Here is a 46,271-nt window from a genome sequence, read left to right on the forward strand (position 1 = left end):
TACTATGATGTGGCTACCAATGTGGGCTGATTGATATATGTACTACAAAGATCAACAGCCCCTAATATCACCACAATCGTTACTGGCTATTTGTCATTACTGATTGTTATGACCATTTTTATACTCTCAGCCGTGCAAGCTAAACAAGGCATTAACGAAGCCAGCTTGGTATTTATTGCCTTAAGCTGCGTATTTATCAGCATGATATTTAGAGTGTTACTAACCGAATACAGTCCTTTTATGCAGCGTTATGGGTTTGTGATTGCTTTTACGATTGAATCTCTACTTCTTGCTATTGCAGTTGGTAGGCGAATTCAACGACTCAGTTATGCTAAAAAACAGGCTGAACGGCACGCTAATTACGATCATCTTTGTCATATTTGTAACCGCCGAGGCTGGAGTTTAAAAGCCAATGAGTTATTAAAAAAACACGCTCAACGTGGTGGCGTGTTGTGTTTTTTATATATCGATTTAGACCGATTTAAAGCAATAAATGATACCTACGGCCATGATGTTGGCGATAAAGTACTCTGCATAGTGGCTGAGTCAATTAGTCAGCATATGCGCAGTGAAGACGCAGTTGGCCGCTTAGGCGGAGATGAGTTTGTGGCTATGGCATTATTTACCAGCAAAGATAAAATTAACCGGCGAGTTGCGACCCTTGAACAAAAATTAAATGCGCTTAGCTTAGAGCACCAAGGTAACACCATCGCTATTTACGCAAGCGTAGGGCAAATAAACTATAGCGAAGCGCCTAAAAATTTAGATGAGGTTTTAAAAGCCGGTGATAAAGCAATGTATCAAAAAAAGTCATTACGAAAGCGCAGGCTAAGCAAACCTTCACAAGAGAAAACGCCTAAAGTCATCGTTTAGGCGCATAATCATTACTCGTCTTTTTTGAATAAGACTTCTGGGTTTACCATAGTTTTCATTTCTAAAACGTTACCATTTGGATCTTCAATAAAAAACGTTTCTTGCTCAAATTCATCACCTACAAAACGGCGGTAAGGCTTATCTAAATATTCAAGGCCCGCGTGTGCAATACGTTTTTTTAATGCCTGAAATTCATCTTCAGATAAGTGAATACCAAAATGCGGTACAGCTACTGCGCCCATATCAACATCATGACGCACTGTTGGTAAGCGCTCTGTGCTTTGATGAAGCGTTAACTCGTTACCCCAAAAATCAATGTCTACCCATCGCCCAGCTTCACTATTACCCGTTTTACAACCAAGCACGTCACAATAAAACGCTTTCGCTTTTTCAAGATCACCAGCTGGAATAGCCAAATGCAAACAGTTAGACATAAATTACCTTAGGTTATAACTTTTAATATATGAAATATGCTGCATTATACATAATTTGTAATTTATAGAACATTAACGGCATTATTTTTAGTCATTCATTGCGTACATTTAATTTAAAGCCACGGTTATTTGCTCTTTTGGGAGCCATATATCGCTTTTAGTCTTAAATTGTCGATTTTAACTATTAAAGCTAAAACTGAACCTTTATGATGTGCGCCTTATGACTAAATTCATACTTTTAAAATTCATCACCTTTTTTATCGGCTGCTTGTCGTGCTTTATATTGCATACCACATTGGCATTACCTATTGTTGTGTCTGCTGCTTTAACAGGCCTCATCGGCTCATTTATTCCGTTTCCTGCACGTTATCAAAACCACCCTTATGCCTCCATTTATGCAGGTAGTTTTGCCGGTATGTGTTCCACCAACTTAATTAGCAACTATTGGGAAATCGCTATTATTTCTGCCATTGGCGCTGTTTTATATACACTAACACTTAATGTATTTGCAGGATTTGGCGGACGATTAGGCAGTATTGCATTTGCCAGTGTAGCCCTGTTTGTTTTAGCTAAAGGATTGCTGATATGACTATTACATACCCAGTATTAGCCTTGGCTGGTGCTTTTTTTACCTTTTATTTAGCAAAGCATAACCGCTTTGATGCTATAAGAGCCTCAGCTGCACTTTCAATTATTGCCTATTTGATTTTTGCACAGCTGAGCCTCAACGCAGAACTCTATAGTATCGTTTTTTTTGGCGGCACCTTTATTGGCATGAGCGCCCCTCACCGCTTTGGTGTTTATACGCTTGCCAGTTCAGCAATTATATTTTCATTGTTTTTTGCCTATTTGGTTCCCATTCTTGATGGCTTTGGTGGCGCTTTGGGAATTAGTGCATTTTTATCAGTGTGTATTTGCCACCTTTTTATTTTACTGGGTGCGCCAAGAAGTAAAAAGCAAAGTTCTTAAAGCTAGCTAAAACCAGTAAGTAACGTGTTTATTTTATTAATTAAAGTAAGCGCAACATGAAAAAATTCATAGCTTGTTATGTTCCTTTTTTCTACAACTCTGTTAAAATCCTCCGCGCTCTTTGTTTACCCTAAATAAAGACTAATCAAATATGGATTTATGGATATGAAAAAAATAATCGCTGTAGCAGCACTTTCTTTACTTCCTTTCTCTAATGCTATGGCTGACCAAGATATTGGTTGTGGCCTAGGCTCTATGTTATTTGCTGGTCAGCAAGGTAAAGGCGTTAAAATTTTAGGCGCTACAACTAATGGTACTTCTGGTAACCAAACTTTCGGTATTACTTTTGGTACTTTAGGTTGTGACGGTACTGGTACTGTTACTTCTTCTGAAAAAATCGCATTATTCATCGATGGCAACATGGAGCAACTTGCTCGTGATATGTCTCAAGGTGAAGGCGAAACTTTAGCAACACTTGCTGAGGTTTGGGGCGTTGCAGACCAAGATAAAGCAGCATTCAACAAACTTGCTCAAGCACAACTTTCTTCAGTATTTACTTCTGAGAACGTAACTTCACAAACAGTGTTAGAAAACCTAAACGCTGTTGTAGCAAGCGACGCACAACTAGCTTCTTATACGCTGTCTTAATCAGCTAAATTAGCCGGTTTTATATGTATAAATAAAGCCGCTAGAGTATCCTCTAGCGGCTTTTTTATGATTTAGCGATTATGAAAAAAATATTATTTACCTTGCTAGCCATACTTTTTAGTATGCAATCAAATGCTAAAAGTATTGAAAAAAGTACCTTAGCCACACACCCTTATTGGCTTAAACTGGGCCACTACCGCAATACAACCTTCAGAAGCTGGAAAAGCGAGGTGGATAGCGCCGAGTTTTTTTTATCCCCTACAGGTAAAACCAGCCCAGTAGATGAGTTAAATGCCACCATTAGAGCATTTAATGCCAGTAAAAGCAGTCAACAAAAATACAGCTGTCAATTTCCAGCTCGCTACACATGGCTAAAATCAAAAATTAAAAACAATTGGCCTGCTCTTGATTGCGCTGAGCTTAAAACCTGGCAACAAGTCATTAATCCTAAAGGGGTTACGCTTGTATTCCCTACCGCATTTATGAACAGCCCTTCATCAATGTTTGGGCACACTTTACTGCGCATCGACGCTAAAGATCAAACCCGTAGTAAAGAACTGATTGCCTTTGCTGTAAACTTTGCGGCAGAACCTGATGACTCAGATAACGCTGCCATGTATGCACTGAAAGGCCTTGTTGGTAGCTATCCGGGTAAGTTTTCACTTATGCCGTATTATAAAAAAGTACGCGAATATAATGATTTAGAATCACGCGATATTTGGGAATACAAACTCAATTTAACTGAGCAACAAGTTGAGCGGGTATTACTGCATTTATGGGAGTTACAACACGCCACTTTTGATTACTTTTTTATCGACGAAAATTGCTCCTATCAGTTACTCGCGTTACTGCAATTATCAAATGAGGAGCTTAACTTAACCTCACAATTTAATATGCAGGCTATTCCTTCAGACACAGTTGCCGCACTTAGAGACAACAATTTACTGCAAGCTCCTAATTACCGCCCTGCTTTTGGCACTAAGCTTTATCACTATTCAACACAGTTAAGTGATCAACAACTTAGTGATGCGAGGGAGCTTATGCAAGGCAAGCCATTAAATACCCGTAATTACTCACAAAAAGAGCTAGTAGCTATACTAGAAATGGCGTACGAATGGCTAAACTTTGAATTTTACGATAAAGCCCTAAACCGTGAAAAAATAGCCCCAAGGCTTACTAAGTTATTATTAATGCGCAGTAAGTATGCTGTTCCTTCTCCTTTATCAAAGCCCAACAAACCTAAAGCCTCGCCAGAGCAAGGCCACGGTTCTTCTAGGCTAACAGTAAAAAGAGTGCAAAATAATAACCAGCAAAACACCACCAATTTAGCTTATCGCCTTGCTTATCATGATTTACTAGACAGACCTGCAGGCTTTATACCCGGTGCTCAAATTAGCTTTTTTGACTTAGCAGCTAACCTATCAGATAGCGGTAATAGCCAGATTGAGCATTTTTACTTACTCGATGCAATGTCGCTTGCCCCCGATAATCGTGTATTTGATAGCTGGTCGTGGAATATAAAAATGGGCTTTGATAGGCAACCAAGCCCAAACAAACGCTCTGGCCGATTTTTTACTAAAGGTGGATATGGTAAGTCTTATGGCAACCCGAACCGTGTGCATGGCTATATTTTGGGACAGTTTGAGCTAAATACTGGTGATACTTCTAACCAGCTAAGTATAGGGCTAGGTAGTGAGGCTGGCGTTATTTGGCAAGTAAATAACAATCACAAACTTGCGCTAAAGGGTAATATGTTTTGGCTAAACGATAATACCGCTAATAACCACAGTGAAGCTGCGCTAACCTGGAGCTATGCGCTGTCACGTAACATAGCGCTTCGCAGCCAAATAAAGCACGAAACATGGCACAACCATAATAATGCGGCTAGTTTTGCGGTGCAGTTTTACTTTTAAGTCTATTATTTAATTTTAATGCTACTGGTTGGGTAGCCAAATAGCACTTCGCATTTCGCTTTTAAACCTTTTGCCTTATAAGCACTTTTAAATAAATGAGCCCACTGATGAAACGTTATCAGCAGTGGGTTATTACTATTTAGCTGGCCTACGATGCCGTATTTGCATGGCTGATTTTTGTCTTCCTCTACAAAGGTACCAAACAGCTTATCCCAAATAATAAGGACGCCGGCAAAGTTTTTATCGAGGTAGCTTTTATTAATTGCATGATGCACCCTGTGGTGCGATGGCGTATTAAATACCCTTTCCAACCAGCCTAACTTGCCTACGATTTGCGTATGCACAAAAAATTGGTACGCTAAATTAAGTGCCACCACACTAAATACTGTAAGCGGGTCAAAACCTATGAGAATCATGGGCAGCCAAAATACCCACATGCCGGCTACTGGGTACATTATGCTTTGCCTAAACGCAGTGGTAAAATTCATTTTAGTAGAACTATGATGCACTACATGAGCGGCCCATAACCAATGAATATGGTGTGATGCACGATGAAACCAATAGTATAAAAAGTCTTGCAGTAAAAAAGCGCCTAAAACAGTAAATACTGTCAATTCAATATCAAATAGTCGAAACTGATACAACCAATAAAAAAACGGCATTAATAATAATAACGCAATGGCATCAGCGCCTTGATGTAATAAAGCAAGTAACGCGTTGGCTAAGCTGTCTTTTATATCGTAGTAACGTCTAAATTTTATAAACTCAACCCCTACAAACAGCAAAAAAATAGGGCTCAGTGCTAATAAAATAATTTCAATGCTCATGACGTTTCTCCTGAAAATAGCTGGCTATTTTTTTAAGTGCTTGGCTAACATCTTTTTTTATAAAAAAAGCCAGTATAAAGTCGGGTAACCACAAAGGCGCAATACAACGAATATGGTAGCTGATCTCGGTGAGTGATGGCTGAGTATTATTGGCTTTTAAGTAAATATCACCACGGTGCTGTGCAACGGGTTTATCCCCTAAAATGCGGTAACAAATGTGGCTATTATCGGCCGTTATTATTTGCTCTTTAAATGTTGTACCTTGCATTTTTATTTGTCTAATGGTGCCTTTTCCACCACTTATTTCACCCGAGTCTTGCGGTGTTAACACTTCAAACTGCGCATTAAAAAAGCGCCCCAAATCAGCATGCGCTAATAATAAGGTGCATAATTGTTCAGGCGTTGCTGCCACACTATGTTTAACGTTTATCTCAATCATTGTGTGCCCCATATTATTTTTATAGAGCTCTAGCATATAAAAATATTGCATGGCAAACTTGCGATTAGATGACTATTTTTTAGCTTTAGGCGACAAATGAAAACCTTAGCCGATCATTACTTTTCTAGCTGTTTGGATTATCTTCAAAGCACAGGATTAGATAGCCAAGAGATACTAACTGCCATTGAATTTGATGAATATGCAAATAAGCAAACACAACAATTAGCGCCTCGTATTAGCTTAAAAAGCTATAATGCGCTGCTTAGTTATGCACAGCAAACGCTAAATGACTCCTTATTCGGGTTTGAGTTAGGAAAACAAATACGCACCGCTGATTTTGGTGTACTTGGGTATTTAATTGAATCAAGTACTAATCTAGCCAGTGCCATTACTGCATTACTGAGCTACGACAGTTTAGTGGCTAACATAGGGCGTGCTGAGTTTGAACAGCAACAAACACTTTGCAAGGTAACCTGGTTAGCAGACCCACAGTGCAGTCCACAGGCCGTATTACGAAATATGACCGCGTGGGTAAGTGTTATACGCCAACTGCTTAATCCTCAGCTTTCGCCTAGTTGCGTTTATTTTACAGCACATTTTTCAGACAGTGAGTTACAACAATTAGCGCAATGGTTTAATTGCCCAGTAAAAGCTGGCGCTAACTTTAATCAAGTAAAGTTTCCAAGTAGTTACTTAACCCTTCCTTTTAAAACCGATAACTCCCAGATTAACGCTGTGCTAAAGCAAATGTCAGAGCAACAGCTATCTCAGTTTAAAAGTCAGCAATTATTAACAGAAAAAATTAATCATATTTTAATGGCTAAATACGATTTGCAGGACTGTTCACTGATCAGAACGGCTAGTGCTTTAAATATGACCCCGCGCACAGTGCAACGTCATCTAAAGCAAGAAAACACCAATTTTGCTGCTCTTCTTGAGCAAGAGCAAAAACGCCGTTTGTTAACTTATATTCCTCATTATCCGCTAAGCAGTATTGCAACTATGTTGGGGTTTAATGATCAAAGCTCTTTTAATCGCGCCTTTAAGCGCTGGTATCAATGCTCACCTCGTCAATTTATAAAAAACAATAATTAAACAATTTGATTACCTAAAACACACATTACCGTGTACCTTTTTATTAATTTTATTTACACTAGCCTCATGTATTGCTTTAAAGACAAACATTTATGCGTTTGCGTATGATGTTAACTGTTTTTGTAGTGGTTTTTTATAGTGCGGTCTGTCACGCAAACCCAGTCACCTTCATCGCTGAAGATTTGCCCCCTTATCATTTTAAAAACCCTCAAGGTGAAGCGCAGGGTGCCTTAGTTGATATCGCTAAAGCAGTATTAAAAGGCACGGCTTTAACAGCAACGTTTGAAATAATGCCGATGGCGCGTATGTTTCAACAACAACAAGCCAATCCTAATGCCATCATGCTGTCACTGTTAAAAACACCAAACAGAAACAGCCAGTTTAAGTGGCTGGGAAAAGTGTATTTTGCAGATGCATACCTAGTAAGTTTACGCAGTCATAACGATGAAGTGATTCACTTAAACTTTGCCAAAGAATACAAAGTAGCCACTATTCGCGGTTATTCTGCACAAGCTTATTTAGAAGCTCAAGGCTTTACTGAAAGTGAGAATCTAGTCTTAGTGAGTTACTACCAGCAGCTATGGAGAATGCTGTATAAAAATCGTATCGATTTTGTGGTAACTAACACCCTCACACTTGAAAACGAGCTAAAGCGTACAGGGCTCGACCCAAGCTTAATTACTAAGCGTATACATTTAGATGAGCTACCTTCCTCTCTTCACTTTGCAGCAAGTAAGCAGCTTAACCCGCAAACAGCGAAAATTATTACTGATAGATTAAACGCGATAAAAGAAAGCGGTGAATACCAACAAATTTTAAATAAATGGCAACTCCCTATTCCAACGCGCCTTTAGTCTTGAGTGGGTAAAACGCCTTGTGTTAAGTAATTTTTTAATGAAGTAAATAAAGGTGAAGGTAAGTTATTAATATCGCACCAACGCCACTGTAAACATTTGTTAGGCTCTTTATTTACAGGCTCGCCACCTTCATACTTTGCCTGCACATATAAAGTAATATAATGCTTGTTCTCGGCGCTAAAAATATCGTTGGTAAAATCGAGTTTACGAATATTAGTAACAGTAAGCCCTGTCTCTTCTGCTACTTCGCGCACTGCACATTGCTCAACCGTTTCACCAAATTCTAAATGCCCCCCAGGGGTTGCCCAGGTATTTGCACCATGTGCGCCTATTCGATCACCGAGTAAAATTTTATTATCATGCATTACTATCACTGCAACGCCTACTCTGACAACTTGACTCATTATTACCACATTAAATAGTTCATCATTTTTATATGTTACCTAATTTAAATCATCAAACTAGTTGTTAGTTCGTTATAAACCATAGCGTTAGCTAAAAACCACACAACCCGTTCATTATTCAACCGACCATAGTCGAATATCACTCCTGATAAAAAGCGCTTAGTTTTAAATAAAGTTATATTAAATTTTGCTCAGGAGCCTTTATGTCAGGTGAATACAAACAACATTACAACGAGTTTAAACAAAACCCGGCAGCGTTTTGGTTATCGCAAAGTAAACGCCTCCCTTGGTACCAGGCTCCCGAAACAGCTTACACACAAGATGAAAACGGTTTATATCACTGGTATGCCGATGGCCAACTTAATAGCTGCTTTTTAGCAGTAGATCAGCATGTTATTGCCGGCCATGGTGATGAAACAGCGTTAATTTATGACTCACCCGTAACCAATACCGCGCGCAGCTACAGTTACTTTGAACTACAACAAGAAGTCGCTAAATTCGCAGGAGTAATGCAGTCTTTAGGCGTAACAAAAGGCGACCGCGTGGTTATTTATATGCCCATGATCCCCGAGGCTGTAATTGGCATGTTAGCCTGCGCCCGCATCGGCGCTATTCATTCGGTCGTTTTTGGCGGGTTTGCAGCACATGAGCTTGCCGTAAGAATTGATGACGCCAAGCCTAAGTTAGTACTCAGTGCTTCTTGCGGTGTAGAAGTGAATACCGTAATTGAATACAAAGAGTTACTTGATAACGCCCTCGAATCAGCCTCGTATAAAGTAGAACATTGTATTATTTATCAGCGTGAGCAAGTAACTGCACCACTTATGCCTGAGCGTGATATTGACTGGGCTGTTGCAATGCAAACAGCTACTGGCGTTGATCCTGTTCCGGTAAGTGGCGATCACCCGCTTTATATTTTATACACGTCAGGCACAACGGGTACTCCCAAGGGGGTTGTTCGTGAAAATGGCGGCCATGCCGTGGCCATGCATTACAGCATGGAAACCGTATACGGAATGAAACCTGGTGACGTGTTTTGGGCCGCTTCAGATATTGGTTGGGTTGTAGGCCATTCGTACATAGTGTATGCCCCACTTATGTACCGCTGCGCCACTATTTTATTTGAAGGTAAACCGGTTAGAACCCCAGATGCCAGTGCATTTTGGCGAGTGGTTGAACAGTATAAAGTAACGGCTTTATTTAGCGCACCGACAGCCTTTAGAGCGATAAAAAAAGAAGATCCCAATGCCGATGGGTTTAAACAATACGATACTTCAAGTCTGAAACGCTTGTTTTTAGCAGGCGAGCGCTTAGATCCTCCCACCTACGATTGGCTCAAAGAAAAAACAGGCCTACCTGTGCTTGATCATTGGTGGCAAACAGAAACTGGTTGGGCGATAGCCTGTAATCCTGTCGGCATTGAGCACCTACCTACAAAAGCAGGCAGTTCAACGGTTGCGACTCCTGGGTTTGACGTACGTATTTTAGATATGAATGGTGACGAATGCGCCCCCAATGAACAAGGTGCAGTCGTTATTAAACTGCCTTTACCGCCAGGATGTTTACCCACTATTTGGCAAAATACCGAACGCTTTAAAGCCGGTTATTTAAGTGAATATGAAGGCTATTATCTCTCTGGCGACGGCGGATATATTGATGATGATGGCTACCTATTTATTATGGGCCGCATCGATGATGTGATTAATGTTGCGGGGCATCGTTTATCAACCGGTGAAATGGAAGAAATTGTAGCCGCTCATCCCGCGGTTGCTGAATGTGCCGTATTTGGTGTTAATGATGCGCTCAAGGGTCAAAACCCCATGGCCATGGTGGTATTAAAAAATGATTTTCATGGATCGCATAAAGAAGTAGAGCAGCAATTGGTGCAAACCGTGCGTAATCAAATCGGCGCTATTGCGTGTCTTAAAAATATTATGTGTGTAGAGCGCTTACCAAAAACACGCTCAGGTAAAATTTTACGCAAAAACTTACGTCAACTTATTGATGGTGAAGAACTGCAAATTCCATCAACCATTGACGATCCGAGTATTTTTGAGGAGTTAACTCTGCAACTTGCTGAAAATAAAATATAAATATTATTTTTAAAACGTCTATTTAAGCGCGGCTTAAATAGACTTTTCTCGCCCCATCTGCTTAACTAGATCTCATTAAATAGATGAAACTCACGCAAATAAATCTCTTGGGAATATAAATGACTGAAATACGATCGCAGCTGCGAGAATTTTTACTGCAATGGTTTAGTCTTTATTTTCCTGGGAGTGCGCATTTATGGTACAACATATTAGTACTGTGCTGGGTTGGCTTATTTGCGCTCATATTGCACCTCATCTTAAGGTCAGTTTCAAAACGACTACTTAAAGGCCGCTTTAGTGATAAAGTTGTTCAAACCGATACCCACACGCCTGCCGACTTAGCGCTTAAATTAACACGTAATATTTCCTTTGTTTTACAAGGTGCTGTGGTTGTTATACAAGCTAGGCTCTGGGTTCCAGAAGGAACGGCTTTTTTACATATCATTGAGATGTTTACTGATCAGTGGATCATTTTATTTGCACTGCTCTCGCTGTTCTCTTTGCTCAATATTTTTCAAGCAATATCTGACAGGCAACCCATTGCAGCTCACTTTCCATTACGTGGTTTTTTACAAACAATTAAACTGATCGCCAGCGTATTAGCCGGTATTTTAGCGATTTCATTATTAATGAATAAATCCCCGTTAATATTACTCAGTGGTTTAGGTGCGCTATCGGCTGTACTGCTACTGGTGTTTAAAGACGCTATTTTAGGGCTGGTGGCCGGTATTCAGCTTTCAGCAAACAATATGCTTGCGGTTGGTGATTGGTTAGAAATGCCCAAATACGGCGCAGATGGCGATGTGATTGATATAGCCTTGACCACAGTTAAAGTAAGAAATTGGGATAAAACCATTACCACTATCCCAACCTATGCGCTAATTTCTGACTCATTTAAAAACTGGCGCGGTATGTCAGAATCCGGTGGACGGCGCATAAAACGGAGTATCCATATAGAAATGAGCAGTGTGCGCTTTTTAGATGAGCAAGAGATCACCGCGCTGAAAAAAGCAGATTTATTAAGTCACTACCTCGAAATTACCCTACCGGCTATTAACGAGCAAAATACCACGAAAAAAATAGATATGAGCTGTACGTTAAATGGTCGTCGGCTCACTAATGTTGGCACATTTCGTCATTATTTAGTCGCGTTATTAAAACATCACCCACATATTCATCAGGGAATGACACTGATGGTAAGGCAGCTAGAGCCAACTAAAAATGGCTTACCCATTGAAATTTATGCATTTACCAATACAACTAATTGGGGTGAGTATGAAAATATTCAGTCAGATATATTTGACCATATATTAGCGATATTACCCGCCTTTTCGTTGCGTGCCCATGAGGCACCAACAGGGAATGATATTCGTCAATTAATTAAATAGTCACTAAATCCGTTTTAATTGCGCTATTAACCACTGGTGAATATCGCTGTTATTTGAACGTGGATGCCACGCTGCAATCACCTTAAATGGCGGTGGTAATAATTCAACTTCAAGCTGTTTCACTTTGGCGTTTGGCAGTAAACGCGATGGGTAAAAAGCAATTAAGTCAGTACTGCAAAGCAAATCGGGGACAAATGAAAAGCCAGGCACTGACATAACTATATTGCGCGCATAGCCCTTATCAGCAAACCACTGGTCGTGAGAGCCTCTTAAGTTAGCACGTGACGCTGAAACCACTAATTGAGGGTGTGCCGCCACTTCAGCAAGGCTCAACGTCGACGAAGAAAACACCGTGTCTTTGCCCGCAATACAAATATGTTGTTCTTCAAATAATGTGTCATAGATTAAGTTTGTTGGGATAAATTCAGGAAAACTAATTAATAAATCCAGCTCTCCTGCACTTATTAATTGATTAACATTATCAGAGGCAAAGTCACGAATAATCAGCTTTAATCCTGGCGCTTCGCGTCTTGTTATTTCTAATAATTGTGGCAAAAGAGCTGCTATAGCGTAATCAGTCGCACTTATTGTAAATACGCCCTTGTAACTACTTGGGGTAAATTGTTTAGGTATTAATAACGCTTCTACCTGAGTTAATATTTGATTAATGGGCTTCTCTAGTGCGATAGCCTTAGGTGTTGCAACCATTGTATTGCCTTGGCGAATAAAAAGCCGATCGTCAAATAAGTCACGCAATTTTCGCAGCTGCTCGCTAATAGCCTGCTGGGTTAAGCCCATTTTTCGCGCCACATCCGACACATTTTTTAGTTTAAGTAATGCACTCAATATTCGTAATTGTTTTATATCAAGCCGAGATATACCATTCATAATTGTATCTTAAACAAAAAAGCATTGTTTCAAATTGTACCTTTTAATCCCTATGATCACCAGCATTGTAATTGGCGCTAAACAGCATTATTAATTTAAAAGGTATTAAAATGAGTCAACCAAGTAAAAATATCGACAGTCTATTTTCATCAATCAATTTAGGCCCACACACGCTTAAAAACCGTATTGTAATGCCGCCACTTACACGCTCACGCAGCACGGTTCCTGGCAATATCCCCAACGAGGTGATGGCCACATATTATGCACAGCGTGCTAGTGCTGGTTTTATGGTTACCGAAGGCACTCAAATTGAACCAAGAGGACAAGGGTATGCCTGGACACCGGGCATTCATTCTAATCAACAAATAGCTGGTTGGAAAAAAGTAACTGATGCAGTACATGCAGAAGGTGGAATTATTTTTGCCCAGCTTTGGCACGTTGGCCGCGTTTCACATACTAGCTTACAGCCTAATGAAGCCAAACCTATTGCCCCCTCAGCTCTAACAGCTGATAGCGTTAAAGTCTTTATTGAAACAGGACCGGCTCAAGGCGCTTTAGCCAACCCAAGTGAACCACAAGCTTTAACAACCGATGAAGTAAAAGAGCTTGTTGGCATGTATGCACAAGCTGCCCGTAATGCGCTAGAAGCGGGGTTTGATGGCGTAGAACTGCATTGTGCTAATGGGTATTTAGTAAATCAGTTTATTTCTGAGCACACCAATAAACGAGATGATGAATACGGCGGCTCTCTTACTAATCGCCTGCGCTTTTTAAAAGAAATTGTCGCGGCAGTAAGTGACGTAGTAGGCCCTGAGCGCTTAGGGGTTAGATTTGCGCCCTTATTTAGCAGTACTGATGAAACCCGTGTTTATTTAGGATTAGTAGAATCAAACCCGCATCATACCTACATTGAAGCAATTAAAGTACTTGAGCAAGCTGGTATTGCCTACCTTTCAATTGCAGAAGCTGATTGGGACAATGCCCCTGATTTACCAGAGCAATTTTATCAAGCAGCCAGAGCTGAATTTTCTGGGCGTATTATTTACGCTGGTAAATACACTGTTGAAAAAGCGGTGGCGATGTTAGCTAAAGGCTACGGTGATTTATTTGCTTTTGGTCGCCCTTTTATCGCAAACCCTGATTTACCAGCGCGCATAAAAAATCAATGGCCATTAAATGAAGCCGATACAGCCACTATGTATGGCGGGACTGAACAAGGTTACAGTGACTACCCTTACTACAAAAACGATTAATTAATAGGCCATGGATGGCCTTATTCAATGTTTAAACGCTTTTTACATCGTCTCCCAGCTTGTTAAATTTAATCTGCTCACTATTTTTACATTTACTAAAATGTCATACATTTGGTTAAAAAATGTCGATAAAAACCATTAAAATTAGTTTTAAAGTATTGTTTTTAAATAATTAACAAGCATTAAAGTAGTGATATTTTTATATATCAATACAATAAGCTTTTATTTTTTTAGGCATCGGTCTTTGGAGCATGGGTTGTTAAAGTTAGCAGGAGTTAAATCAACTTCTTTGAGTCTTTTAGCCGTGTGTGGATTATTTTTATTATTGTAGTTAAGATCTTACTTTCATCTAGTAAACGCCATAAATTAAAGAAAATACAATCATATGGGTTAATTTTTTCAACAATGTGCTCATTCGTTATACTTTAATATTATTACTATATTCATTTTAATTCTATACCATAGCGAAAGCGTATTTTGTTAACGTCTTACAAAGCGTTAAAGTGCCGCGCTAATTCACAGCTATAAAAGAGGGTACTATGTCGCTTGCTGTATTATTAATGTTGGCATTATTTGTCGGTTTGCTGTTCGCGATTTATCTTTTTTCGCAAAAAAGCAGCTCTTTATCTCGTACCGTTTTATTTGGCTTAGTGCTTGGTAGCACCTTTGGCTTAGCCCTACAGTTTTTATTTGCCCACTCTCCAGAAACCATTAAAGAAATACTCAGCTGGGTAAGCGTGGTGGGTAAAGGCTATGTCGGTTTATTAAAAATGATCATTATGCCATTGGTATTAATTTTTATGATTGCTGCTGTGGTAAAGCTCGAAAACCAAGGCTCACTGGGGAAAATCTCCTTTATTAGTATCTCTGTTTTACTCTTTACCACAGCAATTGCAGCGTTAATTGGTATTGCGGTAACGTATGGATTTGACCTCAGTATTGAAGGGCTTGTTTCGGGTACTCGTGAAGCCGCTAGAATGGACACACTACAAAGCAAAGCTGCGAATGTAGCCGACTTAAGTGTGCCGCAAATGTTATTGAGCTTTATTCCTGAAAATCCCTTTGCGGATTTAAGTAATCAACGTTCAACCTCTATCATTGCCACGGTTATATTTGGTGTCCTTGTTGGTATAGCTGCACGTAAAGTAATGCTGGAAAAAACAGAACTTGCTAGCCCAATTCGTAACGGTGTAAACGCCCTACAAGCGACAGTGATGAGCTTGGTTCGCATGGTAATTGCACTCACTCCTTATGGTGTTGCGGGCTTAATGGCAAGTGTTGTGGCAAACTCTAGTAGTAACGATATTTTAAATTTACTCGCCTTTATTGTGGCTTCTTACGTGGCTATTTTATTGATGTTTGTTGTGCATGGCTTATTGCTTAGCTTTGTGGGTGTAAATCCAAAGCATTATTTTGAAAAAATCTGGCCAGTACTGACCTTTGCATTTAGCTCACGTAGCTCAGCGGCATCGATTCCTATGAATGTTGACGTGCAAATTAACCAGTTAAAAGTACCACCAGCAATTGCAAACTTATCGGCTTCTTTTGGTGCCACTATTGGTCAAAACGGCTGTGCTGGTATTTATCCTGCGATGCTCGCAATGATGGTTGCGCCAAGTGTGGGGATAGACCCACTTACATTTGAGTTTATTTTACCGTTAATTGGTATTGTAGTTATTAGCTCGTTTGGTATTGCAGGTGTTGGTGGTGGTGCTACCTTCGCAGCGTTGGTTGTATTGCCTACCATGGGGTTACCTATAGAGGTTGTGGCTTTACTTATTTCTATTGAACCCTTAATAGATATGGCACGCACTGCGCTCAACGTATCAGGCTCTATGACCTCAGGCGTGATCACCAGTAAATTAATGAAAAATCAATAACACAGATTTTAATCTAATAGCCCAGCCTGCGCTGGGCTTTTTTATGTCTGCCACTTTCAAAGCTCTTTAGTGATTTGTTTATTTAATCATTTAACTTTAATAAATCATTTTTATAGATTGTATCAATCAGTTTATTTCGCACACGGTTTTTAGCCCCTCTACTATACTATTCGCACTGCTTAGTCATTCAAGCTTGGTAAACAACAACTTGAATGGAGTAAAAGCTCACTAATTTTTAAATTATTAGATTCTATTTTTAATAATAGTAATACGCTTTGTATATAACGAAATTCGTTAACTTTAAGGAAGCTGACAATGAAAAACCGATCATTTACTAAAAAAGCACTTGTTGGATTTATAAGTATGGCACTTATGTCTGGCTCTGCTTTTAGCCAAGAAAAACCACAAATGTCTAAGCCACAAGGTGCTGTAGGCATGGGTGAGGTTAAAATGGGCGCAACCAGAACAAACCAATTTTGGTGGCCAGATCAACTAAACCTATCTCCTCTTCGTGATCATGATCTACGCTCAAACCCTTATGGTGCAGACTTTAATTATGCAGAGGCATTTAACAGCCTAGATTTAGACATAGTAAAAAGTGATATTGACGCCCTACTTACGCAATCTCAAGACTGGTGGCCAGCAGATTTTGGTAACTATGGCCCATTTTTTATTCGTATGACCTGGCACAGTGCAGGCACCTACCGTACGCTTGATGGCCGTGGTGGCGCAGGTGGTGGTCAACAACGTTTTGAACCGCTTAACAGCTGGCCAGACAACGTAAGCCTAGATAAAGCACGCCGTTTACTTTGGCCAATTAAACAAAAATACGGAGAAGCACTTTCATGGTCAGACTTAATCGTATTAGCAGGTAACGTTGCTCTAGAAAACATGGGATTTGAAACCTATGGTTTTGCCGGAGGGCGAACTGACGACTGGGAACCAGACATGGTTTACTGGGGTCCAGAAGTAGAAATGCTTGCCAGCGACCGTGAAGATGCCAGCGGCAAATTAGAACGCCCATTAGGTGCAACGCACATGGGTTTAATTTATGTAAACCCAGAAGGGCCTAAAGGAGTACCTGATCCTATTGGTTCAGCTAAAAATATTCGTGTTGCGTTTTCTCGCATGGCCATGAACGATGAAGAAACCCTAGCACTTATCGCCGGTGGTCATACCTTTGGTAAAATGCATGGTGCGCACAAACCTAAAGACTGTGTAGGTTCAGAGCCTGCTGCAGCAGGCATTGAAGAACAAGGGTTAGGCTGGAAAAACAAATGTGGTAAAGGCCACTCTGAAGATACCGTATCAAGTGGTTTAGAAGGCGCATGGACACAAGCTCCTACTCGCTGGTCATCACTGTACTTGAGCAACCTGCTTAACTTTGAGTGGAAACAAACTCGCAGCCCTGCAGGCGCTATTCAGTGGATCCCAACAGATGAATCATTACATAAGTCAGTACCTGATGCGCACATCAAAGGTAAATTTAACCCACCGGTAATGACCACTGCCGACTTAGCGTTAAAATTTGATCCTGAATACCGCAAAATTGCTGAACGCTTTTTAAACGACCCTAAAGAGTATCAACTGGCCTTTGCTAAAGCATGGTACAAATTGACTCACCGAGATATGGGGCCACCACGTAACTTTTTAGGTAAAGAAGTACCAAAAGAAGACTTAATTTGGCAAGATCCTATTTCAGCAGAGACTCAATCAAACATTGATGCTGGTGCAGTAAAAGAGCTTAAAACCGCTATTTTAGACTCGAACCTAAGTGTACCTGAGTTAGTACGTGTTGCATGGGCATCGGCTGCCAGTTACCGTGATTCAGATATGCGCGGCGGAGCCAATGGCGCACGCATTGCGCTTGCTCCACAAAAAGATTGGGCAGTAAATAATCCAGCAGAAACCGCAAAAGTACTCAAAGTATTAAAAGCAATTCAAGCTGACTTTAACGACAGCTTATTTAGCAAAAGCCATGTATCGCTTGCTGATTTAATTGTGCTTGGTGGTAATGCAGCGATTGAAAAAGCAGCCAAAGATGCAGGCTACTCAGTAAACGTGCCGTTTAATGCTGGCCGTGGCGATGCTACGCAAGCGCAAACTGACGTTAATGCATTTAACTTATTAGAGCTGCCAGCCGATGGTTTTAGAAACTACTTTGATGCAGAGAAAAGCTATAAATCGCCAACTGAAATGCTAATAGATAAAGCCGATCAGCTTGACCTAACCGTGCCAGAAATGACTGTATTAATCGGTGGCTTACGTTCGCTTGATGCAAACTACAAAGGCATTGATTACGGCGTATTTACTGACAAGCCTGGCACTCTAAATAACGACTTCTTTGTTAATTTATTAGACATGTCGACGGTATGGAAAAAATCGTCTGATGCTGGCATTTACCAAGGCTTTGACCGTCAATCAGGTGAGCAAAAGTACACTGCTACTTCGGTTGATCTGATTTTTGGTTCAAATTCAGAACTACGTGCAGTTGCTGAGGTGTATGCTTTTGATACATCAAAACAAAAGTTTGTAGAAGACTTTGTTGCGGCATGGACTAAAGTAATGAACTTAGACCGTTAATTACCATTAAGTAATACAACCACAGCGCTGCAATTAATTGCAGCGCTTTTTTATTATTAAGCTATTTTAAAGCAACCACTCGCTCGCGCAAATCATCGGCATTAACCTTCTGTGCAGCCACCATTTCACCAATAGTCACACTGACCAACGACCACTTTGGTCTAGGCAATCGCCACTTCGTTTTTCGACTAAACATACTACCCCATAGTCCATCTAAATGAACAGGAATAACAGGCACCGGTGTGCGCTGAATTATTTTTTCAATGCCACGACGAAATACATCAACTTCGCCATCATCGCTGAGCTTTCCTTCAGGAAAAATACCCACCAGCTCACCACGTTCCAGTGCTTGCGCAATGTCATCAAAAGCTTTATTAAACGCCTTAGGATTTGATTTTTGACTATCAATTGGGATAGCTTTGGCCATTTTAAACAACCAATTAAGCGCAGGTGAATAATAAATAGGTGCAAATACAACAAATCGAATTGGCCTAGGTGACGCCGCTAAAATAAACATCCAATCAACAAAGCTAACATGATTACTTACCACCACCGCAGCTCCTTCATCGGGAATATTGAGCTGGCCTTTAGTGCGCACACGATACATACAAATCGCTAAAATATAGATAATAAAACGTAAGAAAAACTCCGGTACTTTGGTGTATATGTACAGCGATATTAGTAAATTAAGCCCTGCTAATAACAACAGTAATTGTGAAATATCCCAGTGTAATAGCGTTAAAGTAACAATACTTAAAACGGCGCTGCCAACCATAAACAATGCGTTTAATACATTGTTAGCTGCAATTACTCGTGAACGGCTATCGGGGTGAGTGCGCTGCTGAATGAGTGCATACAAAGGTACCGTATAAAACCCTGCGGCAATACCAATTCCTGCCATCCAAACAAAATGCCATAGCATATCGCCAGTATTAATTACTTGCTCAAGAGTAAGCTGCAACTCATTAACTAAACGATAAGATTCAATACCAGGTTCTTGACTTAATAAATATAAAAATAAGGTAATTAACAGTGCACCAAAAGGCACAATACCCAACTCAATACGTGAGCGCGATAGCTTCTCACACAATAAAGATCCTAATGCAATACTCAACGAAAACACCACTAAAGCAGCCGTCACCACCAACTCATCGCCTCCCATTACATGTTTTACGTAGTTAGGGAGCGCCGTTAGTATCACCGCACCAATAAGCCAAAACCAGCTGATCCCTAATACTGATTTACCCACTGACTCGGTTTGTGCGTTAAGCGCATTAAATACACTTTTGGTCGAGGAAATAGGGTTAAGCGATACCTTTAAATTAGCATCATTCGCAGCACTTTTTGGTATAAAACGACTACTCAAATAACCAATAACCGCCAGGCTCACTATTGCGATACTGATATAAATAGGGCCCGCTGTTTGGGTTATATAATAGGTGCCAAATACGGTGCCCAATAAAATAGCGACAAAAGTGCCCGACTCCACCAGTCCATTCGCTTTCGTTAGCTCATTTGGGGCCACATGCTGCGGTAAAATAGAGTACTTAAGCGGCCCAAAAAAAGTGCTTTGTAAACCCATTAAAAATACAGTACCTAACATTAACCAAACCTGCTCGGTTAAAATCGATACTACGCCCACCAGCATAATAGGAATTTCGCAAAACTTTACGATGCTGATCAGTTTTGATTTTTCCAACTTTTCTGCAATTTGCCCAGCCATGCCTGAAAATAGAAAAAACGGTAAAATAAATAATCCTGCCGCCAGATTAGAATAAAAGGCACCATCAGCTACCGTAGCAGCCTGAAAAATTAAAATAAGCAGGATTGATTGCTTATAAACATTGTCATTTAAAGCAGAGAAAAACTGCGTCACAAACAGAGGTAAAAACCGCTTACTACCCAGTAAAGCTCCCTGAAATTGTTGTTTATTTTCCTTCATTACGGTCTCTTAAAATTAGCTTCAGGGCTTAGATTACCACTGTGGAAAAGAAATACGAACCCACTTTTTAAGTACGTGCTCAAACATATATTTAAATAAACAAAATAGCTAACCCAATAAAAATGACTAACAAATGAACAATGCGACTAAATCAATCGTATAAGTTGTTTATGAGTTGTAAATAAAACATCTATGTTCTAAACCTAAAAGGTGACTAAAAAAGGAGCATCTTTATGCCAACTACAAACACAATAGACAAAGACACTAAATTCGCACGTTGTTTAGAGTGCAACAAAGTAAATACATTTGCCGCTTTTCATTGGCTTTCGTTAGCGTTTAAAGATATGGCGCGCGCGCCCATGTTGAGTTTAATTTACGGTTTAATCTTCACGCTTATTCCGGTAGCGATTGTTTACTCTGTTGTACTTACCGACAGCCACTTAGCTATTTTACCTGCAACCGTTGCTTTTGCTTTAATCGGTCCGGTATTCGCCGTTGGCCTATACGATGTAGCCTGGGAACTTGAAAAAGGCCACAAACCTACATTAAGCCATTCATTAAAATCAATGTTTCGTAACCCTGTAGGTGAATGGGGTTTTGCGGTATTACTCATGGTAATTATGATTATTTGGATGCGCCTAGCTGCAATCGTACATGCATTATACCCAAACCATGTAAACCCCACCTTTGAAGAACTTTCTGCGTTTTTAACTATAGGCAGCATTATCGGTGGGATTTTGCTAGTTAGTGTATTTTCAATTTCTGCATTTACGCCGCAAATTATGATGGAAAGACGCGTTGATATTATGACCGCAGTCGTTTCTTCAATCCACGCAGTTAAAGAAAACTTTGCAGCCATGGTAGTATGGTCAATTTGTATATTTGTACTGGTAGCGTTGGGCTTTGCTGCAGGTGCCGCTGGATTTATTATTATTATGCCACTACTTAGTTACGCTAGTTGGCATGGATACATTGCTGTTATTAAAACAAAAACACCACGTGGTTATGAATAACATTTACCTGTAGTTTTATCATTTAATTAAGTGTTGCCTCTTCTCCCTCAGTTTATAAAATCCGTAAAAACCTTGATCTGAATAAGGTGCAAAGCTTAAAAATAGCGCTAATATAAGCTGATACACCACAGATAATATAAAGGAATAAACATGAGTCAAAACGTTACAGACTTAATGACAGCTAACCCATTTTCAGTGAACGTAAAAAGCACTTTGCATGACGCACATAATTTAATGAAAGAAAAAAACGTTCGCCATATTCCTGTTATTGACGAAGACGGCGCATTTGTCGGTATGCTCACACAAAAAATAATGGTCGCCAAAGTCATGGGTATCATGGCAACGTTTGGTGCTAATGCATTACAACGCAAAGAAAAACTCACAAAAGTAGAAGATATTATGGTGAGTGATTTTATTAGTGTAACCCCAGAGCAGCCGCTATCAGATGTCGTTAAATTTTTTGTAGATAATCGCCACGGTTGCATGCCCGTTGTTAGCGAGCAAGGTCAGCTAGTAGGTATTTTAACGTCTTCTGATTTTGTACGTTTAGCTGCAGCACTGCTCTCGTAAATATTCTTCTTTAATGAAAACTGTATTTAACTTTTCCAAATGCAGTTTTTACTCACTTAACAGATATATAAAATTAACAGCATAGATAGCTAAGTCACTAACAGCCTGTTATGGTAAACACCCTACTTTTAATGATTATTACAAGGTAAGCTTTCATATGGCTAATCAATTAAATGTACTAGGAACTCGCTTACAACTTTGCTGTGGCAACGGTGGCTATACCCGTGAGGGATTTTGCTATGTACCAGATTCAGACTTTGGCAATCACAGTGTATGCGCCATTATGACCGACGAATTTTTGCAGTTTTCTAAGGCGCAAGGTAACGATTTAATTAGCCCTAATCCTTTGTATGATTTTGCGGGCTTAAAAGCTGGCGATAAGTGGTGCTTATGTGCGATTCGTTGGTATCATGCCATTGCTGCAAATGTTGCTCCTCCTGTTGTACTTGAAGCAACAAACCAAAAAGCGCTAGATATTATTCCCCTTGAAGTATTAAAAGCACATCAATATACCGGGTAATGATTTGAGCGCTCAGCTTACAATATTAAAGTATTATAACCACCCTTTATGTTTAAAAAATAAATAAGGGGCAAAGCCCGACAGCAACATAATGCCAATTGCAAATGGATAACCCCATTCCCATTGTAGCTCAGGCATTATATTAAAATTCATACCATACACACTAGCCACTACTGTAGGCGGTAAGAAAACCACTGAGGCAATAGAAAAGGTTTTAATAATTTGATTTTGTTCAATATTAATAAAGCCTTGTGTTGAATCCATCAAAAAGTTCACCTTGTCGAATAAAAAGGTACAGTGCGACATTAAAGTTTCTATATCGAGTACAATTTCTCGAAGAGATTCGCGCTCGTCATTTTGCGCACCTATACGGCGTATTAAAAACGAAATATTGCGTCGCGTATCCATTAAACATAAACGCACCTTACCATTAGCATCTTCTAAGCGAGCTATGCGACCAACCGCCTCTTCTAAGTCTGAGTTATCTTCTTCAAGTACATAAGCACTGAGCTTCTCTAATTGATGATGCATGTCTTCGAGCATATCCGCGTGGTTTTCAACTTTTTGATCAAATAAAGTGATTAATAATTGTTTTGCTGTATCGCATGCCACCTGACCTTTGCGCGCTCTTAAGCGCAGTAGTCTAAAATCAGCCAATTCCTCATCACGAATAGTAAGTAAGCAATTGTTTTGCAACAAACAAGCTACCGTTACAGTATTAAATCGCCCTTCATTAGGTGACATAAACAATGCATGCACATGTAAACCTTCATTATCGATAAAGCACCTAGACGACGTTTCAATCTCTTCTACATCTACCGAATCTGGAAAGGTTATATTGAGCGTTTTTGCAAGCGCATTTTGCTCCTGCGGTGTTGGATTAATAGTATCAATCCAATGTGCATTCTTTATGGATACTTCAACAGGGGTATCAGGTAAAGGCGCTAACTCTTTGATCACTCCTTGCTCGATGGAAAAAAACCTCAGCATACACTTCTCCTTTAATAGATCTTTGGGTTGAGTATATGTAACAGATCATTAATCAACAATGATAATACCTCCATTAGAACAACTATAAAGAGCAAGCTATTTGCTAACAATTTTTAGCACTTCGATTTTGCAGAATTTACAAAAAAGTGCATATTTTTCATACCCTTTGAGCTAAACACTCCTTAAAACTTTATTAAATAAAAATTAAACTTTTAAATTTCAATTACTTAAATCAAATAATCTATCGGCATGCCCATTGCTTCTATTAGTACAAGACGTGTTCGTTATCGCAATTAAAACACTCACTTGAGTAAAGCGAACACTATTTTAAAATAGCAGGAGGAATAATGAGTAACAGTAATAATGCAAACAAAGTCGCTGAATTTACCGCTCCCGGTGTAGAAAACGAATCAGCAAATAAAGCAATATCTGTTCTAGAAGATCGCATGGTAGCGCTAATTGATTTACAGCTAACTTTAAAACATATTCATTGGAATGTAGTAGGTCCGAACTTTATTGGCGTACATGAAATGCTAGACCCACAAGTTGAAACCGTGCGTGAAATGACCGACACCATAGCAGAACGTATTGCCACTTTAGGCGGCGTTCCGGTTGGTACACCAAAATCGATTGTTGATCGTCGTACATGGGAAGATTACGCCATCGGCAAAGGTTTAGTAACTGAACACCTAGCCGCATTAGACAAAGTATATAACGGCGTTAACAGTGATCACCGTAAAGCCATAGAATCACTTGCTGAGCTTGATCCGGTATCTGAAGATATGATCATTGCGCAACTTGCAGAGCTTGAGCAATATCAGTGGTTTGTTCGCGCCCACATAGAATCATCAACTGGTCAATTGAATAGCTAATTTTTAAAGCAGTCATTTTTACTTACAAAGCCCAGTAACTTGCTGGGCTTTTTTGTTTTTAAACTACATTCCTCTTATTAGTACACTAGAACCCCCCCTATTTAGCGCATCTAACACGTTTAGTTACTATACTTATTATTAAAGAGAACTTACTATCTACTCCTAATTATTAGCAGGGAATTTGAAGTGTTGTCGCGTCTATATAGCTTTATGCCAGGTTTACACAGCTTATTTAATTATCAACGTCAATGGTTTGCTGATGATGTGAGGGCGGCATTATCGGTTGCAGCCGTTGCTTTACCTGTTGCTATAGCTTATGCGCAACTTACAGGCGTTAATGCTGCAGTTGGCCTGTATTCTTGCGTATTACCTATGATGCTTTATGCACTTTTTGGTACCTCTAAACAGCTTATTATTGGCCCTGATGCCGCAACATGTGCGGTTATTGCTGCAGTTGTTACTCCACTTGCTGCAGGCGATAGCTTTAAACATTGGCAATTAGTGATCACCATGACCGCAATGACCGGTTTTTGGTGCTTTATTGCCAGCCGCTTTAAGCTAGGTGTATTAGCCGACTTTTTATCTAAACCAATTTTAATGGGGTTACTAAACGGTGTGGCTATTACCATTATTGTTGGTCAGTTTTCTAAAGTATTTGGCTTTACCTTTGATGAGCGCTATTTGCTTGAGCGTTTAGGTGGCGTTCCTACGTATTTATCGCAAACTCATATTCCCACCTTATTAATGGCTTTATTTACCCTCGGCGTTTACTTTGTGTTAAAGCGCTTAAAACCTACATGGCCAGCCTCTATGTTTGCCATTGCACTAGGTGCGGTATTCGTTTGGTTTTTTAATTTAGAGCAATTTGAAATAAAAACCATAGGCACAGTAACTGGTGGTTTGCCCGTGTTTAACACCCCAGTATTTGACGTGGGTATTATTCGAGAACTTGTTGTACCGGCACTCAACTTAGCCATAGTTAGCTTTGTCAGCATGATGCTAACAGCGCGAAGCTTTGCAGCAAAGAATGGCTACGACATCGATGCCGATAAAGAATTTAGAGCCTTGGGCATCGCTAATTTAGCGTCAGCATTATCACAAGGCTTTGCCGTTAGTGGTGCCGACTCACGCACAGCCGTAAACGACGACTCTGGCGGAAAAACCCAATTAGTTTCGATTATAGCTGCCGCTATTATTGGTGTTATCGCTCTTTTTTTAACGGCGCCGCTTGAGTTTATTCCCAGTGCTTCACTCGGGATTGTATTAATAATTGCCTCTGTTCACCTGCTTGATTTAAAGGCAGTCTGGCAATTAAAATTTAAAGATAAGCAGGCATTTTACTTAGCCTCAGCCACACTTTTTGCTGTGCTGTTTATTGGTGTTATACCAGGAATTACCCTTGCTGTATTACTAGGGTTATTTCAATTTATTCGAACTGTTATGCGCCCAACCGACAATATACTCGGCGTAGATGTTAACGGTGTAGTAAGAAGTTTAGACGCCACAGATAAAGCAAAAGCAGTGCAAGGCGTGTTTATTTATCGCTTTAATTCACCTTTAACTTACTTTAATGCCAGCTACTTTAAACGCAGATTACTTGAGCAATACGCAAGGCAAAAAGACGACACCCAATGTGTAATAATTGACGCTGTGCCCTGCTTTACCCACTTAGATTTAAGCGTAATGGCTATGCTTGCCGACCTCGACGTTATATTTAAAAAGCGCGATATAAGGCTTGAACTTGCAGGTAGAAAACGCCAACTACTTTCGTGGTTTGATATTGCAGGAATGAAGTCAGGAAAAGAAGGTATATATATTCACTCTGATCTATATGTTGCGCTACAAAAAAATAGAGTAAGCCAGCCTACCGACGAAGTTGCCTTATTTGAAGCTCATACCAATTAGGAATAATTAGCCGAGTTGTAAAATATAAACGGCAATAAAAATAAAAAAGAGTCACTGTATTTTATTATTCGTTGAACGGCTAAGCCCCCTATTACTGTGTAAGTTATTTTCAATTCACTACATAAGCTATTTAATGGGCTAAAATAGCTAAATTATTAACAGGCTTCTGATAATGAAGTCACATTAATAGAGCAGCTAAGTTATAATACGGTTTAACCAACAACGCTATTATACAACCTTGTTGGTTAAATTATTATATCAATTAGCATTATAAAGTCGTCGATATTGATACAGCGTGTGGCTGCATAAGATCTTTTGCTTTTTCCATTTTCTCGTGGGAATCGGTATGTACAACAATCGCCCACAGACCCGAGCGAGTTGCTTCTCTTATATTGTTGATCAAATCATCGTGATCTGGCCTTAACGAAAAAGCTCCAGCAATTAGTAAACCAACAAAAGTACAAAGAATACTTATCGAAACATATGTTTCTAGGATGTGCTGTTGTAAAAATTCAAACTCTAATAAAAAGAGTATACTGGCAATGATCACACCAACAACAAGACCAACTACGGCAAATACTAAGTGTGATTTCAACATAGTTTTAGCAATTTTTTTATCTTCAGGCTCAACCTTTTCATCGTAATGTTGATCGTGAGGTGGAATTAGCCTTATGCTTTTTTTTACAAAGTTCTCGTCATTATTTAAAATATCAAAGGTTGCTTTAGCTTTATGTTCGCTGTTAAAAATACCGCCCACTTTAGTGGCTTTATCTCCACTGTTTATATTCGCTTTCATGGCTATTATCTCCGCATTAAATAAATAGTGGTTTAGTAAAACTACTAACACTAATTAATAAAAATTATTGATAATTGAAAATACGACTAATAAATTCACTTTATCATCATAAAAGCAATTGCAAGACTAACACCAACTTGATTGACGAGTAATAACTCAATTACCAAAGTAAATAAGCTTACGTGTAAATTAGAGGTGGAGGGGTTATCCTTTGTTTTTTAATACTTTTAGTACCTATTTAAATTCATCGATTATTCTAACCTTATTATTTTTGTTGCGAACTCTGCACTACAATAATTAATGTCCATATAAACCACCGTGTAGAATATACAAAAAATATTTCAAACCTCGAAGCAACTAAAAAGTAATAATTCAGTATCACCTTGTTGATAAGCCTAGCTATCATCAGGCGATAAATTAATAGCATACCCTCGGAGTTAAGTTTTGGGATATATGGCTTTAAGTTAGCCTTAATAATTTGTATGTGAATACTTATAACTTCAGGAAGGCCCGTTTTTTATTTCTTTGGATCTATGCTTAAATTACTGTGGATGAACCATATGTTCAACTTCATGCCAGTTAATTTAGTAATCACTTTAATCACATAAAAGAAAATACCAATCATTGCCAACATAGACGGAATACTTAAAAAGCGTGATATAAGGCTTGAACTTGCACGAATGAAATCAGGAAAAGAAGGTATATATATTCACTCAGACCTATACATCGCCCTAAAAAGAAATAGCGTAAGCCAGCATACAGAGGAAGTTAATTTATTCGTGGCAGATGAAAATAAAGAGGCGCTCACACATCCATAAAATACTAAACAGCAGATCAGCTAGCTGGCTCTGCTGTTTAGTATTAAGTACTTTTTATACTTTTGGGTAATTTGAAGGGAAAAACGCACGTTTGGCTTCTTCATCAAACTCTTTTTTAAAGGCGACATCGGTGCCAATTTTACGTGCACGCGCAACCGCTGGGCGGCTATCAATGCTTTCAAACCAACGTTTTAAATTAGGGTATGGCGCTAGGCCTTCTTCACCAAGTACTACTGGCGCTTTATCAATCCAACCCCAAGCAGATACATCAGCAATGGTGTATTCATCACCCACTATAAAGTCGCGACCTTCAAGGTGTGCATCAAGCACTTCGTAATGGCGCTGCGCCTCACGCAAGTAGCGGTTAACGGCGTAATCAAGCCCTTCAGGCGCCATGTGTCTAAAGTGTACGCTTTGCCCCGAATACGGCCCAAGGCCAGATGCTATAAACATTAACCATGAAAGCATTTCGGCGCGATTCTCTGGCTTACCTGCTAACTTACCGTGTTTTTAGCTTAGGTACATTAATATAGCGTTCGAATCAAACACACGAGTTTCACCATCAACAATGGCAGGTGCTTTTGCATTAGGATTAATGGCTTTAAACTCAGGTGTGTGTTGCTTACCTTTTAAGGTATCAAGTGGCACAAGTTCAAACGGTAGGCCTGTTTCTTCTAAAAACAAAGCAACCTTCATTGGGTTAGGTGTATGGTGAAAATAAAATTTGATCATAAAACGCTCCTAAAAGTAGTAGCTACAATTAAACCACAACTTGATCGGTCGTTCAAAAATAGTTAGCTAAAGTACTTAACCAAACAACTCACCTGCATTAACCCTGCCCCTATATAAATAAATGTAACGCGCGCTTCTTCTTGTGCCTTTTTAATAAGCGCTACCAAAAAAGTGACTACAATAATAATTACACTTAATGCTAAGCCATATAAAAAAGAGCCACAAAAATGAGGTAAAACTGCAAGCAATCCCGCAATAATTAATGCGCCATAAAAAGCTACAGGCATACGAACATTAAACAATACACCCAGTAAGGCAGATACAAACGCAGACGCATATAAAATTACAATATGCCTAGGCCACGCGTAACTTAGTGGATGTTTAAAATTAAAGCTTGTAGGGTTTAAACTAGTAACCGCAGACGAAGTCGCGTGTATAAAAATACTAACTAATAAAGCGCCGATAAAAAATGCAGCAAATGCCGAAACAGCACCACCGCCTGTATACCCTGCTTTCTCTTTTTCTATCACTATAACCACAACACTTAATGCCGCACTAAGCTGAAACCATTGCCAGTAATCGTTACTAAAAAGGGGGATTGCAGCAAAGCCAATTACGGGGACTAATATTTTGGCTTCTTCGTTTTTGTGTAATAAATAAAAAGCCATAATAGCTATATAAAACAGTGCCGTTACATCAGGCATAAAATCTACTTCCTTTTAAATTTCAACACTATTTCTACATTTAGGGAATGCACTACAGCCAAAGAACGTATTTCCTATATTAGTACCTTTCTTTGCTTTACGTAGTACCATTTTCTCACCGCAACGTGAGCATATCTGAGTTTCTGAGCGTTCTTTTTTCGGCGCCTGCTTATGTTCAATAATTGTTTTTACATGGCTTACATGTTGGCGATTTGTTTTAAAACTTGGCTTTAATTTTCCGCTTTCAATTGTATTTACTATATCGTTTTTAGTATTAGCACTAAGTACTCGCTCGGTTTTACTTTTAATGTACTCAATACCGCCGCGTGCAAACCTAACATTTTCAGGTAGTTTAGTTTTAAATGTGCTGTCGCCAATAAAAATAATAACCGAAAATAATGCGTTACTGTTTATACCTAAACACGACTCAAGTGTTTTTAAATGCTTGTAGTTTTGATGTAGGGGGTTTTGAAATTTTGATGAGTGTTTAAAAATTTTTTGTGTCCACATTTTTTGATTCGCTGAACCAAAAATCCAACCTTTCATGTTTTTAGTTTCCACCACAAACACACCAAACTCAGACACAATAATATGATCAATTTGCGTAGTACCATTTTCGATGCCGTTTTCAAAAGTAGGCAGCGTCACATTTTTAATTAACGTGTAATCTGCCTTATTTAAAAACAGTTTAATTAGCACATTAACTTGCCACTCTCCTATCGCTCCTTTAAACCAAGGTGTTTTAAAAACCCCAATACAAATAAACAGCGGTATAAAATACCAAAGCTGGCCTAATAACGTGGCCAAAATCGTAGAAAAATCCATATTTAGTTAATCCTTTAAGCTATACAAATGGCATAATAGAGCCGCGAAATTTAACAAAAATAAACTAGCAGTACACGTAATAATGCACGTTCAATATTAAACACATTTAAGCATTGTTTTTAATACGCCCTTTCTAAGGCATGTTCATTAACATGTTCAATTAACTCAGGGAAAAATGCTAAAAATACCGATTCTAACTCATGGTAGTTTTGCGCTATATCCTCAGCGGAACCAGCAAAGTTATTAGTAAAACGAATGCGTTTGGCTATGTTATCAAGCGCAACCCCTACCCCTTCTATAGTTTCGTATTCTTTAAACCAATCGTTTGTAGTCATGCTGGTTACAACATGCTGCATGCGCGCTGGCATAACCGCTATGCGCTCATTTAAAAGTGCGTAGCTGCTGCGTTTAAAAGCATTTAAAGGGTGTTTGTTAAATTGCTGCCAATGCATAATTAAAAAGTGATCAAACAGCACGTCAATCGCTACGCCTGCAAAGCGCTTTCGCTCGGGCGAAAAGTACTGTTTAGTGGTTTTTACTAAAGCGTGTGAGTCGGTAAATTTATCGACTAAGTAATGGTTTTCTAGTGCACTTTTAACGCTATTGGGCAGGTATTCTGCGTGCCTGCGTCCACCAAAATCACCTAATAAATTGCCAAAGTGTGAATCGGCTGTAGGCTTTGCTAAGTAAAGGTGAGCTAAATAATTCAACGTAATCCCAATGGGTTTAAACAAACTTAATTTTGCCAAATAGTAACGCACATTTAAGCGAAACTCACACGAGTGTTTAACGCACTCTCTGTGTATTTACCTAACACTTTAGTTTGAAAATTATACAAATACTCTGTAAAGCCGTTGCACTCAATTCAACATTAAATATTTAAAATAGAATTATCAATTACTTAAAATAGAATTATCAATTACTTAAAATTTAAAAAATCGCTGGAATATATATTGCTACTTAGCGTATTTAGCACTCAAACATGTATAGCTCTTTTTATTAGTGAGTAGTTAAAAGGAGCATAAAACATAGGTTAAATCAGTTATGGATATAGCTATATTTTTTAAGTCGTTACTATTACTGGCCTTTTTTTTAACGCTAGGTAATTTAATTAAGTACACATTTTTAAGGGGCTTAATTGTGCCCTCATCGTTAATTGCTGGCGTATTGGCTCTTTTATTAGGGCCACAATTACTCGGTGAGCATATTAATTTGTCGCTCCAAGGCACTAATTTATGGATAGATGAAAAGGTCACAAGCATATGGAAGGAGTTACCTGGGTATTTAATTGTAGTGGTGTTTGCAGGTTTATTTTTAGGTAAAAAAATACCTACAATTAAACAATCGCTAAATCAAAGCCTACCCAATTTAAGCTTTGGCTACAGCATTGCCATAGGCCAATATGTGGTGGGTATGATCACGGCATTATTAGTACTTGCCCCTTTATTTGATACCAACGAAGTTGCCGGCGCACTCATTGCGGTGGGATTTCAGGGCGGGCATGGCACCGTAGCTGGCCTGCAATCCACTTTTGAAAGTATCGATTTTGCAAAAGGTATGGACTTGGGGTTAGGTATAGCAACAATAGGCCTTATAAGCGCCATCGTGTTAGGGACTATTATGTCTAATCGCACCGATGGGGGCGACCAAGAACTTGAAATTAGCCACGACGAAAAAGTAGAGGTAAAAGACCGCCCGTTTGGCCTGCACTTTGCTATTTTAGGCACGGTTGTTATTGTTGCTTGGCTTATTCTTAGTGGCTTACAAGTAGCCGAAAAAAACCTTTTTGCCGATTCATCGGTAAAAATACTTGAGTACATGCCTTTATTCCCCATTGCGATGATGGTGGGTTTAGTGGTGCAAATAGTGCTTAATAAATCAGGCATGGGTAACTTAATTAGTCACTATCAAATAAATCTGCTTTCTAACCTCTCCCTCGATTTACTAATAATTGCCGCACTGGGTGCGCTTAACTTATCGGTACTTGCTAAATATTGGCAAAGTATTTTAATTTTAGGCGCAGTGGGGGTTGCCTATAGCGCAGCTATTTACTTTTTCTTTGGTGGGTGGTTTTTCCCAAAAGATTGGAAAGTGAGAGGAATTGGCGAGCTTGGGCAATCTATGGGCACTACGGCAGTTGGGCTGTTAATGCTAAAACAGGCTACCTCAAACCCAAGCGAGCATATTCGCCCCTTTAGTTACAAACAACCACTTTATGAGCCCGTGGTTGGCGGCGGTATTGTTACTGCCCTTGCTCTCCCTGCCATTGCTAATTTTGGGCCGTGGGCATTTACTATTATTATGGCGGTTATATTAGCCTGTGTAGTGGGTGGTTTTGCCTTTTATAAACGCCGCAAACACAAAAGCGAGTAGCCTAATTGCGCTATAAAAAAGCCGCTACAACTTTTGTAGCGGCTTTTTTATGCATTGGTTTTTTACTTGTACCAGTAACTAATTATTCGACTTAACCCAATTTCCATTATCATTTTTACTGTAGCTATTTTTAACCGCAGACCAAGCCACTTTATGCGCTGTGGTTTCGCGGTCGTCGTCGTTTTTTCTATCGCTTGGGTCCTCGTAGGTATCCCACGCGCTATTAAAAGCCTCTTGATATATCTCTTGGGCATGTTTAGGTAAGTTACTTTTTACCGAATCCGGTAACTCGTTTGTGTTTTGATAAGGCATAAATAATCTCCGTATTACTTAATTACGCCGCACGCAACACGTTTACCACCACCACCTAATTTCTTGGGTTCGTCGGCATAATTGTCGCCCCCTTTGTGGATCATCACTGCGTGTTGTTTAAGCTGCTCAAGCTTGAGCCTTGGCGCTAAAACAGGCGATTTAGCTTCGCCGCGCTCATTTACAAATAACGCAGGTAAATCGCCTAAGTGGCCATTACTCCACGGTTCATCGTGGTGTTTAGCGCTGTTAGGATCAAAGTGCCCACCAGCAGCACCGGCAGGTACAACTTTACCGTTTTTTTGCTTTGGCTCGCAGCTAGCATATTGATGAACATGAAAGCCATGCTGCCCAGGCGTTAAGCCTTTAAGCGCTGGGGTAAATACCACCCCGTGCTCATTTTCTGTCAGTGTAACGGTGCCAAGTAACTCACCTTGCCCCGACTTACTTACTGCATGCATATCAACATCTACATTCGCCAATGCGCTATTTTGTAGCATTGCAGCGGTAAATAATATGGCGCAAGCTGGTTTAAAAATACGTGTTACGCTTTTTTTAGCGGTTGAATTAAACTGTAAACAATTCATCGTGCTCTCCTTATGTAGTATCTGTTTTGTAAATAACGCGACTGCTCAGTTATTAGGTACAATCTCTATACCAAGCTCACTGTAGGCAAAAAATTTCACCTGCGCTAAACGTAACGCATTGATTAAAAATAAAATAAACAAGACTAGATAATTAACCACTACACATACTTAAAATTTACTGCGTGTTTTTGCTTAAACGCTGCACAAAAACTAGGGCAAATTTACACAAGAAATGACAACTTTACAGGCTTAACACGCTCACCCGCCTAATACTAAGTACCGCTCAAAACGGGTAAAAAAGCAGCTCAAACGCTTAATAGCGCATTTACTAATACCGCGCTAAGCCAATAGCACAGCGCGTTTAATCAAAATACGCGCCTATGCACACGCTAAAATAAACCATGCTCACCACGCCTGCTGCGCTATCGGTATACTAATTGCTGAACATACTAGTGTTATTAAACGGGTTATAGATGACCCTATCGCTATTAAACAATCGAGGGAATTATGAGTAACAAGCAACTAATTAAAACACTAGGTATAGGCCTAGCCGCCGCGTCAGCTGGCATGCTAACCAGAAAAAGTTTACAAAAATCGTGGGAAAAGGTAACCAACGAGCCCGCCCCAAAAGACAAGCCAAGCGAGCATACAGATCTTAAAGAAGCCGTTACATGGGCGGTGGTATCTGGCATTGGTGCAGGCGTGGCAAGAATGGCCGTACATTATGTGCTCGACAAACGTAAATCTAAGTAAGCCAATAGCCACTAAAGTGCAACGTAAAAAAGCATAAAAAAAGGTGAAACTAAGTTTCACCTTTTTTATTACTTTAAACTAATTAGCTTTACGCGGTAGACACACTACTCGCGCCTGCATTTTTAAGTATTTCTTCAATCGCGCTTTTGTTATCGCTGTTGTACTTAACACCAATTAATATAGAGCCTTTTTCAATGGCGTCTTCGTAAAATTTAACTTCGTGCTCAGGAATAAACGCCCCAATAGCAGCGCCTAAACTTCCGCCAACGGCAGCACCAGCGCCGCCCGCTGCAAATGCAGCCACTAATGGGCCTGCTACTAATAAACCTGTACCACCGGTTGCCACGGTACCTACGGCAGTAAAACCGCCAACAATTGCAGCTATAATACCACCAGACGCTGCACCAACAATGCCGCCTTCAGCCGCTTTGGTTCCCTCGTCTAAGGCAAAGTCTTCCTTTGCGTATGAGTCATTGGCAACAATGCTTATATCAGCTTCATTAATACCTAATGCTTCTAATCTATAAATAGCCAGTGTTGCTTGTGATGCGCTTTCAAATAACCCAGTAATAACCGTGCTCATAATAACTCCTTTATTTATTTAAAAAATACAGCTATTACTAAGCAAAACCCAAACCACTTAAATTATTACTATTAATCAATAAGTTAAATCACAAACCCAAACTACTGCTTTCATTTACACAGTAAATATTGCTAACCGTTGTAAAAAACTCCTACCACATAAATAAATGCACTAACGCTTAGCGCTTTTATATAACGCGTTAATAAACTCAATTACTTAGACCAAGTAATTTCCGCTAATTGATTAGTAGCCGTTTGATGAATAATTAAGCCGTTATTGCCCATACGCATGTGCCTAATTAAGCCAGAGTAAACCCCTTCTTTACTGGGAATTTGCCAGCTTTGCATGGTTTGAGTTTTTAAATCAAACCTAACCAGCGTTTCGGGGCGCTTAGCCGACTCATTAAACCAAATAGCATTATCGGCATATTCAATGGCATACGGGTGGCTGTGTTCGCCGCTGGGGTTATCCCACTGCGTTATTTTACCGTTTTTGGGGTTATAGCGGCCAAGTTTACCCATGCCAGAGTTTACATAAAACACCATATCATCAGGCGTAATAGCAAGGCGCCTAGTATGTGTTTTAGCACCTGGGAGTTTTATTTCGCTAAGCTCCATGGTGTTTTTATCAACTTTAACCAAACAGTTACTGCCATTACACGACACCCACGGCGTCCCACTAGAATCAAGCTTTATACCATAAGGCCGCGAGCCTTTAGTGGGTAAAGTAGCCAGCTTAATATCGCCGCTTTTAGGGTTTAGCCTGCCAATCATGTTGCTGTGCTGCAGGGTAAACCAAAATATACCCGCATCATCAAACACGCCTGTATGTGGGTCACGGGCGTTTTTATCAGGCATTTTATACACTTTAAATTTTTCGGTTTTTAAATCTAAATACCCAACCGTGCCATTTTTATTACCTAAAAACCAAGGGGTTTGGTTTTTATCAAGCGATACACTGTGCGCATACGTACCACTTGGCAAAGTGTACTCTTTCATTTCACCGGTTTTAGGGTTTAATCTACCTAAAATATTACCCCACTGGCCAACCCACCAAATAAGCCCGTTTTCACCTTGCACAGGGTCGCGAGCACGTTGCCCAAGCGTAGGCACTTGCCAGTATTTAAAGCTAAGTTTTAAATCGCCTTTAACCACCGTTGACTCACGCTTATTATTAACAGGGTAATGCTTGGCCAAATACGCGCTAATATCTTTACTAAGCGCAGTGCCCTCGCCTGTATCTACCATATAACTTATGAGTGTTTGCCAATCCGCTTGGCTATAACCCGCACTGCGATCAAGGTTGTTTAAACTATGGCAACTGGCACAAAGCTGCTCAACTAATACCTCTGGCTCGTTACTCAATACAGGTAACGGCGCAGCTAAAGCCCCTAGCGCAACCGTTGCCACAAAGTGTTTATTAAATAAAAATCGATTTTTACGCATAACGCCCTCCCTTTTTTAATATTAAAGCATAGGGCGAAAGTGTTTACTATATGAGCACTTTTAGCTTTTAGCTTTTAGCTTTTAGCTTTTAGCTTTTAGCAGAATAGTGTCGTTTTTATTTTCGGTGTGAAATCGTTATTTTTTGTAGGGGTAATAGTAATTTAGGTACGTTTTCTTGCTTAAAAAACGAAAACAAACTCCCTCTACATGTAAAACCAAAAAGTTTGTGCTTTCGGCCAACGCGCTAGCAAGCTAAGCGCCTACAATAAATAACATTGTATTTAACTTTAGCTGTGGCTATTACATTGGCTGTGCGTTGGGTTTCGCTTCGCTCTAACCAACCTACGGTTGTTGCATAGCTACAAGCTTGCGTATAATGCCCGCACTCTGGCTGTATGTATTAGCCGCTAATTTGGATTCTAATAATGAAAAAACTCTCTGCAGTGCAAGTAAAACAACAAGCACTTGTGCTTAACGTTGCCGATAAACTAGAAGCACAAGGGCGCGAAGAAATCCCTGGTATGTTGCAGTGTTGGTTTGATGTGGAATATCACTTATTTCCAAGTTCACTACTGCTTTGTTTTCAGTTTGAAAACGAACAAGCTTTAGCAGCCGCAGAGCCTGATTTATTAAAATGGCAAAAGCGCTTAAGCGCCGCAATGCTTAAAAAAGGCGTGATTTTAAAAGATATGCGTAAACATTTAGTGTTTACTTTAAAAGGCCCTGATGATTAAAGAAGGGCTTTAAATTAGGATTAGAGCAAAACTTAGTAGCGCTATAGTTTATAATTAATAGTTTAAGCGCATAATAAAGGGCAATAATATTGCCCTTTATTTTCTCACGCACTCTCCCACGATTAATCACATGGTAAACGCATTTAAACTCTATTCGCCGTGGTCTCGACAGAGTAATTGACTCGATGAGCAAAAGACTATAAGCCTTGATCCTTGGTGCATGAAATCAAGATTTGGCGCCCTTGGTTTATGGTGTTTAGTTAAGTTTAATAAGAGCCGTTGGGCTTTTGAGTAAAAAAGCAAGAAAAAAGCAATGCATAACCGAAACTGTATTAGCCCACATGGCTTATCTCAAGATTAAACTTTTTATATTCATCGGAAATGAAGCACTCATAATCTTTTGGAATTTTAGATTTAAATTCACACAAAAACTTAAACCTGTGTGGAGCAGTCTCATTGACTTTGATCAAGGTTAAAAAATATTCTTGAGAATTAATTAGGTTCTTTAAATCATTATTCAAATATCGAGGGCAATAACCAAGCTTGTTTTCCCCATCATGTAATACAATTAGAGCATTTGAATCATGTTGATTATCTAATTCATGCTTAAGTTTAAGTTCAGAGCCAACTGTAAGCTTTTTAGCTAAATCTTTACACTCATCGCTTATATATTTAAAACCAGAAACAAAGAACTTAATCGTAAAATATTCTCCATCTAACTTAGGTACAGTTACTACCCTGAAATTATCCGTTTTCCTCTCTCCACCTGTAATACCTAAAAACTCTAACTCATCTGCACTTCTAATATCCAAACCTGACCACTCGATCATTTGTTTAAATTCTGGCCTGTTTTTTGGCAAAAGCCTATTATTAAAGAATTTAAATAATTCATTGGATACATATGTTTTACTAAGTTCATCAAGCCTTAAAAATGCTTTAAAATTTTTGTTTTTGGCACCGTTTGTATAATGAAACTTATATACAAACTTCTTTTCATCTGAGCTTACAGGCTCTTTAATTAGTTTTGCTACTGGGTGCCACATACGAGTTTCATCATCTTGCCAGACAACATAAAGCTCAACTTTTAGAGTAGCAATATTAGTATTAATCATAAAATTTGTTTTTTAACTCTAGTAAATTATCTCGATTAGCTAAAATCAATCGTAATGTAAATTTTTTTGTTATTTTAGACATCAATTCATCTGGAACTTTAGTAATAACTGAATTAATTTTGTCTTCAGTTAAATTTTCAAGTAAGCCTAACCAATAAGTGGGAGCCTTAGATTTCTTCTTCTCTAACGCTAGCATCGACATTTGTTCGAAGGCATCCAATGTTTTAATCCTTTTCCCCTGACTATAAAAGAAAGATTTAGAGCGCCTCACATACTTTTGTATTGTGAGACTTGGTGAAGAATTATTTAGTATTTCCAACCTTTTTATATCACTTTCATTACGCCCCAAACTCGCAGCATGATCATATGAAGGAGCTAGATAATTACTATCAAGACTTTCAATAATTCCCCAATTCTCATTATGCCTGTCTTGGTTAGAGATAAGTACATCAAACATCAAATAACCTATGAATACATCTATTACATTCGCTATTTCAAGATTGCTCCAGCCCTTAGGGGGAGCGTCTGCTAACCAATCTAAAGCAGTATATACCCTGCTCACTGTTTGTAACCTTATATTATCTTTTAGTTGAAAACTTTCCTCAAGCGATTCAAAACCAGCTATATGCTCAATTAATTGATTACCGAAAGTTAATTGCTCACCTTGCGCAATAAAGTTTACTGTCCTGATACCTCTTTCACTTTTATTTTTAGCTAATTCGTATTCAGCATGAGGTATACCTAGAAACACTGCCAACTCACATGCTATTTTTTCAGCCCAATCTTCACCATATCTAACTATTGGATTGCCTTGCTTATCTTCTGTATGGATTGATTTAAACAAGTAAGAAGTATTTTCAGCTTCATACCAAAACTTTGTTTTCGTTCCCATTTGTTCAAACTGTTCAACATCTTCTTGAGATATATCAATAATTTTATATTTTGTAGTCACAAACATGCTCGTAAATATTGAAGAAGAGGAAATAAAAATAACTGAAAAATAATATTTGAATAGATAACAATTTTCTCTAGAGATTCATCCTATCAAACTTTAGAAAAAATCTCTCTTCTAACTAATATAGAAAAATAAATTCAAAGCTCATGGCATATACTTTCTAAAACTAAGCCCCCAATCTCGCTTCCCTCCCCCCGTCATCACGCCCTGAAAATAAGAAATTGATGAGTAATGTCGCGCATGGATGCGCGATAAGGCGGAACTAGGCCATGGATGGCCTATCTTCGCCGTTTACGTCCACATCAATTGTGTTTTGAAGGAAGTAGCGTGATGCTCGGGCGCGCTGAGAGTGTCCAGAGAGGGACCAGCGGCAGCCCCTCTTTGGCTGCTGTCGCCAGCGCGACAAAACCTTGAATAAGGTTTCTAATTTCTAAAATACCAAACGTCTTCGCGTTATCGGTGATGATAACCTGAAACACCTATTCAAATACTTATTCGGGCTGCCGCCCGCGCGTCAGCAAGCTAAACGCCTACAATAAATAACACATACTCTTGGCTTTTGAGCGAGTAAGTATATTTGTGTTTCGTTGGGTTTCGTTTCACTCTACCCAACCTACGTTCATATAATTTATGGCGAATCACCTCACACAAAAAAGCCGTTGCATTGCTGCAACGGCTTTTATAATTTTGATAAATCCCACTCTACAGTGGAACTTACTACCCATTAAAGCTCAAAAATTAATCGCGGTATGTCTCAATCGGAGGACATGCACATACTAAATTACGGTCGCCGTATACGTCATCTATACGCGTAACCGTTGGCCAGAACTTATCTTTAGCAACTGCTGGTACCGGGAAGGCAGCGTAAAAACGGTCATACGCGCGGTCCCATTCATTACCTAACACATCAGCTTGAGTGTGCGGTGCAAATACCAATGGGTTGTTTTCGATAGACCATTCACCTGAAATGATTTTATCAATTTCACCTTTAATCGATACCATAGCTTCGATAAAGCGGTCAATCTCGCTCTTAGACTCAGACTCAGTTGGCTCAATCATTAATGTGCCCGCTACTGGGAACGACATCGTTGGTGAGTGGAAACCGTAATCTTGTAAGCGCTTAGCAACGTCCATTTCAGTAATGCCTGAGGCTTCTTTTAATGGACGTAGGTCAATAATACATTCGTGGGCAACACGGTTGTTACGGCCACGGTATAAAATTGGGAAGTGCTTGCTAAGCTCATTACTTAGGTAGTTAGCATTTACAATCGCCATTTCTGTCGCTTGTTTTAAGCCCTCAGAGCCCATCATGGCAATGTAAGCCCATGAAATAGGTAAAATAGAGGCAGAGCCATAAGGCGCTGCCGATACTGCGCCGTTACCAACATTAGTACCTGGTACGTTAATTACGCTGTGGTTTGGCATAAATGGCGCAAGGTGCGATTTAACACCAATTGGACCAACACCTGGGCCACCGCCACCGTGTGGAATACAGAAGGTTTTATGTAAGTTTAAGTGCGATACATCTGAGCCAATAAAGCCTGGGCTAGTAACACCTACTTGCGCGTTCATGTTTGCGCCATCCATGTAAACTTGGCCACCGTGCTGGTGAACAATTTCACATAGCTCACGAATCGTTTCTTCGTATACACCGTGTGTAGATGGGTACGTTACCATGGCACATGATAGGTTTTCGGACACCTCAGCAGCTTTGGTTTTTAAGTCTTCCATGTCGATGTTGCCGTGTTTATCACAGTTAACAACTACAATTTTCATGCTGGCCATTTGTGCCGACGCTGGATTAGTACCGTGCGCAGAACTTGGGATTAAACATACGTTACGATGCGCATCCCCTCGTGACTCGTGGTATTTACGAATGGCGATTAGGCCTGCGTATTCACCTTGTGCACCTGAGTTTGGTTGCAATGAAACCGCATCGTAACCGGTAATGTTAACTAGCCAATCGTGTAGCTCGTTAATCATTATTTGGTAACCTTCTGCTTGGTCTAGCGGGCAGAATGGGTGAAGGTTTGCAAATTCAGGCCAGGTAATTGGGATCATTTCAGCGGTCGCGTTGAGTTTCATAGTACATGAACCTAACGAGATCATAGAGTGATTAAGCGCTAAATCTTTGTTTTCAAGACGCTTAATATAACGAAGCATGTCTGTTTCGCTGTGGTAGCTGTTAAAGTTTGGATGCGTTAGGATTTCATCATCACGCACTAGGCTTGCAGGAATAGAGTCACTGCCATTTGCTTCAACATCCGCAGCAATTGCATCTACGCTTAGGCCGTGGCCTTCGCCTAAAATAATATCAAATAACTCGGCAATGTCTGCACGTGTTGTGGTTTCTGATACTGAAATTGAGTACTCACCCGCATGGTTAGCAGCAAAGTTAACACCTTTAGCTACAGCACGCGCAATCACGTCGGCTTTGTTTTCATCAACAACAGTTAATGTATCAAACCAGGTAGTGTGCTTAAGTGCGACGCCTTTTGCTTTTAAGCCAGTTGCTAAAATATCAGCAAAACGATGAATGCGTTGTGCAATGGTTTTTAAGCCTTGAGGGCCATGGTATACCGCGTAAAACGCCGCCATGTTCGCTAGTAATACTTGCGCAGTACAAATATTTGAGTTTGCTTTGTCGCGACGAATGTGTTGCTCACGGGTTTGCATTGCCATACGCAGTGCATCGTTACCTAAACGGTCTTTTGATACACCAATAATACGCCCTGGTAATGAACGTTTGTATGCATCACGTGTTGCAAAAAATGCAGCATGTGGACCACCGTAGCCCATTGGCACACCAAAACGCTGTGCTGAACCAAGTACGACATCTGCGCCTAATTTACCTGGTGCTTTTAATAGTAGTAAGCTCATGATATCGGCTGCCACACATGCAATCGCTTTTTTGCTTTGTACGCCAGCAATTAGGTCTGTTATATCAACAATTTCGCCTGATGTTGACGGGTATTGAAATAACGCACCAAAAATGTCGTGGTTCACGGCATCAGCGGCTTTACCTACAATAATTTCAAAACCAAATTGCTCTGCACGGGTGCTCACTACGTCAATGGTTTGCGTGTGTACGTCGTCGGCAATAAAGAACGCATTGGCTTTTTTAGCTTTTGATACACGTTTTGCAAGGCCCATTGCCTCGGCGGCAGCAGTTGATTCGTCAAGCAGTGAAGCACTTGCTAAATCTAGGCCGGTAATGTCTAAGGTCATAGTCTGGAAATTTAATAGTGACTCTAAACGCCCTTGTGCAATCTCTGGCTGATACGGTGTGTACGCTGTGTACCAACCCGGGTTTTCAAGTACGTTACGTAAAATTACGTGCGGTACGTGAGTTGGGTGGTAGCCTTGGCCAATATACGATTTGAAAACTTTATTTTTGCTTGCTATTGATTTTAAGTAGCTTAGTGTTTCAACTTCGGTACGGCTTTCGCCGATATTAAGACCTTGCTCAAGACGAATACCAGCAGGTACAGTTTGACCGATCAGCTCTTCAACGCTCGATACTTCAAGAGCGCTAAGCATGTCGTTTACTTGCGCTGGGCTTGGCCCAATATGGCGGCGAATAAAATCTTGCTTTTGCTCTAATTGTTCAAGAGATTTGGCGTTTGACATGTGTCCAGATTCCTATGATCCTAAATACTAATGGGTAACTAGTATTGATTAAAATATGTGGTGATTTGGCAACTTACTGAGTATGGTAATAAGCTGTAAAATCATAAAAGCCCCAATGTTTTAAATAGAGGGGCTTTTAACTAATTAACGATTACTCTTCGTCAATAGTGTGTGCGTAGCCTTCTGCGTCGAGCAAGTTATCAACTTCAGATTCGTCAGATGCTTTAATGCGGAATAACCAACCGTCGCCGTAAGCGTCGTTGTTTACTGTTTCAGGCGCATCTTCTAGCTCTTCGTTAATAGCAACAACTTCACCGCTAATTGGTGCGTAAATGTCTGACGCCGCTTTTACTGACTCTGCTACTGCACAGTCTTCGCCTGCATCGACTACGTCGCCTACTTCTGGTAATTCAACAAATACCATGTCGCCAAGCAGCTCTTGGGCGTGCTCAGAAATACCAACAGTGTAAGTGCCGTCACCTTCATTACGAACCCACTCGTGTGAAGGTGCGTATTTTAACTCGCTAGGGATATTGCTCATTTTGTTTCATCCTTTGGTTTAGATTGGGTGAATACCAATAAATGAGGGTGACCTATTTACTGGTATAACCAAATTATTTAGATTATTGATTTACCGTTACGTACAAAGCCCGGTTTAACTACTTTTACGTTAACTAATTTTTTACGCATTTCTACTTGAGCTATGTCGCCGGTTGAACGTGGCACACGTGCTAATGCAACACTATAGCCCAATGTTGGTGAGAATGTGCCAGATGTAATAACACCTTCGCCACCATCAACAATTACTTTAGAACCACTGCGTAGTACGCCTTTTTCTTCAAGAATAAGACCTACTTGCTTGTGAGTACTTTTTTCTGCACGTTGTTTTACCAATACATCACGACCAATAAAGTCACGATCTTCTGGCTCCCATGCAATAGTCCATGCCATGTTAGCTGCCAGTGGTGATACGCTTTCGTCCATATCTAGGCCGTAAAGGTTCATACCTGCTTCTAAACGTAGTGTGTCGCGCGCGCCTAAGCCCGCAGGCGCTACACCGGCATCAAGCAGTTGCTGCCATAAATCGGCTGCTTGCTCGTTTGGTACTACAATTTCGTAACCGTCTTCGCCAGTATAACCTGTTGTAGCAATAAATAAATCACCGGCTTGAACACCAAAAAATGGCTTCATGCCCTCTACTGCAGCTTGCTGGTCTGCGTTTAATACCTGGGCTGTTTTAGCACGTGCATTAGGGCCTTGAACCGCAATCATGGCGTATTCTGGGCGCTCAGTAACCGTTACAGCAAAATCGCTCGATACCTTAGCTAAATGTGATAAATCTTTTTCACGGGTCGCTGAGTTAACCACTAAGCGATAAAATGTTTCGCTAAAGTAGTAAATAATTAAGTCGTCGATTACGCCGCCTTGCGCGTTAAGCATGCCAGTGTAAAGCGCTTTACCTGGTACGGTTAACTTAGCAACATCGTTAGCTACTAGCTTGCGTAAAAACGCTTGTGCTTGCTCACCTTGTATATCAACAATGGTCATGTGTGATACGTCGAACATGCCCGCATCGTTACGTACGGCGTTGTGTTCTTCTATTTGTGAACCGTAGTTAATTGGCATTTCCCAGCCATGAAAATCAACCATTTTTGCGCCGGCTTCAAGGTGCTTTGCATGTAATACTGTTTTAGAAGTCATAATATTCCTTCACTTTTAAATTAACCCATGTGTGTGGGCGTGGCCTCAATTAAATGAGGGGGGAATAACATGGTAGCCATTATTAAGCCTACCAAATTGTAATCTTTAACTTTTTACCCGTTAGGCTGCTTGAGTGTTGGTAACACTAAAGCCCTGTTGCTGCATATACTGTTGCCACTTATCAAGCGTGGCAGTTTTAGCAATAACAATAAACTGCTGTTCGTTGTTTTGATCTACTGCAGTAACAAACACGTCTCCACTTTGCGCGCCATAACAAAGCTGCGCGTCAGCAAGGCGTAAGCCAGGTGTTAATTTAAACGCATCAACTAAGGTATCAAAGGCGTTACTACCGGTTAAGGTAAAGGTTGCTAAGTCGGTGCGTACCACAAAGTCGATATCGTATCTAAGCTGTTGCTCGTTAATGAGCGCTTGTAATTGCAGGCTAGCATTAACTGGAAGTACAAATCGAAAGGCGGTTTCGCTAAAGTAGTAAACGGCGTAGCTAAAATCAGAATTTAAATCGCCATCCAGTGTGCCTTTAAAGCCAAAGCCACTGGCAGTTAGTTTTGTGAGGTCATGACCTAAAATCGCACTTAAAAATACCGATGCTTCACTGCCGCTAAAATCAATAACAACGTGGCTGTTATTAGCTTGTAAGGCATTAATAACCGCGCTGTTAGCGTTGCTATGGCGGGCAAACATTATCGGGTTAAAAGTCATAACAAATACCTATCTATCTTTAATAGCAAAAGTATATTGCGCAAGGCTTACAACAACAAATTGTAATTACTTATCAATTGATAAATAATACTTATATATATAGCCATATAAATAGTAATTTTAAATATGAAAAATATTTCAACCGACAGTTTACGAACTTTTGTTATGGTGGTTGAGGTTGGTGGATTTGCCAAAGCAGGCGATTTACTTGGCCTTTCGCAACCTGCGGTGAGCTTACAAGTAAAACGCTTAGAAGACTTACTCGGCTATAAATTATTTAAAAAGCAGGGGCAACGCCAAGTACTTAATCAATATGGTGAACTTTTACTGCCTATGGCAAAACAAATGGTGCAACATAACGATGCCATTTTACAGTTATTCACTTCCGAAAGTGTGACTGGTAAAGTGCGCCTAGGGATCCCTAGCGAATTTGCAGCACGCATTTTACCTTCTATTATTGGCGACTTTGTGGCGCTCTACCCTGATGTATCGTTAGAAGTGAAGTCACGTTTGAGTAAACACTTACTTTCGGATGAGCGCCAAGATCAATTTGATTTAGTATTGGCGCTAAATGAGCAGCTTGACTCAGAAAAGTTCCCTATTTTTATTCAAGATCAATTAGTGTGGGTTGGCGACCTCTCACTGGCGCAAAATGAAACCGTTACCTTAGTAACAGCGCCTGAGGGCTGTATTTACCGACGCAGAGCAACCCAAGCACTTGAAAAAGCAGGCATTAAATATCGTATTGTTTACAGTAATGCCGATTTAACCGGTTTAATTGCCGCATTAAAAGAAGGCTTAGGCATAACAGTGCTCGCAAAAAGTACCGTACCTAACGATTTAGCCTATCACTTACACACTAAACATTTACCTGCGCTTGGTAGCATAGGTATTAGTTTAGTAAAAACCGCCAGCGAACCTGAAAACGCCGTGTTTAAACTCGCTGAGTTTATTAAGCTGCGCTTAGGTTACCCCACTCCTTAATAACCTGAACTCTGGATAATAAATCTATCTCAAGCAGCGTTCAGGTTAAATTAACCGCCACCAGCCAATACATTATCCTAGTTTTATAAGATTAGAATAAACATTCAGGGTCTGTTGACCTTTGCGGATTAAGATTTGTTCAAACTAGGGGCGG

At 39.9% G+C, this 46,271-nt stretch carries 42 protein-coding genes and 2 pseudogenes; 22 read left to right on the forward strand and 22 right to left on the reverse strand.

What is annotated here, in order from left to right; translation table 11 throughout:
• The first annotated feature begins 30 nt into the window (after positions 1-30).
• Positions 31-873, forward strand: a complete 843-nt coding sequence (locus CWC30_RS01180; RefSeq protein ID WP_249929805.1) for a GGDEF domain-containing protein — start codon at positions 31-33, stop codon at positions 871-873.
• 11 nt (positions 874-884) lie between these two features.
• Here the strand turns inward: CWC30_RS01180 and CWC30_RS01185 are convergent, their stop codons facing one another.
• Positions 885-1,307, reverse strand: coding sequence for a VOC family protein (locus CWC30_RS01185; RefSeq protein ID WP_036981430.1), 423 nt, complete (start codon positions 1,305-1,307; stop codon positions 885-887).
• 220 nt (positions 1,308-1,527) lie between these two features.
• On the opposite strand from CWC30_RS01185, the gene CWC30_RS01190 reads away from it, so the two are divergent.
• From CWC30_RS01190 to CWC30_RS01205, 4 genes are all read left to right on the forward strand, one after another.
• Positions 1,528-1,896, forward strand: coding sequence for a hypothetical protein (locus CWC30_RS01190; protein ID WP_171034667.1), 369 nt, complete (start codon positions 1,528-1,530; stop codon positions 1,894-1,896).
• The gene (locus tag CWC30_RS01195; RefSeq protein WP_036981428.1) at positions 1,893-2,276 is read left to right on the forward strand and encodes a hypothetical protein; all 384 of its coding nucleotides are present in this window, start codon (positions 1,893-1,895) and stop codon (positions 2,274-2,276) included. The genes CWC30_RS01190 and CWC30_RS01195 overlap by 4 nt, the downstream gene beginning before the upstream one ends.
• Positions 2,277-2,441: 165 nt before the next feature.
• Positions 2,442-2,924 carry a DUF3015 domain-containing protein gene (locus tag CWC30_RS01200; protein WP_138626207.1) on the forward strand — a complete coding sequence of 161 codons (483 nt, stop codon included), beginning with the start codon at positions 2,442-2,444 and terminating at the stop codon, positions 2,922-2,924.
• A gap of 80 nt (positions 2,925-3,004) precedes the next feature.
• Positions 3,005-4,837: an Lnb N-terminal periplasmic domain-containing protein gene (locus tag CWC30_RS01205; protein ID WP_138626208.1), complete on the forward strand. Its 1,833-nt coding sequence runs from the start codon at positions 3,005-3,007 to the stop codon at positions 4,835-4,837.
• Between the two features lie 5 nt (positions 4,838-4,842).
• Here the strand turns inward: CWC30_RS01205 and CWC30_RS01210 are convergent, their stop codons facing one another.
• Together CWC30_RS01210 and CWC30_RS01215 are read right to left on the reverse strand one after the other, a co-directional pair.
• A complete protein-coding gene (locus tag CWC30_RS01210) occupies positions 4,843-5,664 on the reverse strand; it encodes a sterol desaturase family protein (protein WP_138626209.1) in 822 nt (273 codons plus the stop codon).
• Positions 5,654-6,103: an SRPBCC family protein gene (locus CWC30_RS01215; protein WP_069440170.1), complete on the reverse strand. Its 450-nt coding sequence runs from the start codon at positions 6,101-6,103 to the stop codon at positions 5,654-5,656. The genes CWC30_RS01210 and CWC30_RS01215 overlap by 11 nt, the downstream gene beginning before the upstream one ends.
• 96 nt (positions 6,104-6,199) lie before the next feature.
• Between CWC30_RS01215 and CWC30_RS01220 the strand changes: the two genes are divergently transcribed.
• Both CWC30_RS01220 and CWC30_RS01225 read left to right on the forward strand, forming a co-directional pair.
• Positions 6,200-7,198, forward strand: a complete 999-nt coding sequence (locus tag CWC30_RS01220; RefSeq protein ID WP_138626210.1) for an AraC family transcriptional regulator — start codon at positions 6,200-6,202, stop codon at positions 7,196-7,198.
• 92 nt (positions 7,199-7,290) lie between these two features.
• Entirely contained in the window at positions 7,291-8,052 is a 762-nt protein-coding gene (locus CWC30_RS01225; protein ID WP_138626211.1) for a substrate-binding periplasmic protein, read from the forward strand.
• Here the strand turns inward: CWC30_RS01225 and CWC30_RS01230 are convergent.
• The gene (locus CWC30_RS01230; protein ID WP_138626212.1) at positions 8,049-8,459 is read right to left on the reverse strand and encodes a nucleotide triphosphate diphosphatase NUDT15; all 411 of its coding nucleotides are present in this window, start codon (positions 8,457-8,459) and stop codon (positions 8,049-8,051) included. The genes CWC30_RS01225 and CWC30_RS01230 overlap by 4 nt on opposite strands.
• A gap of 203 nt (positions 8,460-8,662) precedes the next feature.
• On the opposite strand from CWC30_RS01230, the gene CWC30_RS01235 reads away from it, so the two are divergent.
• Both CWC30_RS01235 and CWC30_RS01240 read left to right on the forward strand, forming a co-directional pair.
• The gene (locus CWC30_RS01235) at positions 8,663-10,552 is read left to right on the forward strand and encodes a propionyl-CoA synthetase (protein ID WP_138626213.1); all 1,890 of its coding nucleotides are present in this window, start codon (positions 8,663-8,665) and stop codon (positions 10,550-10,552) included.
• A gap of 119 nt (positions 10,553-10,671) precedes the next feature.
• On the forward strand, positions 10,672-11,940 hold the full coding sequence (locus CWC30_RS01240) for a mechanosensitive ion channel family protein (RefSeq protein ID WP_138563828.1): 1,269 nt from the start codon (positions 10,672-10,674) through the stop codon (positions 11,938-11,940).
• A 3-nt stretch (positions 11,941-11,943) separates the two neighbouring features.
• On the opposite strand, the gene CWC30_RS01245 is transcribed toward CWC30_RS01240, so the two are convergent.
• Positions 11,944-12,828 (reverse strand): LysR family transcriptional regulator, encoded by an 885-nt coding sequence (locus CWC30_RS01245; RefSeq protein WP_033102881.1) that lies wholly within the window; start codon positions 12,826-12,828, stop codon positions 11,944-11,946.
• 110 nt (positions 12,829-12,938) lie between these two features.
• Here CWC30_RS01245 and CWC30_RS01250 point away from each other — a divergent pair, with 110 nt between their 5' ends.
• The 3 genes from CWC30_RS01250 (at position 12,939) to katG (ending at position 18,544) form a co-directional block, all read left to right on the forward strand.
• Positions 12,939-14,081, forward strand: coding sequence for an alkene reductase (locus tag CWC30_RS01250; protein WP_171034668.1), 1,143 nt, complete (start codon positions 12,939-12,941; stop codon positions 14,079-14,081).
• 539 nt (positions 14,082-14,620) lie between these two features.
• Positions 14,621-15,961, forward strand: coding sequence for an L-cystine transporter (locus CWC30_RS01255; protein ID WP_036981404.1), 1,341 nt, complete (start codon positions 14,621-14,623; stop codon positions 15,959-15,961).
• Between the two features lie 315 nt (positions 15,962-16,276).
• The gene (gene katG, locus CWC30_RS01260; protein WP_138626215.1) at positions 16,277-18,544 is read left to right on the forward strand and encodes a catalase/peroxidase HPI; all 2,268 of its coding nucleotides are present in this window, start codon (positions 16,277-16,279) and stop codon (positions 18,542-18,544) included.
• A gap of 61 nt (positions 18,545-18,605) precedes the next feature.
• Here the strand turns inward: katG and CWC30_RS01265 are convergent, their stop codons facing one another.
• The gene (locus tag CWC30_RS01265) at positions 18,606-20,486 is read right to left on the reverse strand and encodes an MFS transporter (RefSeq protein ID WP_138626216.1); all 1,881 of its coding nucleotides are present in this window, start codon (positions 20,484-20,486) and stop codon (positions 18,606-18,608) included.
• Between the two features lie 233 nt (positions 20,487-20,719).
• Here CWC30_RS01265 and CWC30_RS01270 point away from each other — a divergent pair, with 233 nt between their 5' ends.
• The 3 genes from CWC30_RS01270 (at position 20,720) to CWC30_RS01280 (ending at position 22,589) form a co-directional block, all read left to right on the forward strand.
• Positions 20,720-21,499, forward strand: coding sequence for a DUF2189 domain-containing protein (locus tag CWC30_RS01270; RefSeq protein WP_008111401.1), 780 nt, complete (start codon positions 20,720-20,722; stop codon positions 21,497-21,499).
• A gap of 150 nt (positions 21,500-21,649) precedes the next feature.
• Positions 21,650-22,069, forward strand: a complete 420-nt coding sequence (locus CWC30_RS01275) for a CBS domain-containing protein (RefSeq protein WP_138626217.1) — start codon at positions 21,650-21,652, stop codon at positions 22,067-22,069.
• A 157-nt stretch (positions 22,070-22,226) separates the two neighbouring features.
• Positions 22,227-22,589: a DUF2237 family protein gene (locus tag CWC30_RS01280; protein ID WP_016900500.1), complete on the forward strand. Its 363-nt coding sequence runs from the start codon at positions 22,227-22,229 to the stop codon at positions 22,587-22,589.
• A gap of 33 nt (positions 22,590-22,622) precedes the next feature.
• Here CWC30_RS01280 and corA read toward each other — a convergent pair whose 3' ends face one another.
• Positions 22,623-23,579, reverse strand: coding sequence for a magnesium/cobalt transporter CorA (gene corA / locus CWC30_RS01285; RefSeq protein ID WP_016900502.1), 957 nt, complete (start codon positions 23,577-23,579; stop codon positions 22,623-22,625).
• Positions 23,580-23,926: 347 nt separating this feature from the next.
• Here corA and dps point away from each other — a divergent pair, with 347 nt between their 5' ends.
• The gene (gene dps / locus CWC30_RS01290; protein WP_138626218.1) at positions 23,927-24,451 is read left to right on the forward strand and encodes a DNA starvation/stationary phase protection protein Dps; all 525 of its coding nucleotides are present in this window, start codon (positions 23,927-23,929) and stop codon (positions 24,449-24,451) included.
• A 186-nt stretch (positions 24,452-24,637) separates the two neighbouring features.
• Entirely contained in the window at positions 24,638-26,356 is a 1,719-nt protein-coding gene (locus CWC30_RS01295; protein ID WP_138626219.1) for a SulP family inorganic anion transporter, read from the forward strand.
• A gap of 268 nt (positions 26,357-26,624) precedes the next feature.
• Here the strand turns inward: CWC30_RS01295 and CWC30_RS01300 are convergent, their stop codons facing one another.
• On the reverse strand, positions 26,625-27,152 hold the full coding sequence (locus tag CWC30_RS01300) for a hypothetical protein (protein ID WP_138626220.1): 528 nt from the start codon (positions 27,150-27,152) through the stop codon (positions 26,625-26,627).
• A gap of 620 nt (positions 27,153-27,772) precedes the next feature.
• Here CWC30_RS01300 and CWC30_RS18550 point away from each other — a divergent pair.
• A pseudogene (locus tag CWC30_RS18550) lies at positions 27,773-27,970 on the forward strand (SulP family inorganic anion transporter); the annotation flags it as partial.
• Positions 27,971-28,024: 54 nt separating this feature from the next.
• Here CWC30_RS18550 and CWC30_RS01310 read toward each other — a convergent pair.
• From CWC30_RS01310 to CWC30_RS01325, 4 genes and pseudogenes are all read right to left on the reverse strand, one after another.
• Positions 28,025-28,702: pseudogene (locus CWC30_RS01310) on the reverse strand (glutathione S-transferase family protein).
• Positions 28,703-28,764: 62 nt separating this feature from the next.
• The gene (locus CWC30_RS01315; protein ID WP_138626221.1) at positions 28,765-29,406 is read right to left on the reverse strand and encodes a hypothetical protein; all 642 of its coding nucleotides are present in this window, start codon (positions 29,404-29,406) and stop codon (positions 28,765-28,767) included.
• A 15-nt stretch (positions 29,407-29,421) separates the two neighbouring features.
• Complete coding sequence (locus CWC30_RS01320) at positions 29,422-30,231, reverse strand: NERD domain-containing protein (RefSeq protein ID WP_138578460.1); 810 nt, start codon at positions 30,229-30,231, stop codon at positions 29,422-29,424.
• Positions 30,232-30,350: 119 nt separating this feature from the next.
• Complete coding sequence (locus CWC30_RS01325) at positions 30,351-30,941, reverse strand: acyl carrier protein phosphodiesterase (RefSeq protein ID WP_138626222.1); 591 nt, start codon at positions 30,939-30,941, stop codon at positions 30,351-30,353.
• Positions 30,942-31,275: 334 nt separating this feature from the next.
• On the opposite strand from CWC30_RS01325, the gene CWC30_RS01330 reads away from it, so the two are divergent.
• The gene (locus tag CWC30_RS01330) at positions 31,276-32,604 is read left to right on the forward strand and encodes a sodium/glutamate symporter (protein WP_138626223.1); all 1,329 of its coding nucleotides are present in this window, start codon (positions 31,276-31,278) and stop codon (positions 32,602-32,604) included.
• A gap of 78 nt (positions 32,605-32,682) precedes the next feature.
• Here CWC30_RS01330 and CWC30_RS01335 read toward each other — a convergent pair whose 3' ends face one another.
• Together CWC30_RS01335 and sodC are read right to left on the reverse strand one after the other, a co-directional pair.
• Positions 32,683-32,916 carry a ChaB family protein gene (locus tag CWC30_RS01335; RefSeq protein WP_121637933.1) on the reverse strand — a complete coding sequence of 78 codons (234 nt, stop codon included), beginning with the start codon at positions 32,914-32,916 and terminating at the stop codon, positions 32,683-32,685.
• A 14-nt stretch (positions 32,917-32,930) separates the two neighbouring features.
• Entirely contained in the window at positions 32,931-33,500 is a 570-nt protein-coding gene (gene sodC, locus CWC30_RS01340) for a superoxide dismutase family protein (RefSeq protein WP_138626224.1), read from the reverse strand.
• Positions 33,501-34,007: 507 nt separating this feature from the next.
• Here sodC and CWC30_RS01345 point away from each other — a divergent pair.
• On the forward strand, positions 34,008-34,253 hold the full coding sequence (locus tag CWC30_RS01345) for a DUF4235 domain-containing protein (protein ID WP_004587585.1): 246 nt from the start codon (positions 34,008-34,010) through the stop codon (positions 34,251-34,253).
• 88 nt (positions 34,254-34,341) lie between these two features.
• On the opposite strand, the gene CWC30_RS01350 is transcribed toward CWC30_RS01345, so the two are convergent.
• Together CWC30_RS01350 and CWC30_RS01355 are read right to left on the reverse strand one after the other, a co-directional pair.
• On the reverse strand, positions 34,342-34,836 hold the full coding sequence (locus CWC30_RS01350) for a hypothetical protein (protein ID WP_054982822.1): 495 nt from the start codon (positions 34,834-34,836) through the stop codon (positions 34,342-34,344).
• Positions 34,837-35,048: 212 nt separating this feature from the next.
• Positions 35,049-36,281, reverse strand: a complete 1,233-nt coding sequence (locus CWC30_RS01355; RefSeq protein WP_138626225.1) for a Vgb family protein — start codon at positions 36,279-36,281, stop codon at positions 35,049-35,051.
• Between the two features lie 425 nt (positions 36,282-36,706).
• On the opposite strand from CWC30_RS01355, the gene CWC30_RS01360 reads away from it, so the two are divergent.
• Positions 36,707-37,015, forward strand: a complete 309-nt coding sequence (locus CWC30_RS01360; RefSeq protein WP_004587588.1) for a hypothetical protein — start codon at positions 36,707-36,709, stop codon at positions 37,013-37,015.
• A gap of 332 nt (positions 37,016-37,347) precedes the next feature.
• Here CWC30_RS01360 and CWC30_RS01365 read toward each other — a convergent pair whose 3' ends face one another.
• The 6 genes from CWC30_RS01365 to CWC30_RS01390 all read right to left on the reverse strand — a co-directional run bounded on the left by CWC30_RS01365 (position 37,348) and on the right by CWC30_RS01390 (position 45,133).
• A complete protein-coding gene (locus tag CWC30_RS01365) occupies positions 37,348-38,127 on the reverse strand; it encodes an HIRAN domain-containing protein (RefSeq protein ID WP_029772030.1) in 780 nt (259 codons plus the stop codon).
• The gene (locus CWC30_RS01370; RefSeq protein WP_138626226.1) at positions 38,120-39,079 is read right to left on the reverse strand and encodes a HipA domain-containing protein; all 960 of its coding nucleotides are present in this window, start codon (positions 39,077-39,079) and stop codon (positions 38,120-38,122) included. Before CWC30_RS01370 ends, CWC30_RS01365 begins: the two co-directional genes overlap by 8 nt.
• 741 nt (positions 39,080-39,820) lie before the next feature.
• Positions 39,821-42,712 (reverse strand): aminomethyl-transferring glycine dehydrogenase, encoded by a 2,892-nt coding sequence (gcvP, locus tag CWC30_RS01375; RefSeq protein ID WP_138626227.1) that lies wholly within the window; start codon positions 42,710-42,712, stop codon positions 39,821-39,823.
• Positions 42,713-42,863: 151 nt separating this feature from the next.
• Positions 42,864-43,253, reverse strand: a complete 390-nt coding sequence (gcvH, locus tag CWC30_RS01380; RefSeq protein WP_069440120.1) for a glycine cleavage system protein GcvH — start codon at positions 43,251-43,253, stop codon at positions 42,864-42,866.
• A gap of 77 nt (positions 43,254-43,330) precedes the next feature.
• On the reverse strand, positions 43,331-44,413 hold the full coding sequence (gene gcvT, locus CWC30_RS01385) for a glycine cleavage system aminomethyltransferase GcvT (protein ID WP_138626228.1): 1,083 nt from the start codon (positions 44,411-44,413) through the stop codon (positions 43,331-43,333).
• 120 nt (positions 44,414-44,533) lie between these two features.
• Positions 44,534-45,133: a hypothetical protein gene (locus tag CWC30_RS01390; RefSeq protein WP_138626229.1), complete on the reverse strand. Its 600-nt coding sequence runs from the start codon at positions 45,131-45,133 to the stop codon at positions 44,534-44,536.
• Positions 45,134-45,259: 126 nt separating this feature from the next.
• Here CWC30_RS01390 and CWC30_RS01395 point away from each other — a divergent pair, with 126 nt between their 5' ends.
• Positions 45,260-46,117 (forward strand): LysR family transcriptional regulator, encoded by an 858-nt coding sequence (locus CWC30_RS01395; RefSeq protein ID WP_138626230.1) that lies wholly within the window; start codon positions 45,260-45,262, stop codon positions 46,115-46,117.
• Positions 46,118-46,271 lie beyond the last annotated feature (154 nt).

It is taken from the genome of Pseudoalteromonas sp. S4741, from assembly GCF_005886135.1.
GTDB classification, from domain to species: domain Bacteria; phylum Pseudomonadota; class Gammaproteobacteria; order Enterobacterales; family Alteromonadaceae; genus Pseudoalteromonas; species Pseudoalteromonas tetraodonis.

What these genes read in the sequence shown, in the direction of transcription:
- CWC30_RS01345 (WP_004587585.1), top strand. Translation starts at nt 34,008, where the DNA reads ATGAGTAACAAGCAACTAATTAAAACACTAGGTATAGGCCTAGCCGCC.
- CWC30_RS01190 (WP_171034667.1), top strand. Translation starts at nt 1,528, where the DNA reads ATGACTAAATTCATACTTTTAAAATTCATCACCTTTTTTATCGGCTGC.
- CWC30_RS01220 (WP_138626210.1), top strand. Translation starts at nt 6,200, where the DNA reads ATGAAAACCTTAGCCGATCATTACTTTTCTAGCTGTTTGGATTATCTT.
- CWC30_RS01360 (WP_004587588.1), top strand. Translation starts at nt 36,707, where the DNA reads ATGAAAAAACTCTCTGCAGTGCAAGTAAAACAACAAGCACTTGTGCTT.
- CWC30_RS01395 (WP_138626230.1), top strand. Translation starts at nt 45,260, where the DNA reads ATGAAAAATATTTCAACCGACAGTTTACGAACTTTTGTTATGGTGGTT.
- CWC30_RS01330 (WP_138626223.1), top strand. Translation starts at nt 31,276, where the DNA reads ATGGATATAGCTATATTTTTTAAGTCGTTACTATTACTGGCCTTTTTT.
- CWC30_RS01315 (WP_138626221.1), bottom strand. Translation starts at nt 29,406, where the DNA reads ATGCCTGATGTAACGGCACTGTTTTATATAGCTATTATGGCTTTTTAT.
- CWC30_RS01230 (WP_138626212.1), bottom strand. Translation starts at nt 8,459, where the DNA reads ATGAGTCAAGTTGTCAGAGTAGGCGTTGCAGTGATAGTAATGCATGAT.
- CWC30_RS01350 (WP_054982822.1), bottom strand. Translation starts at nt 34,836, where the DNA reads ATGAGCACGGTTATTACTGGGTTATTTGAAAGCGCATCACAAGCAACA.
- CWC30_RS01255 (WP_036981404.1), top strand. Translation starts at nt 14,621, where the DNA reads ATGTCGCTTGCTGTATTATTAATGTTGGCATTATTTGTCGGTTTGCTG.
- CWC30_RS01200 (WP_138626207.1), top strand. Translation starts at nt 2,442, where the DNA reads ATGAAAAAAATAATCGCTGTAGCAGCACTTTCTTTACTTCCTTTCTCT.
- CWC30_RS01210 (WP_138626209.1), bottom strand. Translation starts at nt 5,664, where the DNA reads ATGAGCATTGAAATTATTTTATTAGCACTGAGCCCTATTTTTTTGCTG.
- sodC (WP_138626224.1), bottom strand. Translation starts at nt 33,500, where the DNA reads ATGAATTGTTTACAGTTTAATTCAACCGCTAAAAAAAGCGTAACACGT.
- CWC30_RS01270 (WP_008111401.1), top strand. Translation starts at nt 20,720, where the DNA reads ATGCCAACTACAAACACAATAGACAAAGACACTAAATTCGCACGTTGT.
- katG (WP_138626215.1), top strand. Translation starts at nt 16,277, where the DNA reads ATGAAAAACCGATCATTTACTAAAAAAGCACTTGTTGGATTTATAAGT.
- gcvH (WP_069440120.1), bottom strand. Translation starts at nt 43,253, where the DNA reads ATGAGCAATATCCCTAGCGAGTTAAAATACGCACCTTCACACGAGTGG.
- CWC30_RS01245 (WP_033102881.1), bottom strand. Translation starts at nt 12,828, where the DNA reads ATGAATGGTATATCTCGGCTTGATATAAAACAATTACGAATATTGAGT.
- CWC30_RS01240 (WP_138563828.1), top strand. Translation starts at nt 10,672, where the DNA reads ATGACTGAAATACGATCGCAGCTGCGAGAATTTTTACTGCAATGGTTT.
- CWC30_RS01250 (WP_171034668.1), top strand. Translation starts at nt 12,939, where the DNA reads ATGAGTCAACCAAGTAAAAATATCGACAGTCTATTTTCATCAATCAAT.
- CWC30_RS01205 (WP_138626208.1), top strand. Translation starts at nt 3,005, where the DNA reads ATGAAAAAAATATTATTTACCTTGCTAGCCATACTTTTTAGTATGCAA.
- gcvT (WP_138626228.1), bottom strand. Translation starts at nt 44,413, where the DNA reads ATGACTTCTAAAACAGTATTACATGCAAAGCACCTTGAAGCCGGCGCA.
- CWC30_RS01355 (WP_138626225.1), bottom strand. Translation starts at nt 36,281, where the DNA reads ATGCGTAAAAATCGATTTTTATTTAATAAACACTTTGTGGCAACGGTT.
- CWC30_RS01365 (WP_029772030.1), bottom strand. Translation starts at nt 38,127, where the DNA reads ATGATTAATACTAATATTGCTACTCTAAAAGTTGAGCTTTATGTTGTC.
- CWC30_RS01335 (WP_121637933.1), bottom strand. Translation starts at nt 32,916, where the DNA reads ATGCCTTATCAAAACACAAACGAGTTACCGGATTCGGTAAAAAGTAAC.
- corA (WP_016900502.1), bottom strand. Translation starts at nt 23,579, where the DNA reads ATGCTGAGGTTTTTTTCCATCGAGCAAGGAGTGATCAAAGAGTTAGCG.
- CWC30_RS01320 (WP_138578460.1), bottom strand. Translation starts at nt 30,231, where the DNA reads ATGGATTTTTCTACGATTTTGGCCACGTTATTAGGCCAGCTTTGGTAT.
- CWC30_RS01195 (WP_036981428.1), top strand. Translation starts at nt 1,893, where the DNA reads ATGACTATTACATACCCAGTATTAGCCTTGGCTGGTGCTTTTTTTACC.
- CWC30_RS01390 (WP_138626229.1), bottom strand. Translation starts at nt 45,133, where the DNA reads ATGACTTTTAACCCGATAATGTTTGCCCGCCATAGCAACGCTAACAGC.
- CWC30_RS01280 (WP_016900500.1), top strand. Translation starts at nt 22,227, where the DNA reads ATGGCTAATCAATTAAATGTACTAGGAACTCGCTTACAACTTTGCTGT.
- CWC30_RS01235 (WP_138626213.1), top strand. Translation starts at nt 8,663, where the DNA reads ATGTCAGGTGAATACAAACAACATTACAACGAGTTTAAACAAAACCCG.
- CWC30_RS01265 (WP_138626216.1), bottom strand. Translation starts at nt 20,486, where the DNA reads ATGAAGGAAAATAAACAACAATTTCAGGGAGCTTTACTGGGTAGTAAG.
- CWC30_RS01300 (WP_138626220.1), bottom strand. Translation starts at nt 27,152, where the DNA reads ATGAAAGCGAATATAAACAGTGGAGATAAAGCCACTAAAGTGGGCGGT.
- CWC30_RS01215 (WP_069440170.1), bottom strand. Translation starts at nt 6,103, where the DNA reads ATGATTGAGATAAACGTTAAACATAGTGTGGCAGCAACGCCTGAACAA.
- CWC30_RS01275 (WP_138626217.1), top strand. Translation starts at nt 21,650, where the DNA reads ATGAGTCAAAACGTTACAGACTTAATGACAGCTAACCCATTTTCAGTG.
- CWC30_RS01185 (WP_036981430.1), bottom strand. Translation starts at nt 1,307, where the DNA reads ATGTCTAACTGTTTGCATTTGGCTATTCCAGCTGGTGATCTTGAAAAA.
- gcvP (WP_138626227.1), bottom strand. Translation starts at nt 42,712, where the DNA reads ATGTCAAACGCCAAATCTCTTGAACAATTAGAGCAAAAGCAAGATTTT.
- CWC30_RS01225 (WP_138626211.1), top strand. Translation starts at nt 7,291, where the DNA reads ATGCGTTTGCGTATGATGTTAACTGTTTTTGTAGTGGTTTTTTATAGT.
- dps (WP_138626218.1), top strand. Translation starts at nt 23,927, where the DNA reads ATGAGTAACAGTAATAATGCAAACAAAGTCGCTGAATTTACCGCTCCC.